Genomic DNA, 57671 nt, shown 5'->3' with positions numbered 1-57671 from the left:
GTCAGCCCCTGGCAGAACACCTTCACCGCGCTGTACTTCGACAAGCTGGTGCTGGGTGACGATCAGTGCGGCGTGACGCTCAAGCGTCAGCACCGGATGCTCGATCGCTTTCTGAACTTCAACTGGGGGGCGTTGGGTGGCCTGATCTATGTCACCACGACGTGGCAGACCTGCTTTCCCAAAGAGAACCTGCAGTGGGTAATTGGCGACTCGCAACTGCTCAAAGACCTCCAGGAACAGATGGACCAACAACACGCCAAGGGGCTGATGTTCAGGTTCTCCACCTACCTGACCTGCTACGACAGAAACGGCATTTTCAACGATTACCCCCCCATCAACACCCATTCCACAGACCCGCAGATACAGGCGAACGTGCAGGCGATGTATCAAAAAGGCCTGGATAACGTTGCCGATATTTTCTTCAACCCGGCCTACAGTCGCACTGCCGGCACCCTGGGCCTGTGGTTTGAGGATGAGTTCCCGACCGCGCCGGCGGGACGGCGCCTGGTCCCCGCCTCCGCCATCAGCCCTTACAAGACCTCACCTGGCGATACGCCCCTTCCCCCCGGCGTAGAAATACAGCTGGGAGTGATCTCGGCCCAGGTCCAGCCTGACAGCGATACCCTGTCGCTGGATCTCTCGACCGCCTTCCCGTTCTATCCGCTCGACAGCAACGCTAACATTCCGGTGGCGGAGAAATTCCAGGCAGGCAATTACGTACTGGGGATAAACGACGCAGGCCAATTCAGCCCCCTGACCAGTTTCGGCTTCGAACAGTATCGACAGGCAGCCTTCGACAAACGCTCCGGCATCCTGGATTTGACGCTCAACCCCGGCGCCAGGAAAAAGCTGCAAACCGGATCGCTGGAACTGCAACTGCAGGGCACAACACCGACGCAGGCCGCTACCCAGCAGATGTGGACCGCCGAGGTGGTGGAAAGCGCCAGTTTCATCGATGTGGGAGACAGCAGAACACTGCAGATCATGGTGCAATACGACGGCCTTCCGGCGCCGGCCGGCACCGTGCTCTGGGTGGCGGAGTACGACAACGCCTTCATGTTGAGTACCAGCGATTACTACCTGGCGTTCAGCAACAAGGCCGACTTCACGCTGTTCTACGACTATCCGCTGAACCGCAAAAAGAACAAATCCAATCTGCCGCAATTCATCGATGCCCCCAGCGAACACAGCCAGGCAAGCACAGGCAGTGGCCGCCGGCTCATGGCATTACACGCCGAGGCGCCCTCCGAGGTGCCGATCCCCGTCACCTATCAACAATACCTCTCGACACCCGCCTCGGTTTCCCTGGCCCCCAGCCTGAGCTTCAACAATCCCGTCCCCATGGAAGGCAAGCTGCAGGATCTCCAGAACAGCACCGTGAATTATTGCGTGACGCAGATACAGACCGACGCCAAGGGCATCGCACGACTGACCGTTAAAGGCCGGGCCCCTGGCTTCCCGACCCTGCGCTTCTTCGTGCAGGAGGGTGAACAGCCTCCCGAGATCCCTTTCAGTTTCAACTACACGGACGCCTATACCGACTTCATGGCGCCTTTGCGTGTGCTGCCGCTGGAGCCGAAACTGCAGCAGGACTTCGTCAACGAATGGAACCAGATCTACACCAAACCCGAGGCCCGGGTCCTGATCTGGGAAAGCTTCATCTACCCACGCATCCTGCAGCCCTTCTATTACCTGTACCCGATCATGAGCAAATTCATGCCACTCAATTCCCTGGAGCGAATCGAAGGCGCCATCGACCAGCTCATTGTGTTGATCAGCAAGGAATATCAGGAGGAAAGCACACTCGCCATGCCCATCACCCGCGACATGTCGCAAAGCCGACGCGCCGTTCTGGAGCTCTGGGCACAGTCCCTGGTGAAACGCAATTACCCCCCTGTCCCTCTCAGCATGAGCGACTACAAGCAAGTCTGAAACAGCAACATTCGAGCAGGACCACCGGGTGACGAACCTGTCACCCGGCACTTCACAGGAGTGTCATATGAAAGCCAGCATCTTGAATCGACTGTTGCTGCTGACCCTGCTGCTCAGCCCCTCCCTTTTTGCCCAGGAGGACAGTGGCGCCGTCTACTTCACCATGGGGGTGCATAACACCGAAGGGTGCAATGCCCAGAACGGCAACTGCATCGCCAAACGCGCACCGAACGACCCTTCCGATCCGTTTTTTCCGGCCTACTGGATCAGTGACTGGACCATGTACCGGGTGATGCACAACTACGAAAAAAACCCGCCGCCCTACAGCAACCCACCCTCGACCCTCACCCCGGCGGACTACACCGTCTCCCGAGGCACCAGCTACTACGACACCGCCTATATCCCGCCGGATGGCGACGGCTTCGGCGCCATGATGGAGCACTACGAGAAATACTGTCTGCCGATCTTCCCGATCAAGAACAACAACTACACCTGCTCCTTCGTGTCCCTGGGCAATAAGGCGTACTTTCTGACCTATCCGCAAGACCGCCCCAAGGACATGCCGGCCTGTTGCATGTTTTCGCCAATGAATCATCCGCCGCGGCAAGATTTCATCCAGCACCTGCCCTACAGCGCCGAGCGCAGCAAAAACCTCGATGGCAGCGTGCAGGCCTACGCCCTGGACCTCGACTCGCCGCAAGGTCCCATCCTGTTCGGCTACGCCTTTTTCAAACAACTGTCAGGACAACCGCCCTACCGGCATCCCCAGTCGTTCTTTTTCTCCGGTGACACCAGCGTCGCCAATGCGCCCATCGTCAGCCAGAACTACACCAACTTCCGCATCGCCAAACCGGACCCGGCCAAGACCTGGGCGCAGGTGGCCGCGATGTGCCCGGCGAATCCGCCGCCCTGCCAATTGTTCGAGCCACCGGCTTCACAGAGCAACGGGCACAAGGCGCAGTGGAACAAGCTCATGCAGCGCAAACCCTGACCAATGACGAAGGATCGCCATGAAAACCACACTCCGTTTCACCGTGATGTTACTGGGCCTGACCAGCCTGCCGGGGCTAACCCTGGTGCAGGCCCGGGAACAGGCCATGCCGTCGACGCAGGCCACCAGCCTGAGCTGCCAGCCTCCCAGCACCGCGCCGGCCGCCACCGCCAGTCAGGACCAGTTCGATCAATACAGCTGGCAGATGTTCATCGCCTTGAACTGGCCCGCGCAGGACGGGCAGCGAGGTGATCCCGACTGCAACAAACAGCCTGGGGATCCCGGCTATACCGTCTGGCAGACCTACAAGACCGTGGAGGAAATCTTTCTGCCGCAAGGGGCCAACCCTGGCCCGTGGAATACCCCGCAGACCGCAAAAAGCCTGGGCATCATCAACATCGCCGCACTGAAGAACAGCACTCAGGTGAATGCTGTCGACCAGGCCGTCGGCGGCTGGCTGATCGACCAGGCCGGCAACCCGACCTACTACGACATCTCGGCCAACGAGACCTCTTACAACTACATCGTCACCAATAGTTTCTATAACGCTAATGTCGTTTCCAGAGCCAACAACATCAACTTTCCCTATGGGGTCATCGAGGTCAAATCGAGCTGGCGCATCCTCACGACCAGTGACAACGCCAGCCGCTACCTGACGATGCTGGCGCGCGTGGCCAAGTTCGATGACCAAGGCCAGCGTGTCGGTGTCACCGAGGCCTACCTGGGCCTGGTGGGCTTGCACATCATCACCAAGGTGAATGGCTATCCGCAGTGGATCTGGTCGACCTTCGAGCAGATCGACAACGTTCCGCCCAAGGTGCTGGTGAACGGCAAATGGGTCGACCAGCCGACCTCCGGCACGGCCTATTCCTACTTCAACCCCGCCGCCCCCGCCGCCTCCCTCAACCAATCACCCTGCGACTGGCAGACTCAAGGCGCGCATCTGGTCTGCGTGCCCAAACCCGGCACCACGTTCCAGACCCCGAACCCGCTGAACCGGTTTACCCCGATTGCCGAGATCACCAACGGGGTGAACACCAATTACCGCACCGACCCGGGCCTGCAAAAAAGCGTGTTGAAGTACTACCAGCTCATCACCACCCAGCGCCCGCTGATGCCGGACAACCCCAGTAACCCACTGGGCCAGCCGACACCGGCGCTGTCGGCCAACGTGACCATGGAGAGCTACATCCAGCCCAACAGCAGCTGCATGAACTGCCACTCCATGGCGACACCGGTCAAGAGCCCCTACAAGGCCGACTTTTCCTACCTGTTCAAATTCGCCAATGCGCCTGTCGGCAAAACCACCAAGGACGAGGAATAGATCATGAGCATTCTCAATGGACCACGGCTGAATTTCTGGGGCGGCATCCGCACGGACGTCAGCCTGCCGAACAACTCCCCTACCATCCCTTACGACGGCAATGAGAAATGGCCGCTCTTCGACCTGACCACCTCGACCCTGGCACCGAGTGCCCAGTCTTACACCGACGACCAGTTGAACAACATGATCAACGCGCCCGACGGCGACTACTACACCGCTGGCGGCTGGAATCACTACGGGCAGCATGTCGTCGACATGCAGAACGCCTTGATCAGTTCGCAGGGTAGTCCGGGCAGCATCAACACCACCGGCGATATGGTGGGCCAGCCGGTCTATCTGCTCGGTTCGGTGGACCCGGTGACCGGACAGGGGCCCGTTTCCGGCCCGATGATGGTGGACCTGGACCCCACCGCCACAAACACCACCCAGATATTCGTTGGCGGTCTGCAAATTGGCGGTAACAGCGACATCCAATTGCTGATTCGCGCGAACACGGTCTGCAGCAGCCTGGATGTCAAAATGCGGGTGTTGGAGCCAGAGGAGATGGATGCGCCGGGTTCTTTCCGCCTCAGCGGCACGTTTCAGTTGACCTTTCCCCTGAGCAGCATCGTCAGCTGGAACGAGAACAGCAGTGGCCTGCGATCGATCATCCAGGCGCCGGGTGCGACAGGCATTGTCCTGCGCTTTGTCATGTTCGAGATGTGCCCCACGATGACCACCGAGCAACTGGATGCCGATTACGCCGCCGGCCGATACACCCCCAACCCGAGCATCGGCCGGGTCATCGGTACACTGGCTCCGGCCTTCGCGGACGAACCGAAGAACTGTCAGCCGGGCCGGCAGCTGGTCAACCAGAGCACCAAGAGCACTGGCTATGCCGATCTGGGCGACAGCGGCATCCTGAGCATCGACATGGTGAACGTCATCCCGAAGCAAACCTTCAGGGCCGTCAGAGACGACATCACCAGCCCCATCGGGCCCAACGCGGATTACGGTCTCGTCACTATCTCTGCAGGCACAACCACCCTGACCACCCTCGACCCGACAACGAGTCCGTTATTCAACTACTACGTGTATGGTGGCATCGTCGACCTGCCCCTGAGTACTAGCCAACAGGAAGCGGCGCGGACCAACGAGTTGGCCATCACCGCACCCGACGAAGTTGCCGAAACCACGCTAAACGCAATCGAATCGACTTATCGGGTGTATGCCGATCAGCGCAACGTTTATCTGGAGGACTACCCCAATGGCCTGTCGATCACCCTGCAGGTGAGGTGTCTGGGCGGCCCGGTCCCCAAAGCCACCGAAATCGACCTGAAAGCCAGTCCACCTGCGGTATACAAAAATCCGCAGTACTGGAATTTCCTCGAGTTTCCGGCCTCGCTGACCGTAGAACCCGGCCAGCTCGCAGTCAGTTTCCCTGTCACCGTCAAACCGGGTACTGCCGCCCAGGCGGGCTTTGTCGCCCTGACCTACGCGATCAACGGCTTTAAAAGCGGTGGCTACTTCACCAGCTTTCGCAAATACGCACAGACCGACTTCGGCATCCCCGCGGGCACCACCATCACCTGGGAGCTGATGTACCCGAACGTCTTGCGTTTTCACTACCTGGCCTTCCCCGCCATGTCACGCTACATCCCGCTCAATCAACCCGACGCGGTCATGGGCGCCAAAAACCCCATCCTCGCCCGAACCTCGGACGCCTACAAAGGCACCACCCTGTTCATGCCGGTGGTGCGCTCGATGTCGCCCTGCCAGCGGGCGCTGCTCCGGGCCTATCTCACCGGTGAACCGTGGCAGCCGCCGCAGTAGTCGTGCCCCCTTATTCATGGAGAGAGCCCTTATGCCCGTTCCCATTCACATCCCGGCGCAACCGACTGAAACGTTGCGCCCGAGTACTATCATCGCTGAAGGCCTGCTGAACCCTCGGGGCCTTTGTGTGCAGGCCGATGGCAGCCTGCTGCTGGCCGAAGCCGGCTCCGGCCGGCCGGACCAGACCTTCAGCGGCCGTATCAGTCGACTGCGACCGGATCCACACAGACCCGGCGCCTATCTGCCCCGCGAAATACTGGCGCAAGGTTTTCGCGCCATGAACATGCAGGCCCGTATGCTGCGCGATGAAATCATGGGGCTTTCGGACATCGCCTGCGGTGACGGGCGCTGCCTGGTCAGCCAGACCGATTATGTCGAGGGTTCCAAACTGCTGGACCTGCAATACACCCCGCCCGAGCCGGTGTTTCACAGCCGTGGCAATCTGAATGCGCTGTGTTACCACCCGACTCGCCGCAGTTGGCTGGCGGTCAAACCCGATACCAATCAGCTGGTGGAGTTCATCAGCGGACAGGACGAGCGCGTGCTGGTCCAGTTGCCCGAACTGGATCAAGGCCAGGAAGCCGTTCCCGTGACCCTGGTGTACGAACCGGCGACCGACGCCGTGCTGATCAGCCTGTTCTCCGGAGAGCTGCAGGGCGACCCTGCGCGCAAGGGCATCAATTTTGCCGACAAGGCAGGCCAGGTGATTCGGGTCTGGCCCGCCAGCGGGCAGATCGAGCTCCTGATTCGCGGCCTGCAACTGCCCACCGGACTGGCACTGTGTCCGAAGGGCAACGTGCTGGTCCTGGAACTCTGCGACCGCCTGCAGCAACCCTTGCCGCCGGACTGGAACGGCGAACCCCTCCATGGCGGCTTTACCCGTTTCACCGGTCGACTGCTCAGTTGCAATCTGCAAACCGCCGAGGTCGCCGTGCTCGCCCGCGGTCTGGATACGCCTTCCAACCTGTGCCTGGTGCAGGATGCGGTACTGGTGAGCGAAGGCATGGGATTAACCGACCGGCCACTGCCCACACCAGATAACAGGGTCGCTCCGTTGAGCGGCCGACTGCGGCGGGTGCAGCTCTAAGAAAAGCTGCGCAACAACTCCTGTGTGGCCTTTATCGGTTTTTTGACACTCTTTCGAATCTGTATTCAACAAGCGCCGCTGAGCAATCACCGGCGCATTCCAGCCGCCTGGGCGTTTCATCAGCGCAGCGCTCCCTGTTTCAGCGCCTTCTTACCAAACCATCCTTGCACACCAACAATAAAAACCCCTTTCAAAACAAATAGTTGACGCTTTTGAATAGATTATTGGACAGAAGGCTATATTTTTGACTAGTGACATTTGACAGGCCGCCTTGAGTGATCAATACCTAACAGGGTCGACGTCTATTCGACGGAAGTTGACTTAGCAGATTCCTGTTGCCGCCTGCTTTTAAGGGCATGATCGAAAGTACTTGTTTTTAAAGGGCCGAAGGTTCGGACCATGCGGTAGCTTTGGCCATCATAAAGAGCATCCCCGCCTCTCACCGAAGGCGATATCACTTATAGCGTTAAGTCATGCTTACATTTTTCATTAAGAGTTCTGATTACAAAGCTGTAAAGCGAATAGAACCCTAGATGCGCCCCAATGAGAACGCCAAATTATTGACCAAACTTTCGCTCTTGCCGTTATTCGCATCTTACCTGCTTCATAATTGATACACCGTTTTAGAAACTTAACACTTTCGCGACACCTCAATAGCCTTCGCCGAAAGCGTAATGGCATCCCTGATGCACGAACAGGCATGCGTAAACCAATGTTACGGAGCTTGCCAGAATGCTGACGAGTACCCAAGGTTCTAATTGGTATCTTTTGCAATGCAAGCCGCGTCAGGACGAACGGGCACAAGTCAATTTATTGCGACAAAACTATGTCATTTTTTGCCCGCAAATCATCAGCCAGCGCCTGATTCATGGCAAACCCCATAAAACCCTTGAATCCCTCTTTCCGGGGTACCTTTTCATTCAGCTGAGTCGTGACGACAAGTGGGCGCCTTTGCGTTCTACCCGTGGTGTCAGCCGCATCGTCGATTTCAATCATGGCCCGGCGATGGTTCCTGACGATGTCATCGAGCATCTGCGTACCCGGTGTTTAAAGTTATCAGCAATGTCTGAATCCCAATTATTCAAACCCGGCGAAACACTGCAAATAACCAAAGGACCACTGTCGACACTCGAAGGTATTTTCCTGAGCATGTTGGGTGACGAGCGAGTCATGATACTGCTTCACTTTCTGAATAGAGAGCAGCATGTTCGCGTCCCGCTAACTGACATTGAACGATCACAACCTCAACTTAAAGTTTAGCGACACATTATCTGCAGCAGCGCATTCAACAAGCAACATGATTAACCCTGAGCTCATTAAGCCTGGCACTGCATTCCAAGCCTGACATTAATGCCTCTTTAATTCGTCACTCCTGGACAAGTTAATCAATCAACTTAGCAGCCTCTTTCATGAAGCCATTTTTGATTTCACCTGGCAGCGTGCCGATCACATTCACCCCTGTTTTTTCCGGTCTATAGTCATCGGGTTCATCCCCAGGAGCAATGATATGACCCTTAAGACCCACGGCCCTTTCGCACTGATCATGATCTATTTATCTCCCGGAACGGCCTGGGGTCTCGATCCTCAACCCATTAAGGTCTATGGATTTGACTTCACGCCCACGCTGCTGTTTTCAGAAAGTTATGATGACAATTTCCGGGAACTGGAGCGGGGGCGACAGTCTTCCATGGTGACCCGATTGGCGCCCTCTTTCGAGCTCAAGGCTGAAGACCGCAACAGTGCTACCCGACTTATCTGGCAGCCTACCCGGAACATTTATCATGACCATTCGGATGCCTCGAATACCGCACAGCGTGTGCGCCTCAACAGCATCATGGAATTCACTGACCGCCATCGACTGAAACTTGAAGCGGAATCGCGTAAATATGAGCGTACGACGTCGACCGCGGTCGAAGGCATCAATGACAAGATTCGCACTAACCGCGTCAATGGCCTCTATACCTTTGGCGCCAGGAGCGCTGACAATCAGATCGATCTGGGCGCAAGTTACGCTCAACTTCGCTACGACAATGCCGACGGCATCAATGACGACAAAGAGCGCAATACCACCGGCCTGACCACCACCTGGTACCACCGCATAGGCAGCAACACCCGTGGCCTGCTGGAGTACGACCACACTGTCTTCGACTACCTGCTATCGGACAGTCGCCTCAATAGCACATCCGATGCGGTTCTTGCCGGTGCCGAATGGGATTTCACCGCCCGCACCAGCGGCAAAGTCCGCGTGGGTTATGAGCGCAAGAACTTCGATGACAGCAGTGTCAAAGACCTCAATAACCCGACCTGGCAAGTGGATCTGCGATGGAAACCACGAACCTACTCCACCTTTTCATTTGTTGCCCACCAGGCCGTGGCCGAAGGCGACGATGGGGCTGACGCGGTAAAGACCAGCTCTGCCCTGTTCGGCTGGCGTCATGGCTGGACAGAACGCATCACCACGGTGGCTGAAGCAGGGTTGTCCCGCTATGAGTACGAGGGCCAGAGCCGCACCGACAACCTTCATGAATACAACCTCGCCGTGGAATACGCGATGCGCCGCTGGCTGGATATCGGTTTGGGCTATCGCTACCGCAACGACAACTCCGATGCCGACAATCATAGTTTTGAACGCAACATCTTCTTGCTCAGCTTCAACGTAAGTCTCTAAGAGGTTTTCCCCATGAACTCGCGAATGCTTGGCTTGTTGTTCGTGCCGTGGCTGTTGCCCGCGACTTTTGCAGCAGACACCGGCGCCCAGTACAAACTGGCGGCCGGCGATGTATTGCGTATCACCGTATTCGGTGAGCGGGATCTGAGCTTCGAGAAAATCCGTCTCAACGATGCCGGAATGTTTTCCTATCCATTTCTGGGTGAGATTGCCGCCAAGGGGCTCACCCCCAATCAGGTGGAAAAGATCATCGTCGATGGACTCAAACAAGGTTACCTGGTCGACCCCAAGGTCAGCCTCAACCTGATTACCTATCGCTCGTTCTACATCAATGGAGAGGTGCAGAAACCCGGCAGCTATCCATTCGAGCCCGGGCTGACACTGGAGAAAGCCATCGCCCTGGGCGGTGGCCTGACCGAGCGCGCTTCGATCAAGCGGGTGACCATCGTGCGCGGTGATGGCTCGCCACCACTGACCGACACGGTCACGCGCAGCACCGCCATCGCCCCCGGTGACACCATATCCATTGCACAAGGCTTTTTCTAATCATGGACAATAGCCCAAGCATCTATGTCGAACGTCCGCTCCAGTCGCATCTGTCTCAGCATCAGCTGTACAGCGAGGAAAAGGACACCATTGACCTGCTCAAATACTGGAGGGTGATCTGGCGCGCTCGTTGGAAAATCGGCTGGGTGACACTGCTTGGCTGTGCACTGGCGATGACCACGCTGTCGTTCATTCCCTCGCAGTACATCGGCAGCACCACCCTGCTGATCAAAGAAAAAACGCCACCGCTGTTGGCCTTCCAGCAAGTCACGGATTCGAGCTCCGGTACCGTCGATTACTTGCAGACGCAACTGGCGCTTCTGCAATCGCGGGATCTGGCCGAACGCGCGGTCAAAAAGCTGAACCTCACCACTAACCCGGTGACCGATCCACGCCAGCAACCGGAGCCATGGTTTACGCCGCGAAAATGGTTGGCAAGCCTTGATCCTGGCCAGTGGCTGCCAGCACTCGGCCTTTTGATACCCGTGCAGGAGACGCCCTCTGAAACCGATATTTTCAATGAGGTCACACAGAACCTCATGCAGCGCACCAACGTTAAATTCGTCGGCAAGAGCCAACTGATCAATATAGAGGTGGAGCAACCCGACCCCGGCCTCGCTGCAGCGACCGCCAATGCGATTGCCCAAGGCTTCATCGATAGCCAGCTCGACAATAGCCTGAAGTCCTCGCAGACCAGCACCAGCTGGATGAACTCACGCCTGATCGAGTTGCGCAATAATCTGCGCACTGCCGAAAACAAGCTTCAGGCCTACCGGGAAGCACAAGGCCTGGTCGATGTCGACGGTGTCGCCACCATTAGCGCCAATGAACTGGAAATGACCGGCAATCGCATGATCGATGCCCGCCGTAACCTGGCAGAAGCCGAGAGCCAGTACCGTCAGGTACAGGCCCTGAGCAATGGCGACCTGAGCAAACTCTCCAGTGTGCCCGCCGTCTTGAGTAACCCTTTGGTGCAGAAGTTCCAGGCTCAACAGGCCAAGGCCCAAGCCAAGGTCGAAGAGCTGTCGGGGCGCTACGGTCCAAAACATCCGACCCTTATCGCCGCTCGCGCCGAGTTGCGCATGGCCACCGACAGTCTGCGCCTGCAGGTTCAGCAGGTGGTGGCCGGCATTGAACATGGATACCAATTATCCCAGGCCAATGAAAGTTCACTGCGCAAATCATTCAACAGCAACAAGGCGCAGATACAGGAGATCTCGCGCAAGGAATTCCAGCTGCGTGAGTACCAGCGTGAAGTCGACAGCAGTCGCGCGCTGTATGAAACCTTCATCACCCGCTTGAAGGAAACTGCGGCCACCTCAGACATGGATTCCACCAAAGCGCGCATTGTTGACCCCGCGATTGCTCCTTTGGAACCGAGCAAACCCCGTAAAAAACTGATCATGGCGATCGTCGCCGTCGTATCTGCGCTGTTTGGCGTCGTGCTGGCATTACTGTCCGAAACGCTGAACAAAACCTTCAAGACCGACGAAGCCGTCGAAAACGCGCTTAACGTGCCCCTGCTCAGCGTGGTGCCGCTGGTCACGAAGAAAAGCCGCCGGCAACTGGCGCGACTGTTCGATGACAACGACCATCCGCGTTTTTGCGAGACCATTCGCAACTTGCGTACCTGGTTGATGTTGCACAGCGGCGAAATGCCGGCTCGGGTGGTCCTCGTTGCCTCGACCATGGCCGATGAAGGTAAAAGCACAATCGCCAACAACCTGGCCTACTCACTCGCCAAGCTGGAGCGTGTCCTGTTGATCGACGCCGACATGCGCAAACCCAGCCTTTCGCTCAACTTCGATTTTCCGGCAGACAGCCCGGGGTTGGCCAATGTCCTGGCGGGTACTGCGCGGCTCGAAGACTGTATCCGCTCTGTCGGTAATCTCGACATGCTGCCGGCCGGAAAGCTTTCGCCCCCACCGCTGGACCTGCTCAGCTCACCGCGCCTGGCCCCGCTGCTTGAGGCGCTGAAGTCGCGGTACCAACGCATCATCATCGACTCCCCGCCTGCGCAGGCGGTCAGCGACGCGCTGTTGCTGGCCAAGCACTCGGACGCGGTGATCTACGTGATAAAGGCCGAAAGCACGCCTGTCAGCCAAGTGCAGAAATGCCTTGCGATATTGCAGCAGAGCCATGCGCCAGTGTTTGGTGTAGTGCTTAACCAGGTTGATCTGCGCAAGGCTCGCAAGCATGGCTATAGCCATTCCGATACGTTTCAGAACTACGACTACATGACCAGGTAATACCTGCGCTGTATCTCCGATAGCCTCCTTCCAACACTCAGCAAAAAGCCGCTTCACCTCAGTCGAGCTACACCAGCATACGGGAACGAGGGCGTGCAGTATTTGACGCCGATGTCCAACCCATGCCCGGAGTTGAGCCGATGACATCGCTATACACCGCTCAAATGGCACACCGCCGGGGCCTGACCTTCTGGGGCCAATGGCTGTGCGCACTCAGCCTGGTCAACCTGCTGTTGATGGTGCTCGTGAACTGGCGAGTCGGCAGCCTGACCAGTGAATACCGCGTTCTGATGATTCTCACCGTCCTCGGTTCGGTTCCGATCTACAGCGTCATGCAGGTTTACCACAAGCGTCATGAGTGGTTATCGGGCCTCGCTCGGCTGCTGGCGGCCTGGATGATTTTGCTGGCCGTTCTGATCAGCATTGCCTTCGTCACCCAGACCAGCGCGATTTTCTCGCGTCAAGTGATCATCATCTGGGCCGTGCTGGGTTACCTGATCCAGGCGGCGAGCTTTTTGCCCCTGCATAATCTGGCCCGGCTGCATTCGCGCAAACTCTGCAATGAGCGCCGCGCGGTCATCATCGGCACTTGCCCGACCGCGAACACGCTGGCGAGAAAACTGTCCAGACGCAATCGCGTACCGCTACTGGGCTTTATCGCAACCCCCGACCATACAGGCCCGGCACCGAGCATTCTGCCGCTGCTGGGACGCATCGACGAGGTTCGCGAAATCATCGCCCGCCTGCATGTACGCCGCGTTTATATCGTCCTGCCCCTGGCCCAGGCCGCCATCATCGAAGCCCTGTACATCGACCTTCTGGACATGAACGTCGACGTGGTCTGGATCCCTGATTTCGGCAGCATGGTGTTGCTCAATCAGTCGATCTCGGAAATCGAGCGAATGCCGGCCATCTACCTCAATGAAAGCCTCATCAGTTCGCACCCCGGCAGCCTGCTCTGCAAAGAACTGTTCGAACGCAGCCTGGCCGCCGTGGCCATTATTGTGCTCAGCCCCTTGCTGCTGATCGTGGCGGCAGCCGTCAAGCTTTCCTCGCCCGGCCCGGTGCTGTTCAAGCAGAATCGTTACGGCTGTAACGCTGAGGTGATCAAGGTCTGGAAGTTCCGGTCGATGCGTCTGCACGACGACAACGAAGTCCGCCAGGCCACCCGTGAGGATGACCGCATCACTGCGCTTGGGCGTTTTTTGCGCCGAAGCTCCATCGACGAGCTACCGCAGCTATTCAACGTGCTGTGCGGCGATATGGCCCTGGTCGGCCCGCGACCACACGCAGTCACGCACAACATTTACTACACCGGCAAGGTACGCGCCTACATGGCCCGTCATCGCCTCAAGCCGGGAATCACCGGGTTGGCCCAGATCACCGGCCATCGAGGTGAAACCCAGACGCTGGAAAAAATGCAGCAGCGCGTCGCCCAGGACCTCAACTACATCAATCAATGGTCGCTGTGGCTCGACATCAAAATTCTCGTCAAGACCCCTTTCACGTTGTTCTCAAAAGACATTTATTAGGGAGTCAGGCAAATGATCGACCTGGAATTGATCGGGCATTACGCACCGAATCTGCTGGACGCCAACAAGGCATTTTCCTTCATCAATTTTGCGTCCATCGGCAGTCTGTTCGATCGACACCCGACTTCCATCGCCTATTTTTGCGACGGCATGCTGATGTCCACGTTCATGTCGCGAATCACCGGCCGCACGATCGGCCGGGTCAGTTTTGACTTCACATCCATCGCCGACTCTGTCTTCAGTTGTGCCGAGAAACAGGGCAAACGCCTCTATTTTGTCGGTGCCAGACAAGCCGAACTGGAGCGGTTCATCGATAAGATCAAAGCTCGCTACCCGGCGTTGATCATCGCCGGTTATCACAACGGCTATTTCGATGCACCGCAGGCCGCGCGCATTCAAGCAGACATCTGCCGCAGTCAAGCAAACATCCTGATCGTAGGCCTGGGTGCCGGGCTTCAAGAGCAGTTCGAGCAGGATGCCCTGCGCGCCGGCTTCACCGGTGTGGCATTTACCTGTGGCGGTTTCATTCGCCAAGAGGCCACGGCCACCCATCATTACTACCCGGAGCCGATCAACCGCCTGCACCTGCGTGCGTTCTATCGAATGTACCGCGAACCGCACACCATCAAACGCTACCTGATCGATTACCCGACCAATTTTGTTCATCTATTGCTGATGATCGCTCGGCGAAAAGTGACCATCAATATCACTTATCCCTGAGCACCCGGCACCGAGCACCCACCATGCATATCCTGTTCATCCTCAAGGACTTCAAGCCCGATGGTGGCCTCGAGCGTGTCCAGCAACGCCTGGCCAGGCAGTTTCTCGAGGATGGCCAGCGTGTCAGTTATTTCGTCATGAACGGCGACACGCCGGACGATGAAGGGACTGCCACCCTCAATGGCGGCGGTAATGGAATCGTCGGCCTGCTCAAGTCCATCGTACTGCTGCGCCGGATTATTCGCCGTGAACGGGTGACCCACCTCATCGCCGCCAAGGAACAGGCCAATCTTTGTACCTGGTTTGCCACTTTGGGTAGCCCATGCAAGGTCATCTATAGCCGTCATGCGGCACTCGATTGCAGCGAACAAAAGATCAGTCCCGCGACCCTGCGTCTGCTCTATGCGTTGTACCTCTGTGGCAACGGTCAGGTAGTGACGGTTTCCAATGGCCTGCGCCAGTCCCTCGCCGATCTGGTGCCCTGGGGTCGTCAGCGCATTCGCTATTGCCCCAATGCGGTCGTCACCGATCAATTGCTCAGTGCCGCACAAACACCTTCGATCTCCGGCTTGCCGGCCGAGTACTGGTTAGGTGTGGGGCGCCTGGTGGAACCGAAAGGTTTCCATCTGCTGCTCGACGCCTACGCCTTGGCATTACGCAGCGCTGCACTGCCGGATTTGGTGATCATCGGCGATGGCCCGCAGCTCGCCGAGCTGACTTCACAGGCAGGCCGCCTGGGCATTGAAAGCCGGGTGCATTTCACCGGTTTCATGAGCAATCCGTATCCATTGATCAGAAAGGCCCGATTGCTGATCCTGAGTTCCTTTCATGAGGGCTTGCCGACCGTACTGATCGAGGCCTTGGCGCTGGGCACGCCAGTGCTGGCCTGCGACTGCCAGACCGGGCCCAGAGAACTGCTTGATAACGGTCGCCTCGGCCAGTTGGTCAAGGTCAATGACGTATCGGCGCTGGCCGAAGGGATGCTGCGCAGCCTGACCTCCCAAGGCCAGGCTGCGCCAAGCGGCCAGGTGGCCGCTGACGCCGTCCGACAGTACACCAGTCAATACGCCGCGCAGGCGTACTACCGGGTATGGAATCAATGAAAAGGCTGCTGATTATCCTGCAGGACTTGGGCGGGGGTGGAGCCGAAAAGATGATGGCGCGCCTCGCCAGTGCACTGACCGACGCCGGCAATGACGTGACCTTGCTGATGCTCACCGGCGCGGGTGTGAACTCGGCGCGCCTCGACCCAAGGGTCAAACAGGTCGAGTTGCACAGTGTGCGCAGCTCCAGGGCGGTGCCGGCACTGGCACGTTTTCTTCGTCGCAATCGCTTTGACGCACTACTGGCCGCCCTCACCCACGTCAACGTGGTGGCCATCGCCGCTGCCGCGCTGTCAGGGACTCTGGCACGCCTGCACGTCAGCGAGCGCAACGCGTTTTCCCATGACAAACATGTCAATCCTGCGTTGACGGTGCGGGCAGCGTATCTGATGGCACCGCTGCTGTATCGTCTCATCCCCAATCCGGTGATCTGCGTCTCGCGCGGCGTCGCCCAAGACCTGGTCGACACCACCATCACGCGCCGACAGGATGTCACCGTCGCCGACAATCCGGTGCTCGACAACGATTTTCGCGACAGAGCGCCGGGACATCCGAGCCACCGCTGGTTGCTCGAAAAATCCGCCCCGGTGATTGTCGCCGTCGGTCGTCTGGCACGGCAAAAAGGCTTTGACGTATTGCTCGATGCCTTCGCCCGACTGCCCGATCCCAATACCCGATTGATCATTTTCGGCGAAGGTGTGCTCAGGGCCGAGTTGCTCGAACAGGCTCGCGCCTTGGGCGTGATCGACCGGTTCGATCTGCCGGGCTATACCCGCGATCCATTGGCGGAAGTGGCGGCGGCCGATTGTTTTGTGCTGTCGTCGCGTTTCGAAGGCAGCCCCAATGCGCTGGTCGAGGCCATGTCCACTGGCACTCCGGTGGTGTCGACCCGTTGCCCCTATGGCCCGCAAGAGATCCTCGACAATGGCGCAATCGCTCCGCTGGTGGCGGTCGACGATCCTGCGGCACTGGCACAGGCCATTGCCGCAGAACTGACGTTGCCGCGTGATTCAAACCGGCAAGCGCGCATCGATGCCGCTGGCCGCTTCGTGAGCGCCTGCGCTGTGAAAACCTATCTCGACGCATTGCTTGGGAGCCAGTCGTCATGAACACACTGGAAGTCAGGTACACCACTTTGCGCGACGCCTTCACGTTGTTCGGTGTGCTGTTCTACATTCAGGTGATCGGATTTTTTTTCGGGCTGGCCGATGTGGCGAATCTGGACGTAGCCGAAAAAGACCTCGAAGGCAATGTGGTGAACCAGATCTGTGGCCTGATCACCTTGCTGGTGCCGCTGTTCTTCTTCATCCGCAACAAGGTCTTCATCAGCAAAAGTTTTTACCGTAATAACTGCTTTCTGCTGGTGTTCATGCTTGCCCTGGCCGTATCGATCAGTTGGTCCTACGACCCGATGTTAAGTTTCAAGCGTTTTGTGGCGTTGATCAGCGTGGTGTTCTTCGCAGGCTTCGTCGCCTACAACTACAGCCTCGAAAAAATCGCCTTCATGCTCGGCTGCACCCTCGGCGCCGCTGCGTTGTTCGGCTTGGTATTCGCGCTGTTCAGGCCTGACATCGCTTTCATTGACGGCGGTATTCGCGATGGTGCGTTCAAAGGGATTTTCCCGGAAAAAAATGCCGGTGCCCGGATCAACGCGATTGCCATTCTGTTACTGCTGCCGATGATCCGTCAGCGCAATCCCTGGGCCATCATCTGCTCGATATTCTCGTTGATCGCCATTGCGCTGGCCCAATCCGCCACCGCCATAGCGATGATCGTTGCCGGCACGGCGAGCTATTGGTACTTCCTCACGTTGATCCGCTTGCACGTCAACCGCTCGGTGCCCGCGTTCCTCGGTACGACGATTGTCTATGTGCTGATCTGTTTCTTTCTCTACGGCAATTATGCGTTGCTGCTGGAGCTGATCGGCCGTGACTCATCACTCACCGACCGCACCCTGATCTGGGACCTGCTCACACCACTGATCGACGCTGAATTCCTCAACGGTTACGGCTTCGGCGCCTTCTGGTCCAGCCCGAACGCCGAGGCATTCATCAACCGTTGGGGTTACATCGGCAATGCCCACAGCGGTTACATGGAAACCTTGCTCAACGGCGGTGTCATTCAGCTGACAGCGCTGATCCTCATGCTGCTCGAGTCGCTGATCAAGCATTATCGGGCGGTGATGGCAGATCAATCGGCACGGTTTCACGCCAGCGCGATGGTCATCATCGGATCGTTCATGCTCACCAACTATGTAGCGTATGTCGTTCCCAACTACCGCTCCGCAGAGTTTCTGGTGTTCTGCATCCTGGCCCTGTCATTCCGGCACCACCACGTCAAACGCCCTGGCCTGGCAACACGTCCTTTCACACCTGAAGAGGGTGTCGCGCTCGAGGGCGTACCCGCCGACACGATGTCCAAGGAGAAAAGCAAGTGCTGAACACCCCCTCCCAATCACCTTGTTCGGTCTGTGTCGTCATTCCGATGTACAACGCCGCCGACAGCATTGAGCCAACACTGGCGTCCCTGGTCGGGCAAACCCGACTGCCCGATCACGTCATCGTCATCGACGATGGTTCCACCGACGAGGGACCACAACGGGTCAAAGACTTCGTGGCGCCGTTTCGCCTGACGCTGTTGCAGCAAGCCAACGAAGGCCAGGCCAGCGCCCGCAACCACGGATTGCAGCACACTGAAGAGACGCTTGTGGCGTTTCTCGATGCAGATGACAAATGGCATCCGCAAAAGCTGGAGCAACAACTGGCACTGTATGACGAACTCAGTCGTCAGGGACGGCCGGTGGGGCTGATAGATTGCTACGTGCAGATCAATTACAGCGACGGTAGGCGGCAAGTGGAAAACCGGCGCAAGAACGGCAGGCATTTCTACGATTTCATCCACGCCAACGTCGTCAATGGCGTATCCGCCGCGCTGGTCAAGCGCGACGTGATCATGCAACTCGGCGGCTTCGATGCCAGCCTGCGCTACGCCGAAGACCGCCTCATGTGGACCCGGATCGCCGAACACTGGGAGCTCCATACGGTGCCACAGGTGCTGCTGCAGCGCACGGTCAACAGCGGCAACATAACCTCGCAACCGAAAAAGTACTACCCGAACAAGATCAGGTTCATCGAGGTGTACCTCGCCCGCTATGGCGCGCAGCTAAGCAAGCAGCAACGGATCAACTTCGTGCTGGGCAACCACACCGACTTTCTCAATGCGTTTTCCCGCCTTGGCGAGCATGCCCAGGTGATCGATGTGTATCGGCGAATGCTGGAGTATTCCTGGCAAACGCTGATCTTCGCCGACGGCAAACCGACATTGCGCTACCTCTATGCATGCGCCCGATCATTGCGCAAGGAAACTGCGTCAACCACCGCTCATTGAACCGATATCCGCCATGGCCAATCTCCGTCTGGTTACATTGATCTGGATCTTCACCGAGAAATTCGGCCTGATTTTCCTGTCGATGATTACCTTTGTCGCGTATGCCAGGCTGCTGTCGCCCGCAGAGTTGGGTGTGGGCACGGTCATCATTGCCATCGTCGAGTTGATCGGCCTGATTTATTCATCGGTTCTGGAAGACCCGCTGGTACGACTCGAGCGGCTGGAGGACAAACACATCAGCACGGCCTTCTGGGCGGCGGTACTCGTCAGCCTGGTGTCCATCGTCGTCATCTCGGGCGCGGTGATGCTGTACACGCCCGACCCGGTGCTGCAATGGATGACGGCGGTGGCCTCGGTGAAAATCCTGTTCACCATGATGGCGCGGGTTTATGTGGCGCAAATGCGCCGTACCGGCAACTTCAGGACGCTGGCGTCGCGCACGTTACTGGGCAAGGTGTGTGGTGGCGTCGGCGGCATCGCTGTCGCGCTTTGGGGGTTTGGGGCCTGGGCGGTCATTGCCCAGGCACTGATCATGGAGTTCGTGTCCATTATCGTATTGATGCGCGCAGACCCGCGACGCATTGCCTTTCATATTGACGGCCCGTTCTTGCGCGAACTGTTGAAGGCCGGCGCACCGGTTGCCATCAACGCACTGAGTTCGCAAACGCTACAGCGCGGGGTCACCGTGGTCTTGGGCATGACGGCCGGCACCAATGCGGTGGGCATGTTCAACATGGCGATGCGCATCATCGATCTGCCGCGTACGGCGATCTATCACGGTCTGATGAGCTATGCGCTGCCGGTGTTTGCCCGGCGTAGCGCCGATCCATCACGGTTGCGCGCGATCATCAGCGATTCGACCGCCGTCAGCGGCTTCCTGCTGACGCCCCTGTTCATCGGCGTCGCACTCACGGCGCAGGACCTGATCCTGTTGATCTTCGGCGCCAAATGGACCGAGGCCATTCCCTTGCTGCAAGTGCTTGCGTGCACGGCAGCCATCGGCAATACCGCCATGTTCGCCACGACCGCACTGGTCGCGGTCAATCACAGCCACCTGACCATCAAGGCCGAAGTGGCAACCACGCTACTGGCACTGGCGTTGGTCTATAGCTTCGGCAACCTCTATGGCGGCATGGCCGCCGCCCTGGCCCTGCTGGCCCGGATGGTGATGATCACGCCACTGCAAATCCGCGGATTGAACAGCGCAATCGGCTATGGCTGGCGGCTGTTTTTCGAAACCAACTATCGCAGCATGATTGCCTCGCTCGTCATGGCAGCGATCGTCCTGATGGTTTCTTCCCGATTGGGTTTTCAAGGCTACCTGCACCTGATCTGCAACATCGTGGTTGGCGCGCTGAGCTATGCCGTGGCGTATAGCGTAATGCACCCGCGCTGGCCGCAAGAATTCAAATCGGTTTTCACCACCCGCTGAGTTCAGTGGCATAGCGGCTCCCTCAGTGAATTCAGGACACCTGCGAACAACCTTCACCTGCCCGGCCACATTCCCCTGACTCGCGCAATCTCGTTGTGACAGGAACGCCTCATCATGCAAAAAACCACGCTGATTACTGGCGGGGCCGGTTACATCGGCTCCCATACCGCCTTGGCCCTGATCGACGCCGGTCAACAGGTACTGGTGCTCGATAATCTGTGTAACAGCTGCCGGGAATCGCTCAAACGCCTGGAATTCTTGACCCGTATACGGGTCGATTTCATCGAAGGCGACATTCGCGATACGAAGCTGCTCGACGATATTTTCAGCCGATACGACATCGATGCCGTGATGCATTTTGCCGGCCTCAAATCCGTGGAGGAAAGTGTTCGACAGCCGCTGGAGTATTACGCCAACAATGTGGTCGGCACGCTCAATCTTTGCCACGCGATGGCCCGATCCGAAGTCTTCAAGCTGGTGTTCAGCTCGTCGGCCACTGTGTATGGCGCCCCCCGGAAAATACCGATCATCGAAGATCTGGGCACGGGCAAACCGGTCAATCCATACGGCCGCACCAAGCTCATGATCGAAGAATTGCTCACCGATCTGTGCCTTTCCGATCCACGCTGGAGCATCGCTGTGCTGCGCTATTTCAACCCGATAGGCGCTCACGAAAGCGGGCTGATCGGGGAAAACCCCAATGGCCGGCCCAACAACCTGCTGCCTTGCCTGACACAGGTCGCGATTGGTCGAGCGCCCGAACTCACCGTGTTCGGCGGCGACTATCCCACCGTCGACGGCACGTGCGTGCGCGATTATGTCCATGTGGTCGACCTTGCCGATGGTCACCTCAAAGCGCTGCAGGCGTTGCAGCGCAGAAACGGCATCCATGTCTGGAACCTGGGAACCGGCATTGGCTATAGCGTCCTGCAGATCATCCGCAGTTTCGAGGACATTACCGGTGTCACCATCCCCTTCCGATTCGCCCCGCGCCGCGCCGGCGATATCGCTCAATGCTGGGCCGATCCCTCCAAGGCCTGGCGTGAACTGGGCTGGCACGCGCAACGCGACCTGATGCAGATGATCATCGACACCTGGCGATGGCAGTTGTGCAATCCGCAGGGATACCGGTCGCAACCCGAATTATTGGCGTCGATTGCGTTAAAACAATGGGTATGAACAAGGGGGCCATGTCCAGGTATTTTCTGCTGATCGTCCTGGCAGCGGTTGTTTGCAACGCGTCGGGAGCACCCTCCCAGCCGCTGGCCGACGGCCTGGTCCTGTGGCTTGACGCAGCAGACACCTCGAAGATGACCCTCGATGCTCACAGCCGTCTCCTGCGCTGGCACGACAAGTCCGGCAAGGCCAACGACGTTACCGTGGACGATGCCGCAAGTGCCGCGCGACCGTTGCGTGTGGAAAACGCCATGAATGGCCATTCGGTGGTGCGTTTTGGCGGCGCTTCGGCCTTCCTGGGCAAGTCGATTCGCGCTGCAAACGGCCCGGTGACCGTACTGATCGTGTCACGCCGACTGACCGGGCAAAGCGGCGGCGATACCTGGCAGCGGCTGTTCAGCTCGCGCCCGCGGGTTGCCGATAACGACAACGTGGCACCGAATTTCGCTATCAGCGTGCAACAGACCAGCGCCTATGATTCGACCCTGTTTTTTCTGGAACTCAACGACGTGCCCATCGGCCCGTATGCGGTGGGGCGGAACGTGGTCGGCAGCATCGAAGACTTGCACGGCGACATCGCGGAAGTGTTGGTGTACGACCGTCACCTGGCCTCCCTGGAAGAACGGCAGCAGGTGTTTCAGTATCTGGCGGAAAAATGGTCAGTCGCCGTCCCCAAGGCGGCCAATTCCTGGACCCGCGTCGGCCCCCTGGGACCGATACCGGAACGGCGCAACGCTGACCTGCCACTGTCCGATCAGGCCAATGTCGGCCATTGGATTCTGGACACACGTTTTTCCGACGACTTCGACGGCACGACCCTTAACGCGAGTCGCTGGCACGTCAACGATGCCACGGGCACTGATTCGCTGGGGCGTAAGCCGGCGCTGTTCACGCCGAACAATGCCTACCTGAGCGATGGCAACCTCAACATCGTTTTCCGCAAAGAGATCGTGCCGCAAAAGTACGTCCGCTTAGGCTACCAAGGCTATAGCTCGGCAATGGTCCGCACGATCGAGCGCAGTTTTTACGGCTACTACGAAGCACGCGCCAAACCGATGGATTCGGCAGGCTCCAGCGCGTTCTGGTTAGCGTGGACGGGGCTTGCCGACAACGCCACGGAAATCGACATCTTCGAAATCGGCGGCAAGACCAAAAACGGCACCTTCGACCATCTGTACAACATGAACGCCCACGTTTGGGCCACACCGCAAAGCACCCGGCATGTGAGCAATGGCAGCAGCTGGATCAGCCCATGGCGCTTCGCCGACGCATTCCATGTCTACGGGTTTGACTGGCAGCCCGATACCTTGCGCTGGTACGTGGACGGCGTGCTGGTGCGAGAGGCAAAGAACACCCACTGGTTCTTCCCGATGCAGATCCTCTTTGACAGCGAGGCGATGTGGCATTGGTTCGGCGTTGTCGACGACGCCGATCTGCCCTCCACCTTCAGCGTGGACTACCTCAAGGTGTGGCGCCGCGGTAGATAACCCTCGATTTTGAAGTTGATCGCCCAGACCCTCCAGGTCAAGGGTACAAAAACAAGAACTCGCCGATAAAGAGGTCGCAACAATGAACGGTACGATGGCTTCCGATCAAGCAACAGCCTGCCTGAATCTGGCGCTTGAACGTAACGAACAACTGTTCAGCGAAGCCTGCAATTTGAGCCGCGCCGCTCTTGATCTTCTCGATCAGCCCGACATGGATGCGGAAAAGTTCACCCAATATCAGAAGAAAAAACAGTGTGCCGATCGTAAGTACCTGGAGGCCATCGAGCACTTGCGATTAATCAGCGCTCAATATCCTGCCCATTTCTCTTCAGCGGAGAACGCAGTACATGAGCCGCAGGTTTCGGCTGAGGGATGACGACGCCTGAAGCGTCGTCGGGGTTGAAGATGATCGCCCTCCCGCTCCGCCGGGTTTCACAGGCAGAACGGGGGCAGCGTGGCACAACAATGCGATCAGAAGGTCACACTGGCACTGAGCCGTGCCGTGCGCGGTTCGCCGACGTTGACCGCCAGTTGGCTGCCGGTGGAAGACGGGTAGTACTGTTTGTCGAACAGATTGTCGACGTTGAATTGCAGCGAGGTCTTGTACCCGAACATCGGCGATTCCCAACGCACGAAGGCATCGGCCACGGTGTAGCTGCTCAGCCAGAAATCGTTGGCGTTGTTGGCGGCGCGCTCGCCGACGTAACGTGCGCCAGCACCGGTATGCCAGGCCCCGAACTCCGCAGGGATGTTCAGGTGATGCGTGAGGTACAGGCTCGCGGTGTGCTTCGGCGCGTTGGCGAGGCGGTGACCTTCGTCATCTGGATCATCGAGGATTTCCGTGTGGGTGTAAGCGTAGGTGCCGATCAGGTCCCAACGCTCGGCCACGCGCCCGGTGATATCCAGTTCCAGGCCCTGTGAACCGACCTTGCCCGCCGCCTCCGAGAGGCTGGCGCCATCGACCGTCTGGGTGGTCACGACGTTTTTCTTGACGATGTCGAACAGCGCCAGGTTGATGTTCAGCCCCGGCAGCGGGTCGTACTTCGCGCCGACCTCGTAGCTGCGGCCCTCCTCCGGATCGAAGGTGTGGCCGGCATCGTCGACATCGGTATTGGGCTTGAACGAACGGCTGTAGTTGCCGTACAGCGACAAGGTATCAGTGGCTTTGTAGACCAGGCCCATAAATGGCACGAAGGCATCGCCGTTATCGTCGCGGTTGACGGTATAGCTGCTGCCGCGGCCCTGATCGCTGTACTGATCGTAATGCTGCTGACGACCGCCGAGGACCAGGATCCAGCGGTCATCGAGGTGCCAGTTATCCTTGAAGTACACGGAGCTGGAGGTCAGTTGGTTGCTCAGGTCGCTTTGAGCAGCGCTGACGAGGCTGGGCTCGGCCAGACGACCATAAACCGGCGACGTAATGTCGAAGCCAGACTGCGCGGTATTGCGGTAGGTTTTGCCACGGAATTGGTCGGACGCTTCGGTATCCGCGCCAACCAGCAGGTCATGGCGTTGGCCGAACAGTTCCTGTTGGCCGATGAAATCCCAGCTGGCGTAACGAGTCTCATCGTCGTAGTGAGCGCCATTGGCGGCACGGCGCAGATTGTTGCCGGTCAACGAGCTCGGCTGGGCAATCGAGAGGCTGTAGCGGTTGTTGTTCCAGCCGTAGGTGACGCGGGTTTTCCAATCGTCACTCAGCTGATATTCGAAACGCGCGGTGGCCACTTCACGGATACCGACGCTTTTAGCCCACTTTTCGTCGAGACGTTTGTCGTAGTCGATGTCGGCCGGATGACCGTTGGTGAACACGGTGCCGCGATCGAAGGGGTCGGAATAATCATTGTATTCGTAGCTCAGGGTCAGACTGGCGCGGTCGCCGGTCCAGCTCAGCGATGGCGCGACCAGGGTGCTCTCGTTCACGCCGTAGTTGCGCCAGTAATCCTCATGGCCACGTTCGGCAATCAGGCGATAGGCCAGGCCTGTCTCTCCCAGCGGCCCGGTGGTGTCCACCGCCAGGGTGCCGCCGCCTTCGCTGTAGGCCGAGCCGCTCAGGGTCGTGCTCTGCGTGTATTCAGGCTTCTTGCTGATCACGTTGATCAATCCGCCGGGCTCCAGCGCGCCGTACAACATCGAAGCAGGCCCTTTGAGCACTTCGATACGATCCGTCGTGGCGCTGAAGTTGTGCCCCAGATTGGAACGCACGCCGTCGCGCAGGATCGACCCGTCATCATTGGTGCCGAAACCGCGCTTGACCAGCGAGTCCCGGGAGTTCCCCAGGGTGTTGCCCTGGCTGACACCGCTGACGAACTTCATGGCCTCGTCCAGCGAGCGCACCTGATAGTCGGCCAGGGTCTGTTGAGTTACCACATTGACCGATTGCGCCTCTTCCTTGATCGGCACATTGCTTTTGCTCGCCGTGCTGGCTTGAGAAGTGGTGTAGCCAGTGTCTTGGCTGACGCGGCTTGCCTGAATATCAGTGGTCGGCAGCTCCAGCGGTTCCTGTGCCCATAGAGGGCTGGCAAACATCACGCAGGAGAGCGTTGGCAACGCGTGTTTCATGAAGACCTTGCGGCGGGCAAAGGGGTGGGGATGGCTCAAGACGTCGCACTCGATGAGTTAGTGATAATACTTCTCATTGTATGATGCGATGTATTTGCAGTAAATACGTTAACTGGCTCACCTTGAATGATTCATGGGGCGATCCTTGCGATGAAATCCATAGAATCATCGCAAGGGTTCGCAGAAGGTTTTTTATGCAGGCTGGACCATCGTCAATCGCTCCGTGCCGGTGCCTCAGATTCGAGCGGGTGACACGATGATTTTCACGTTGTGCTCCTTGTTGTTAACCAATTCCTCAAAGCCGTGCCCGACGATCTGTTCCAGCTGAATGCGCCCGGTGACCAGCGGCGTGATGTCCAGCCGGCCGTCGGCAATAAAGGCGATCACATCGGCAAACTCACCGTTGTAGGCGAGTGCACCCAGCACCTGTTTTTCGGTGGCGACCAGCTCGAAGAAGTTGAACTCGCTGGGTTCCTCGAAAATGCCCACCAGCACACACGTGCCGGCCTTGCGGATGAGGTCGATAGCAAGCTTGGCCGTGTGTTTGTTGCCGATGCATTCGAAGCTGACATCTGCCCCAAGCCCGCCAGTCAGCCGCCTCACCTCTGCCAGAGCGTCGCATTCATTGGGGTCTAGCACATGGCTCGCCCCGACCTCCAGAGCCTTCGCCTTGCGCGCGCCTGACATTTCCAGGGCGATGACCTGGGCCGCACCAGCAGCCTTGGCACACATGATGGTGCACAGGCCGATGGTTCCCGCGCCAACCACCACCACATTTTTTCCCAGCAAACTCCCGGCCTTTTTCACCGCGTGCATGCCCACTGCCAGCGGTTCGATCAGCGCCCCGGCTTCAGCGGGAAAGTTGGCCGGCAACTTGTAAAGCAGGTTGGCCGGCACGTTGACCAACTCGGCGAACGCACCATTGTTCATCAGCCCGGTGAAGGCCAGGTTCTCGCAAATGTTGTACAACCCATGGGTGCAGTAGTAACACGTGCCACAGTGCTGACAGGCGTCGGCTGCCACCGGTTCGCCAACACTGAACCCTTGGACACCGGCTCCGATTTCGACGATCTCGCCACAGAACTCATGACCGAGAATGCACTGTCCCTTGATTCCGGTCAGCGGGTGCGGCGCGTCCACTGGAATGAACACTGGTCCGGCCACGTATTCATGCAGGTCGGAACCGCAAATACCGCACCATTGCACGCGAATCTGCACCCAGCCCGTGGGTGGCGACATCGGCAACGGAACGTCTTCGACACGGATATCGTGACGGCCATGCCAGACAGCGGCACGCATGCTGCGGGTCGGATCAATTGAAAGGCTCATCTTGAAATCTCCTTGAAATCGTTGACCCTGGCGCCCAGCAAATGGTCGCCAAGGTAGGCATCAGTGTTGTTGGACAAAGTCCAGAATCAGCCGATTGACCTGCTCGGCCGCTTCCATCTGCACCATGTGCGCCTGACCCGGCAGGATTTCGACCCGGGCGGTCAGCCCAACGCTGTGGGCCGCAGGAATGATCGCGTCGTCACTGCCCCAGATCAGCAACACCGGCTGCCGGTTTTCTTGCACCACGCCGCGCAGATCGAACTGTTGCCGTCCTTCTTTGAACAACCCCGAAACCAGCTGGCGCAGGGCCGCGTCCACCCCTTCCAGGCGCTTGTACTTGAGCATGTCTTCGAGCATCTGCCGATTGACCAGTTCGGGGTCGGAGAACAGCTGCACCAACTGTGGTTTAAGGGCATTGCGGCTGGCCGCCTCAACAAAACCTTGCAGGTATTCGCCGTTGATTTCCGCGCCCAGACCGGCGCTGCCGATCAAGCTCAGGGAACGCACCCGATGGGGTGCCAGACGCGCAGTGTTGAGCGACACCGCACCGCCCATGGAATGCCCCACCAGATGCGCCACGGGAATATCCAGATGATCGAGCAGTGCCAGCAACTCCCCGCTCAGCTCATCCAGATCTCCACGCGCCAGCTGTTTGGTCGACTCGCCATGGCCCGGCAAATCCAGAGCAATCACCCGGCGCTCGGCGGCCAATGCTTCATGATTGAACATCCAGTTGTTCAGGTCGCCGCCAAATCCGTGCACCAGCAGCAACGGCACCCCGCCTTCGCCGCGCTCGAAGTAACGGATCAGCCGCCCGTCCAGTTCGACCTTCTGTGGCTTCGGCCCACAGTCCTCCTCGGCACCGTCCCCCGGCACGAACGCGGCCTGGAACTGCTCGATCACCGCATCGATTTCGGTCTCGCTGGCTTCGCCATCGACCACGATGCCGAGTAATGCACCGACCGCGAGGGTTTCATCCTGGCGCGCGATCTGACGGCGCAGCACACCGGAAAACGGTGCCTCGACGCTGCTGGAAATTTTGTCGGTTTCCACGTCGAGCACTTCATCGCCCTTGGCGATCGCCTGGCCCTCCTCCTTGAGCCAGACATCGACCCGGCCTTCGGTCATGGACAAGCCCCACTTGGGCATGGTCAGGGTATGGATCTGGCTCATGAACGCTTGCTCCACTCGATCAATTTGAGCACGGCATTTTCGATCTTCGCCGCGTCAGGGATATAGAGGTCTTCCAGGGCGTCGGAGAATGGCACTGGCGTGTGCGGCGCAGTGACCATTTCGATGGGCGCCTTGAGCGAGGCGAACGCTTTTTGCGCCACCAGGGCCGAGATGTCGGTGGCCATGGAACAGCGCGGGTTGGCCTCGTCGATCACTACCAGGCGCCCGGTCTTTTCCACGCTTTCGAGAATGCTGTCTTCATCCAGCGGGCTGGTGGTGCGCAGGTCGATGACCTCACAGTCAATGCCTCGCCCTGCCAGGCTGCGGGCTGCGTCCATTGCCGTATTGACCGTGCGCCCATAGGAAACCAGGGTCACGTCCTTGCCATCGCGCAGGAAGTTGGCTTCACCGAAAGGGATGGTATAGAGCTCTTCCGGCACCTCGCCCTGCATGCTGTAGAGCAGTTTGTGTTCACAGAAGATGACCGGATCGTTGTCGCGGATAGCCTGGATCAACAGGCCCTTGGCGTCATAAGGCGATGACGGGCAGACGACTTTCAGCCCGGGGATGTGGGTCCACAGCGATGTGAGCATTTGCGAGTGTTGGGCGGCTGCCCGCAGGCCCGCGCCGACCATGGTGCGAATCACCAACGGGGTGGAGGCCTTGCCACCGAACATGTAGCGAAACTTGGCCGCCTGATTGAGGATCTGGTCCAGGCAGCAACCGGCAAAGTCGACAAACATCAATTCACACACCGGGCGTACGCCGCAGGTCGCTGCGCCGACCGCGGCACCGACATAACCCAACTCCGACAGCGGCGTGTCCAGCACGCGTCCGGGGAATTGGTGATAGAGGCCCTTGGTCACGCCCAGCACCCCGCCCCAGGCGTCGTTTTCACCAGGAGCACCGGCACCGCCGGCGACATCTTCCCCCATGATGAACACGCTGGGGTCGCGGCGCATTTCCTGGGCCAGGGCTTCGTTGATAGCCTGCTGATAACTGATTTTTCTCGCCATGATGAAGGTCTCGATTCTTGTTATAGGGGCGTTCAGGGATAGGAAACGTAGACGTCGGTGAGCAAGTCGGCCGCGCTCGGTTTGGGGTCGGCCTTGGCCTTGCGCACGGCATTTTCGATCAGCAGGTCCACTTCGCTGTCGATCTGGTCCAACTGGCTGGCATCGATCAAACCGGTCCGGGTGGTGCGTTCGCGAAACTGCATCAGGCAGTCGTTGTGCTCGCGGAAATACTTGACCTCATCCGGTGCCCGGTAGGTCTGGGCGTCGCCCTCGAAGTGACCGTAGTAGCGAGTCAGCTTGACCTCGATCAGCGACGGTCCTTCACCGGCTCGGGCCCGCTCCACTGCGGCACCGGCAGCTTCGTGAACGGCGAAAAAATCGAAGCCATCGACGGTGACCCCAGGCATGCCGAAACCGGCCGCGCGGTCGGCGATGTGATCGCAGGCCACCGACCAGTTGGACGCCGTGGCCTCGGCATAGCCGTTGTTCTCGGCAATGAACAGGCACGGCAGGTTCCACACCGAGGCCATGTTCATCGCTTCGAACACCGCGCCTTCGTTGGAACCGCCGTCGCCAAAGAACACCACGGCGACGCCGTCGGTCCCCTTGAGCTTGGCTGCCAGCGCCGCCCCTACAACCAACGGTGCGCCGGCTCCGACGATGCCGTTGGCACCGAGCATGCCCTTCTCGAAATCGGCAATGTGCATGGAGCCGCCCTTGCCCTGACAGACCCCGGTTTTCTTGCCGTAGATCTCGGCCATCATCCCGTGCACATCAACGCCCTTGGCGATGCAATGACCATGGCCACGGTGGTTGGACGCGATGCAGTCGTCATCCCCCAAGTGCGCCATGACACCGGCGGCCGAGGCCTCTTCACCGGCATAAAGATGGACGAAACCGGGAATCTCGCCGGTGGCGAACTCCACGTGCAAGCGCTCTTCAAAGACGCGGATGGTGCGCATCACCCGATAGGCATGCAGCAATTGATCAGCGGTCAGCTGTATCGACATTTTTATTCTCCAGGGTGTCTTGAGACTCAAGGTTCAGAGGGTGTTGCGGGTGTTCACGGTCGATGGCCAGCAGCCGCTCCTGCGCTGCATAGGCCAACGCCGCATTGACATCGATGCTCAGCGGGCCGCCGGCATCGAGGGTAACGGTGGGTAAGTCATGGGCGTTGAATTCGATTTCCCGCTCGCCATCCAGGGCCAGGGTGCCGCTGCTCAGGCACAGACGATGGGCGACGCCGGGTTCAAGGCTACCGGCCGCGAGTACGCCGCAGCCTTGCAAAAGGCCGGGCGCCAGGGGCACCAGCAAGGCTTCGGATGATTGCGGATCAAGGCGCATCCAGGCGCCATTGGGGGCTTGGCGCGATACCGGAAACCACAATCCGCAGAGGGCCGAGATGCCAATGGATTGAGGCTCGGCGAAGGTGACAAACACCTGCGCCAGATCGATCCCACGGCTGATTGCACGGGCGCCGATAAAGGGCAGCGAGGACACCGCCACGTCCACCAATGCCACTTCGCACACGTCGCGGCTCGGAATCCGCACCAGCAGGCGTTTATTGCGACGCAAAGCGATTTCGGGCGCTATCCGTCCGCAGGCGAATAGCCCGCCGGCCAGCCCGGCACTGGTGGCTTCACGCAGTTCCGGGAAGGCATTGTTAGTCCCCGTCGACAGGGTCAGCAGTGGAATGTCGCCGACTTCGGCGGCCACCGCTTTGTGGGTGCCGTCACCGCCGAGCACGGCGATCAGCGACACGCCGCGTTCAGCCATCCAGCGCGCGGCCTGGCGAGTGTCCGCCACGCTCTGGCGCAAGGTAAGTTCCAGGAACTCCAGGGTTGGCCAGTGGCTGTCCCGCGCCTGGCGGCCATGACTGTTCTTCTTCACCGCAGCGGCGATGCCAGTCATGTCGGTGGGCATCAGCACTCGCTCGACACCGGTGGCGCCAAAAGCCGCTAACAGCCGTTGGATCACCGAGACCTTGTCGGTGCTGGAAAACAGCCCGGCATTCGCCGTCAGGCGCCGTACGTCCCGGCCGGACGCCGGATTGGCAATGATGCCGACGGTCAGGGGCAAGCGACTCATGTCGCCACCACAGATAAAGCAGGGTAAAAGCCTCGGCAGGAGGACATAGGGCACCTCTTGTTATTATCGGGTTGCCAGTCGTACTGGTTGCAGGGGCTAGAGCAAGGCCGGTGCCAGATCGGCAATAAATCGCCAGAAGGCCTGTTCCAGAGCGGTCTTGACCGCACTTTCAGGGATTGGGATCACGCTCGGTTGAGACGTCCCATTTCAGCCTGCACGGGTTTGTGGTGAGACCTTGAGACGTCGCGTCTCACCTTCGCAGTGGGTGAACCGATGCTTGTCGACCGTCCGTGAACGGCGCTTAATAGCCCGCACAACTAAAAGAAGATCGAACCGGAGGCCTTAAATGCTTTCCGCACACTCGAAGGCGCACGTGGATTGCGTCAGCCGTGTTTTGAAGAACGCAGCGCACCTGCCGCAATTGCCAGTGCCGGACTTGATACTGGATTCCTGGCGCCGCTCCATGGAGCAACACCACCTGGACCCCGGCTCATTGCAAGGGCCACGGATCCTTTCGCAGAACGTACTGCAGGAGTGTCGAGAACGCTCCGAACTGTTCCTGCGCATCGCCAGCGAAGAAGTTGCCCGCCTCCACGGTCGCGTGCGCGGTGCCGACTACTGCGTGTTGCTCACCGACGCCCAGGGCCAGACCATCGACTACCGCGTGGAAACCTCCATCCGTAATGATTGCCGTAAAGCCGGCCTGTACCTGGGCACCTGCTGGTCAGAAGGCGAGGAAGGCACCTGTGGCGTGGCCGCGGTGCTGACCGCACGAACACCGGTCACGGTGCACAAGCGGGATCACTTCCGCGCTGCGTTTATCGGACTCACCTGCTCTGCCGCTCCGGTCTTCGACCCTCGGGGCGAACTGCTTGGGGTGCTTGATGTGTCTGCGGTACGTTCTCCGGACGACCGCCGTTCGCAACACCTGATCCGGCAGATGGTGGTGCAGAGCGCACGGGAAATAGAACAAGCGTTTTTCATGAACAGTGCCCAGGGTTACTGGGTACTGCGGGCACACAACAGCCCGGGCTACGTCGACAGCCAACCCGATTACCTGCTCGCCTGGGACGATGACGGATGCCTGCAGGCACTGAACCCCGCGGCGCGTCAGTGGCTGGTGCAAACCCTTGGTCAGTTGCCGGAACACATCGGCCAAGTATTCGATCAGCCGTTATTGCATCGAGCCAGGGACGAATCGCTCTGCCTGCTTCACTGCCAGGGTGGTCGCCATGCCTTACATGGACGACTCAGCGCGCCACGGCAGGTGAAACACAACCCTGTGCGTCGGGTACTGTCACCCGCCGAACTCGACCCGCGTCTGGAAGATAGCCTGCGCCTTGCAGTGCGGGTCAAGGACCGTAATTTGCCGGTACTGATCCAGGGCGAAACCGGTTCCGGCAAGGAAGTCTTTGCCCGCCAGCTGCACCAGGCCAGTCTGCGCCGTGAGCGGCCTTTTATCGCGGTGAACTGCGCAGCGATTCCGGAAAACCTGATCGAAAGCGAGCTGTTTGGTTATGTGGCCGGCGCCTTCACCGGTGCTTCGAGTAAAGGCATGCAAGGTCTGCTGGAACAGGCCGATGGCGGCACCCTGTTTCTCGATGAAATCGGCGATATGCCCCTGCCCCTGCAAACCCGGTTACTGCGGGTTTTAGCCGAAGGCGAAGTGGCGCCCCTGGGAGCGTCACAAAGCAAAGCGATAGACATTCAGGTCGTCTGCGCGAGCCACCGCGATCTGGAAGCACTGGTGAGCTGCGGGGCGTTTCGCGAGGACTTGTACTTTCGCCTCAGTGGTGCGCGGTTCCAATTGCCGCCGTTGCGCGAACGCAGTGATCGACTGGCCTTGATCAACCGGATACTCGAAGAAGAGTCGTCGGCCTGCGAGGTATCGATGCAACTGGGAAGCGCCGCACTGGAATGCCTGCTCGGCTATCGCTGGCCGGGCAATGTGCGCGAACTGCGACACGTACTGCGTTACGCCTGCGCGGTGTGCGAGACCCACTTGATTCTGTTGAGTGACTTGCCCGAGCACCTGCCCGGCCGTCGACTCAATGACCCGACTTCAGCTGACACCGTGGAACGCTGCACCAGCCCGGAACGCCAGGCACTCATCGATGCCCTCGTGCGTCATCGCTGGAAACCCACCGCCGCGGCCAAGGCTTTGGGCATCTCCCGGGCAACGCTGTATCGACGGGTGCATCAACATGACATCGACATGCCTGGCAGAGGCTGACCACAGCTTCATCCGGCGGCTCGCTGGCCATCGGGCAGCATACGGGTGCCGGTCGAACGTTTCGCCGCTACAATGCGCACCTCGACCGTGACAAGCCCGACTAAAAAAATATGTCCCTGCCTAAACATCATCTGGAATTGCTCAGTCCCGCCCGCGACGTGGCCATCGCCCGCGAGGCCATCCTGCATGGCGCCGACGCCGTGTACATCGGGGGCCCGAGCTTCGGCGCCCGCCACAACGCCTGTAACGAGGTGAGCGATATCGCCCAATTGGTGGAATTCGCCCGTCGCTACCACGCCCGGGTGTTCACCACCATCAACACGATCCTGCACGACAACGAGCTGGAGCCGGCCCGCAAGCTGATCCACCAGTTGTACGACGCCGGCGTCGATGCGCTGATCGTCCAGGACCTGGGCGTGATGGAGCTGGATATACCGCCGATCGAGCTGCACGCCAGCACCCAGACCGACATCCGCACCCTGGCGCGGGCGAAGTTCCTCGACCAGGCCGGCTTCTCCCAACTGGTACTGGCCCGCGAGCTGAACCTCAAAGAGATCCGCGCCATCGCCGACGAGACCGATGCGGCGATCGAGTTCTTTATCCACGGAGCGCTGTGCGTGGCGTTCTCCGGCCAGTGCAACATTTCCCACGCGCAGACCGGCCGCAGCGCCAACCGTGGTGACTGCTCCCAGGCTTGTCGTCTGCCGTATACCCTCAAGGACGAAAAAGGCGGTGTGATCGCTTACGAAAAACACCTGCTGTCGATGAAGGACAACAACCAGAGCGCCAACATCCGCGCGCTGGTGGAAGCCGGCGTCCGCTCGTTCAAGATCGAGGGGCGCTACAAGGACATGGGCTATGTGAAGAACATCACCGCCTACTATCGCCAGCGCCTGGACGAGGTCCTCGAAGACCGCCCGGACCTGGCCCGCGCTTCCAGCGGCCGCACCGCGCACTTCTTCCTGCCCGACCCGGAAAAGACCTTCCACCGCGGCAGCACCGACTACTTCGTCAGCGATCGCAAGATCGACATCGGCGCCTTCGACACACCCACCTTCACCGGCCTGCCGGTGGGCGTCGTGGAGAAAGTCGGCAAGCGCGACCTGCTGGTGGTCACCCAAGAGCCGCTGTCCAACGGCGACGGCCTCAATGTGCTGGTCAAGCGCGAGGTGGTGGGCTGGCGTACCAACATTGCCGAGCCCAAGGGCGAGTTCATCGATGATGGTGAAAAGCGCTACCGCTACCGCGTCGAGCCCAACGAGATGCCCAAGGGGCTGCACCAGTTGCGGCCGAACCACCCGTTGAACCGTAATCTGGACCACAACTGGCAGCAGGCCCTGCTCAAGACCTCCGCCGAGCGCCGGGTGGGGGTTGCCTGGGTCGCTCGCCTGCGCGAGGATCGCCTGACGTTGACCGCCACCAGTGAGGAAGGTGTTAGCGCCAGTGTCGCCCTGGACGGTCCGTTCGGTCTGGCCAACAAGCCGGAACAGGCCCTGGAACAACTGCACGACCTGCTCGGCCAACTGGGCACCACTCAGTATCACGCCACGGCGATCGAGCTGGATGCACCGCAGGCGCATTTCATCCCCAACTCGCAGCTCAAGGCCTTGCGCCGCGAAGTCATCGAAGCACTGACCGAGGCCCGCATCAATGCCCATCCACGGGGTGGTCGCAAGGCCGAGACCAATCCGCCACCGGTGTACCCGGAGTCGCATCTGTCGTTCCTGGCCAACGTCTACAACCAGAAAGCCCGCGACTTCTATCACCGTCACGGCGTCAAGTTGATCGACGCGGCCTATGAGGCTCACGAGGAAACCGGCGAAGTGCCGGTGATGATCACCAAGCACTGCCTGCGCTTCTCCTTCAACCTCTGCCCCAAGCAGGCCAAGGGTGTCACCGGCGTGCGCACCAAGGTTGCGCCGATGCAACTGGTGCACGGTGACGAGGTGCTGACGCTGAAATTCGACTGCAAGCCTTGCGAGATGCACGTGATCGGCAAGATGAAGGGGCACATCCTTGACTTGCCACAACCGGGCAGCGGGGTGCAGCCGGTCGTCGGCCACATCAGCCCTGAAGACCTGCTCAAGACCATCCCTCGCGCGCCCCACTAGGTGAATGGCGAGCGTGCCGCCACGGCGCCGCGCTCGCTACAGCTCGCCAGACGGCTGAATGTCAAAGGCGTCACCAAGAGGGATTTGCAGACATAAAAAAACGCCAGGCCGGATCGGCATTGGCGTTTTCTGTAAAGACAATCATCCTGGACTCCAGCAATACCTGCCGGCGGAGCCATACTTGGATGAGTATAAGGAAAATGGCAGGGGCGGCTGGATTCGAACCAACGCATGGCAGGATCAAAACCTGCTGCCTTACCGCTTGGCGACGCCCCTATCTGTTGCTGCGAGTGCCCGGCACTGAGTTTTCAGCTGGCGGGCAACATCGAGATGCTGCGTCCTTGCGCTGCAAGCCCTGTAAGGCCCTCTGCAAGAACGCGCGCAAATTTATCAACTTTCGCTTCGTCTGGGAAGCCCGAAACAAAAATATATTTGTTTTAAAACAGATGCTTACTCCTGATCCTGGAGGATGCCATGGCAGCTGTTACCGATTCACTGAAGCTGTTTCTCGCCGGCGATGTCATGACCGCCCGCGGCATCGACGCAGTACTGCCGCATCCTGGCGATCCGCGGCTTTACGAAGCCTACGTCAAGAACGCCGGCGATTACGTCCGGCTGGCAGAAAGACTCAATGGCCCGATTCCCCTCCCCGTCGACTTCCCCTACATCTGGGGCATTGCGCTGGATGAGTTCGAACTTCGCCAGCCACACGCACGCATCATCAATCTGGAAACGGCGGTGTCCCGCCGCGGATCCCCGGAGCCCAAAGGCATCAATTACCGCATGACCCCGGAGAACGTCCCGGCCATCAGCGCAGCCGGCATCGACTGCTGCGTATTGGCCAACAATCATGTGCTGGACTGGGGGGCAGCCGGCCTGGCCGATACGCTGGACACCCTATCGAACAACGGTATGCGCAGCGCCGGCGCCGGGCGCAACCGGCAATCGGTCGAAGCGCCCGCCGTGCTGCCGCAGCCTGACGGGCGGCGCTTGCTGGTGTTTGGCCTCGGCGCACCCGACAGCGGCATTCCATCGAACTGGGCCGCTACGGATAAGCGCGCAGGCATTGCGCGGCTGGAGGATCTGTCGATGCACAGCCTGCGCCCTGTGGCCGAACGGATACTCAAGTACAAGCATCCGGGGGATCTGGTGGTTGCCTCCATTCACTGGGGTGGCAACTGGGGGTTCGAGATTCCACATGAGCAGGTCCGGTTCGCCCATGCCTTGATCGACGAGGCCGGAGTTGACCTGGTGCACGGGCATTCCTCACACCACGTCAAGGGCATCGAGGTGTACCGCGAACACCTGATTCTCTATGGCTGCGGTGATCTGCTGAACGATTACGAAGGCATCGAGGGCCACACAGCCTTTCGCGGCGACCTGGGTCTTCTGTACTTTGCCTCGCTGGCCCCGGGCGGGCATCTGCAGTCGCTGGACCTGATACCCACTCACCTGCGTCGCTTTCGCATCAGTCGCGCCGAAGGGGATGACCGTCAATGGCTGCACGACACCCTTTCTCGCGAGTGCGCACACTTGGGCTGCAGCCTCCAGCCGGGTGCGAAAAATGCCTTCGGGTTGCATTGGTAGGAGAGTCTGTACATGTGAAAGCCCAGGGAACCTCTCCAATGCTTTTCGTAGGAGCCAGGCTTGCCGGCGAAGGCGTCCTTAAGGGTGCTTTCGCCGGCAAGCCTGGCTCCTACGAAAAGCATTGGGGAGGTTCCCGGTTTTTTCGTTTCTGCGTCGCTTTTGCATTTTTGTGCGACAGATCCCGTTTCCAGGACTCCCGTACCACTCCCTCGTGGTGTTAGTTTGGAGAAGTTTCTGACTCATCGACCAGATATTTCCCACAAATCGCCTGCAAAGGAATGCTCCAACAATGGATTTCTCATTCAAACACCTGGCCACGACAACCCTGATACTGGCCAGCCTTTCGTCGTTCACCCTGTCAGCGCACGCCAACATCACCCCGCAACAGAGCGCGACGATCCTCAAGACGTTCAGTGACGCACCGGTCACGGATTTCAGGCAGTTCCTGGAACGCGTGGCCAACAGTGAGCTTGCCAAAACCGACGACCTCGGCGCGGCAATCAGTGCCTTTCAGGGCAACAAGACCCTTTCCCCTGAACAGCAGAACGAGATCCATCGCCTGCTTGGCCTCTACGCACGGGTGAAATACGGCAGCGCTGCCACCGAGACGCTACACGAGCTGGTGGCCATCCCGACCTTCCGTGTGGACGGCGTCGCTCAGCACGATAATCCCGAATTCATCAAGATCGCCGACAAGCTCAAAGGCCTTGCCCAGGCCTTCAACCTGAATTTTCGCAACATCGACAACCGCGTCTATGAAATCTCCCTCGCAGGCAACGGCGACGAAGTCGTGGGCATTCACGCGCATGCCGATGTAGTGCCCGTGACGCCGGAAAACTGGGTCCTGAAAGACGGCACCCGACTCGATCCGTTCAAGGTCACCCTGGTCGGCGACCGCATGTATGGCCGGGGCACCGAGGATGACAAGAACGGCATCGTGGTGACGCTCTACGCCATGAAAATCATCAAGGAAGAAAAGCTGCCGCTGGCCAGGAATTTCAAGCTGCTGGTAGACACCACAGAAGAAACCACCGGCGACGCCATCCCTTATTACTTCGAACGCAACCCGACACCCAACTACAACCTGGCGCTGGACGGCGGCTACCCCGTGGTGATTGCCGAGAAAGGCTACGGCACCGTCATGGCGAACTTTGCCCGGCGGGCCGCAGAGGGCAAAGGCGCCGAAATCACCTCAATGACGGGTGGGCTGGCCACCAACCAGATTCCTTCGACGTCGGTCGCCACCCTCGTGACCGACAAACCCGCCGAACTGGCCACCCGCCTGCAGAAGGCCGGCAGCGATTATGCCAAGCGCAATGGCGGCAACTTCGACGTGACCGCCAAGGTCGCGGGCAAGGACGTCAAGCTTACGGTCACTGGCGTTTCCGCCCACTCCTCCGAGCCCGAGTCAGGCGTCAACCCGGTGGCAAGGATGCTGGACTTCATCAACAGCCTCGATGGCAAAGTCGCACTCAAGCACAACCACATCACCGACGCCGCCCGCTACGCCGCCGACAACTGGGGGCTGGACTACCTGGGTGGCAAATTGGGGGTCGGCTTTTCCGATGCCTTCATGGGACCGCTGACCACCTCCCTGACCTATGTCGGGATGGATGAAAAAGCCTTCAAGCTCGCGGTCAACCTGCGCGTGCCGGTGGGCAAGTCCCCGGAAGCACTCAAGACCGCTATCGCCGAAAAGCTTGGCGCCTGGAAGAACAAGACCCACATTGCGGCGGACTTCGACTACTCGATCGCCGAGCCGATGCACCGCAACCCTGAGGGTGAATGGGTCAAGGCCCTGCTGGCCGTGGCCAGCGAAAACCTCGGCATGGAACACAAGTTCGGCACCTCCGCCGGCGCCACCTCGGTCCATGAGCTGCCCAATGGCGTGCAATTCGGTCTGGCCAGGCCCGAACTCAAGTACACCGGCCACAACGACAACGAGTTCAAGACCGTCGACCAGTTCCTGCTGGACCTGCAGATCGTGACCGAAATGCTCGGGCGCGTCGGGCAGTTACCGAAACTCTGATCTCCCCTTTCGGACCCGCTATTCTGGCGGGTCTATTTCTTTATGGGGCTGAATCGTCTTTAAACGTCAATTCACTCTATGTCTCGTCGCCAGGATCTATTGATGCCACTGAGTTTTCATAAAATGCACGCCAATGGCGATGATTTCGTCATTGTGGACTCGCGAAACGCGGCCAATCCAATGACAAGCACCCTGGCTCGGCGAATGGGTGATCGGCACCGAGGTGTCGGATTCAATCAAATCGCGGTGATGCTCGATTGCGATGATGCGGTTGCGCGCTTGATGTTTTGGAATGCCGATGGTTCCACGCTGGATGCTTGTGGCAGCGCAACACGGGGCGCCGCGGATCTGCTGATGCGCGAAGCAAATACTACGTCGATAACGCTGCGAACCAACCGTGGTCTGCTCGCTTGCGAACGAACCGCAACCGGCACCATTTCAGTCAACATGGGGGCGCCGCTTTTCGGCTGGTCGGATATTCCCCTGGCTCTGGAACTGGATACGGCTGTTTTGCCACTGGCGGGTGGCCCAGCGGCGACCAGCATGGGCAATCCGCACTGCACCTATTTTGTGGATGACCTGACCGCCGTTGATATAGCGACCATCGGACCGAGCATCGAAACCAACCCGCTCTTCCCCCTCAGGACGAACGTGCATTTCGTCCAGATCATTAACCGCAATCACATTCGGTTGCGCATTTGGGAGCGCGGCGCTGGCATTGCGCTCGGTTCCGGCTCCTGCTCTTGCGGCGCCGCTGTTAACGGCATTCGTCGTGGCTTGCTGGACCATTGCGTTGAGGTCGAATGTGATGGCGGAACCGTAACGGTTCAATGGGATGGTGTGGGGCCTGTCTTTCTCATCGGTCCGGTAGAGACAATGTTTTCGGGAACTGTTCACGACAGCCTCTCCTTCAGGCTATGAAGCGGCGGCCGTCGCATAACTGACCTATCCTGAATCTGCCGGCAAAACATTCACCTTTCCGAGGTACCTGAACTCGTTACAGCAATGGAGGCTGGATGATGAAGGAGCATTCGATTGAGTTTCGCGCAGGAGATGCGCTTACGCCGCACTCTTCGCCCCTCGCTATGACCCGTGCCACACACTCCCCCGCGCCCAATAGTCGCATCGAGCTTTACACCCAGGAGCCGATGGTCAACTGGCTAGGCCCGTTGCAGCTGATGCGCACGGGTATACAAACGGCCGTGGCCTCCACAATGGGTGCCTTCGCGGACCCACGCGACGTGCTGGCCATGCTTAACCCTCCGGGCTCTAACCCGCCCATCCAGGTGGCTGCCGACGGTGACGTGTGGATCGACTATCTGGCCGATACCGGCGATGGCTGGGACTCCACCTATTCCATGGCACTGTGTGTCAGCCGTGATGTCCAGTTGCCGGAGCTCACGCTGCCGCGCGGCGACGTGCTGCTGCTCGGCGGCGATCAGGTCTATCCCACACCGGCCCAATCCGGCTACCGCACCCGCTTTCAGGACCCCTTCCGCGCCGCCTTTCCCGCGCCGGTACCCAAGGTGCGCCCCAAGGAGCAGGATCAGCCCGTGTCGCAGCCGGGTGCGCCGTGGATGGTGGCGACGCCTGGCAACCACGATTGGTATGACGGCCTGCGCGGTTTCTCCCAACTGTTTTGCGAGCACAAGCCCATTGGCGGCTGGGAAACCCGCCAGCGCACCAGTTACTACGTGCTGCAGCTGCCCAATGGCTGGTGGGTCTGGGGTCTGGACCTGCAATTGGAGTCCATGATCGACCGCCAGCAGAAACAATACTTCGAACAGATGCTCACCAAACTGCAGCCAGGCGACCGGGTGATCCTCTGCACGCCCGAGCCGAGTTGGGTGGACGAGGCCGAACGGCTGGCTCGCGAGGAGAGCAAGGCTTTGCCCTCGATCGAAACCCAGACGACCCGCTTCCGCAGCCTGCGCGAGATCGAGCAGCTCTTGGGTGACCATTTGGCGGTGGTCTTGGCCGGAGATTCGCACCACTACGCGCGCTACCAGCCAAAAGCCGGCACCCCGGCGCCGCAGCGCATCACCTGCGGAGGCGGTGGCGCCTTCCTGCATGGCACGCATCAGCTTCCGGATCCACCCAAGCCGATCAACGTCGGCGGAATCCGGCAGCACTACGAGCTGGCGGCGGTCTACCCGGACAAAAAGACCTCCAGGCAGCTGCGTAATCGGGCATGGCGACTACCCACTCACAACCTCCCGTTCTGCGGCATGCTGGCCATCTTGTACCTGCTGTTCGACTGGATGGTGCAAAGCGCCAGCAAAGTACCCCATCCGGCGCGAGATAACCGCAGCCTGGTGGAGGTATTGTCTGGCCTCCAAGCGTCTATTCCCAACATCCCCGAGGTTTGGCGACAGCTGTTCCTGGTCCTGGCACACAGTCCTTCGTCGGTGATGTTCGCCGTGATCATTGTGCTGGGCTGCGCAGTGCTCTCAGCCGCCGGGGTCAAGCGCAGCCGAAAACTCGCCTACGGCATCGGAGCCGTTCACGGGTTGCTTCACCTGGGACTGGCGGTCGGACTGCTGTGGCTCATGGGCCGTGTCAACATCTACTACTTGCAGTTCGAGGTGGAAAACCTGTACCAGGTTTTGTTGTTCCTGTTGGAGACATTGGTGCTCGGGGGAAGTTTGGGAGGCCTGCTGTTCGGTGCCTGGATGGTGATGGGCAACACTTTATGGGGGCTGCATAGCGAGGTGGTTTTTTCCTCGCAACGCATCGCCGACCATAAATGCTTCCTGCGTATGCACTTCAAAGGCGATCAACTCACCATTTACCCGCTCAAGCTGGAGAAGGTCTGCCGGCGCTGGTCCGTGGCATCGGGAGTCGCCAAACTGGCGAAGGTGCAGCGCACCTGGAGGTTGCGAGCAACGCCTGAAAGCACTGGCCCGCGCTTCGTGCCAGCCTCGGGTGCGCTCGAACCGCAGTTGATCGAGCAGCCCATCGTGATTCGGCGTGGAAGAACTGCCCCGTAGGAGCCAGCGGTGCGGCAAGCCTCAATGCCAGTCAGTTAAGGTGCGCAACTAATGTGGGAGCGAGCCTGCTCGCGATGACGGCGGTATATTCAGCATCAATGTCAGCTGACCCGCCGCTATCGCGAGCCGACTCGCTCCCACAGGGACTGCGGTGTTCAACTCCTTAACTGACTGGCATTACGGCAAGCCTGGCTCCTACGCGGATGAAGCAGATATCAGAACCAGGTTTCCATCTGTATGCCGTATTGCCATACACCGCCGGCATTGAAGTCCGACTTGCCGAAGTTGTCAGAGGAACTGTATCTGTCCAGATCCGAAGACCAGTTCATGAGGCTTGCGAACACTCGCAGTTCGGGACGTGTGAGCAGGTCGCCAACGTCAGGTTTGAATGTCGGGGCGATCGTGAATTTCCAGAAGTTACCGTCGACCGCATTACGTTGCAGGTAGCCCTTGGGGTCGAGGTTCATGGTTTGCCAACTCGCTTCATAGGCCATCTCGAAATTGCTGTTGATTTCATTGGCCAACCGCACGTTCAGGGTCATCCAGCGATAGTCGTCACCCTTGACGTATCTATCCTTGCTTTGCTCGGCCAGCAAACTGGGGCCGATGCGCCAGCCGGGGGCAATAGGAGTCTCGCCGTAAAGCGCCAGACGCAACGCGCGGGCATCCTCGATCAGTTCGCCATCCGAGCCGATATTCTTGACCTCTGCCCCCAGACCTTGCCCATAGAGCAGAGCCGTTTTGAAGAAGCCTTCCCTGCCGAAAAAGTCTTTCTGGTGATTGGCCAGCATGCTGTGCAAGCCGGAGTCCGCAGGCGTCAGACCCGCTGCATTGCTGCGGGTGCCAATGTCGTTTTTCTTTGAGCCAATGGCATTGAACATCCACTGCCACTGGCCATTATCGAAGAACTGGTTGGAGGTCAGGATGTAGCTTTCCACATCGGCATTGACACCACCCTCACTGAAATCCCCGTAGTTACGTCCGATCAAGGAGTAGTTCGAGCGCCAGTTCTTGTTCATCTGCACATCGTAGATGCCACCCCCGGTGCCGGCCAGAAAGACGACGTCCGAGTCCAGCCAGTGGATATCGAAATTGTCCCTGTCGAATCGCTTGCCTGCCCACAGGGTGGCGTTCTCGAACACTGAATTGCCCTTGAAGGCGGCGAGATGATCGAGTTCGGTGAATACCTGGCGCACGTTCAGGTTACTTTCGTCGGCCGTCCAGTCATTGGTGCTCTCCACGCCATCGGCGATGGACACCGTGAATTTGGAACGGGTGCCGTTCTGCGCATAGATTTCTTTCGACAGGTCTATGCGCATGTAGGTGTCGTCTTCGTTACCGAGTCGCCCGACTGCCCCTCCGACTGAACCGGCAGGGGTGGTGTAAGGCCCGCCACGACCCCCCCCCAGCCCGTCGTTGATCAGCAATCCGGAGCGGGCGTAGCCCTTGAAGCTGAAGCCGTCGGTGAGGTGTCCTCCGCTTTCCTGTTTTTCCATGCTTTGCTGGCGGGCTTCGAGTGTTGCCAACCGAGTATCCAGAGAAGGCGCTGCAATGGCCGTTGCCGTTGCCGTTGCCGTTGACGCAGCGGGCTGCAAGGCAGGCGTGGCCAGTTTGATTTGTTGCAATTCCCTGGCGAGTGCCTGGGTTTGCTGTTCGGCTGCGGCCGCACGCTTTTCCGCTGCGCTGGCACGGGCTTCAAACGCGGCCATGCGTTCTTCCAGAGTCGCGGCCTGAGAGGTTACCGCCGAGGTGCCGAGCACGCCTGCGAGTAGCCAGCTTGATGCTTTTTGCATGTGAATCCCCTGTTTTGTTTTTATTTTTCTGTTCCCGCGACCGGCCTTTTTTTCGTAAACCCTGAATTGTCAAAATTGACGAAAAAAAGGATGCCTCATCGCAAATACGCTGCTACATTTGGCGATGTTAACGTTAACTTTTCTAAAAACAAAAATAAAGAGGGCTTTATGAAACAGCTGAAATCTCTCCTTCCTGCCGCACTGCTCACCCTTTGTGCCGGGTTTCCATGCCTCTCGAGCGCAGCCAACCTGACGATCTCGTGCGGGGCGGTAGGCGCGGAGTTGCAACTTTGCAAGGAGGCTGTCGAGGCGTGGTCGAAACAGACCGGCAACAACGTCGAGGTGGTTTCCACCCCTAACTCGGCGACCGAGAGGTTGTCGTTCTATCAACAGATCCTCAGTGCGCAGTCCAGCGACATCGACATCATTCAAATCGATATGGTGTGGCCAGGGATGTTGGCCAAACACTTGATGGATCTGCGCGAGGTGCTTCCCGCCGACGCGACCCAAGGCTACTTCCAGGCGCAAGTGGATAACGCCACGGTGAACGGACGGTTGGTGACGATGCCGTGGTTCACCGACTCGGGCCTGCTGTATTACCGCAAGGACTTGCTCGAGAAGTACAACCAGCAGGTTCCCCAGACTTGGGAGGAAATGACCGCTACCGCCAGAAATATTCAACAGGCCGAGCGCAATGCCGGGAACCCCAATGCGTGGGGTTACATCTTCCAGGGACGCGCCTACGAGGGCCTGACGTGTAATGCGCTGGAATGGATCAGCAGTCAACCGGAAGGCGGACTGGTCAATCCTCAAGGCGACATTGTGGTCAACACTCAGGCCTCAAGAACGGCTTTGACCCTGGCGAAAAGCTGGGTGGGAGACATCTCCCCGCGGGGCGTACTCAACTACACCGAGGAAGAAGGCCGTGGCGTCTTCCAGTCAGGAAATGCGCTGTTCATGCGTAACTGGCCTTATGTCTGGGCCTTGGTGCAAAGCCAGGACAGTGCCGTAAAAGACAAGGTCGGCGTCGCTCCCCTGCCCCGCGGCGGCGAGACCGGCAGCCATGCATCCACCCTCGGTGGCTGGGGCCTGGCGGTATCGCGCTACAGCGCCCACCCCAAACTTGCCGCCGAGCTGGTGAGCTACCTGACCCGTGCCCAAGAGCAAAAACGCCGTGCCCTGATAGGCGCCTATAACCCGGTTATCGAGTCGCTGTATCAAGATCCCGAGTTGCTCGCGGCCATGCCTTATTACGCTCAGTTGCACAGCATTCTCAACGATGGAGTCATGCGCCCCGCCTCAATCACCGCCGATCGCTATCCACGGGTCTCCAATGCGTTCTTCGATCGGGTGCATGGCGTGCTGGCGGGCGAGTTGCCTGTCGATCAGGCGCTGGCCGAACTGGAAAGCGAACTCACTCGCATCAAACGCCGGAACTGGTAAGCCACAAGGAAGGAAATCACCATGTCTGTCTCTGCTACCCATGCCCCCTTTGACGAGCTTCTGCTCACGAGGGAAACGCCCGTACAACGCCGCCGGGTACGCGCCGCCTGGCTGTTTCTGACACCGATGCTGCTCTGTCTGGCCCTGGTCGCAGCCTGGCCGCTACTGCGCACATTCTGGTTCAGCCTGACCGACGCCAGTCTGTCGGACACCGGTGGCGGATCCTTCATCGGCCTGAGCAATTATCTGTTCCACAACGGTTCCACCTGGTCGGGCATCCTGGTCGATCCTCAGTGGTGGAACGCGGTGCGCAACACCTTGCATTTCACCGTGGTGTCAGTGGGGCTGGAAGTCGTACTGGGACTGCTGGTGGCGTTGCTGCTCAACATCAAGTTCACCGGCCGTTCTCTGGTGCGGGCGATGATTCTGATTCCCTGGGCGATTCCGACCATTGTCTCGGCAAAGATCTGGTCATGGATGCTTAACGACCAGTTCGGCATCATCAATCACATGATGCTGAGCCTCGGCCTGATTGACGCGCCCCTGGCCTGGACGGCCGATGCGGACCTGTCGATGTGGGCGGTGATCCTCGTCGACGTCTGGAAGACCGTCCCGTTTGTCACGCTGCTGATGCTGGCGGCCTTGCAGATGTTGCCGAGCGATTGCTATGAAGCCGCCAGGGTCGATGGCATTCACCCGCTGAGGGTGTTCTGGCGTGTCACGCTTCCCCTGCTGATGCCCGCGTTGCTGGTGGCGGCGATCTTCCGCATCCTCGACTCGCTGCGGGTATTCGACGTGATCTATGTGCTGACCTCGAACTCGTCGAGCACCATGAGCATGTCGGTGTATGCCCGCCAGCACCTGGTGGAGTTCCAGGACGTCGGTTACGGCAGCGCGGCTTCGACGCTGTTGTTTCTGGTGGTTGCGGTGATCGCCATGCTTTATCTCTACCTCGGACGCCGTCAACTGGAGGTCCGCTCATGAGCCCGCGCCTGCTGAAAAAAGCGCTGTTGCGCCTCGGGTTCTGGTGCCTGATCGGGGTGTTGCTGCTGTATGCGGTCTTCCCCTTCTACTACGCCATCGTGACGTCGCTGAAGCCGTCCAGCGCCTTGTTCGAGGTGAGCTACTGGATCGAAAACCCCGACTTCTCCAATTACGCGGCGGTACTCCACCAAGCCTCATTCTTGCGGGCGATTGGTAACTCGCTGGTGGTTGCGCTGTGTGTAGTGACGCTGGCGCTGTTCCTCAGCCTGACCGCTGCCTATGCCTTGGGCCGGGTGAAATTCCGTGGGCGTGGCACGGTCTTGATGATGGTCCTTGGGGTGTCGATGTTTCCCCAGGTCGCGGTGCTGTCGGGGCTGTTCGAAGTGATCCGTGCCCTGGGCCTGTACAACACGTCCTGGGCGTTGATTCTGAGCTACACGATTTTCACCCTGCCCTTCACCGTCTGGGTGCTGACCACGTTCATGGGGCAACTGCCCCATGAACTGGAAGAAGCGGCAATCATGGATGGCGCTTCACCCTGGGTCACGCTGACCCGCGTGCTGTTGCCGCTGCTCTGGCCCGCACTGGTCACCACTGGCTTATTGGCCTTCATCGCCGCGTGGAACGAGTTCCTGTTTGCCCTGACCTTCACCCTCACCGACACCCAACGCACGGTGCCGGTCGCCATCGCCTTGATTTCCGGCGGCAGCCCCCATGAGTTGCCTTGGGGGTTGTTGATGGCTGCATCGGTGCTGGTCACCGTCCCACTGGTGATTCTGGTGCTGATCTTCCAGCGCCGAATCGTTTCCGGCCTCACTGCCGGCGCGTTAAAGGGTTGATGCCCAACAAAGACAAGGAACAGCATCGTGATCAAATTGAAACTGGACAACGTGAACAAACAATTGGGCGGCGCGCGGATTCTTCGCGACGTCAGCCTGGAAATCGCGGCGGGTGAATTCGTGGTGTTCGTCGGCCCTTCGGGCTGCGGAAAATCGACCCTGCTACGCCTGATCGCCGGGCTGGATTCGATCTGCGGCGGCGACCTGCTGATCGACGGGCGGCGGGTCAACGACCTGGAGCCCCGCGAGCGCGGCGTCGGCATGGTGTTTCAGTCCTATGCGCTGTACCCGCACATGAGCGTCTACGACAACATCAGCTTTGGTCTCAAACTGGCCAAGACTGAAAAGACCAGCCTGCGCGAGCGCGTGCTGAAAACTGCGCAAATCCTGCAATTGGACAAACTCCTGCAACGCAAGCCCAAGGAACTGTCTGGAGGGCAGCGTCAGCGTGTGGCCATGGGCAGAGCCATGGCGCGGGAACCGGACATTTTGTTGTTCGATGAACCGCTCTCCAACCTGGATGCCTCCTTGCGGGTGCAGATGCGCAACGAAATCGCCCGGCTGCATGACCGACTGGGTTCGACCATGATCTACGTCACCCACGATCAGGTGGAAGCGATGACCCTGGCCGACAAAATCGTCGTGCTCAATGGCGGTCGCGTAGAACAGGTCGGCTCACCGCGCGAACTCTATGAGCGTCCGGCCAGCCGCTTTGTCGCCGGTTTTCTCGGTTCGCCGAGAATGAATTTTCTGCCGGCACGCCTGCAGGCGCCAGGCGAAACCAGCCTGGTCGATAACCTCGTATTGGGTATCACCTCCCTGCCCTTCGACAGCTCGAACCTGGCGGCAGGCACGCAGCTGAGCCTGGGGATTCGCCCGGAGCACGTGTCGCTCAAGGCGGCGGATGGAACCGCCGGCGTCGTCGTGACTGGGGTCGAATACCTGGGCAGCGAAACCTATGTGCACCTCGATACCGGTCAGGACGAGCCACTGACCTGTCGTTGCGAGGTCAGCGCCGGTTGGCAGGTGGGCGATCGGGTCGAGCTGCTGCTGGACACCCACAACCTGCACCTGTTCGACGCCGACGGCGCAGCCTTGAAGCGCCATCCACAAGCCATTGAAACCCTGCCGGATGGCGTCCCTCTGCGCCCGGTACGAGCACGCGCCCTATGAACATGTCTTTGAATACCCCGAGCGATCCAATGCCTTGCACCCTTGACCTTGCGCAGCGTGCGCTGAGTGACGGCCTGTCTCGCGTCATCCACGATTATCGACCCGGTTATCATCTTGCCCCCCAAGTGGGCTGGATGAACGACCCTAACGGGGTGGTGTACTTTCGTGGCGAATATCACGTGTTCTATCAACACCACCCTTTCGAAGCGAAATGGGGCCCGATGTATTGGGGGCACGCCAAGAGTGCCGATCTGGTCCATTGGCAGCATCTGCCCATAGCACTGGCACCCGGCGATGACTTCGACCGTGACGGTTGTTTTTCCGGTAGCGCCGTGGTTTGTGGCGATACCCTGGCGCTGATCTACACCGGGCACACCTGGCTGGGGGAAGTGGGTGACGAGCGCTCGATCCGTCAAGTCCAGTGCCTGGCCACCAGCAGCGACGGCATCCGGTTCGTCAAGCATGGCGCCGTCATCGACACCGCGCCGCAAGACACGATCATGCACTTCCGTGACCCCAAGGTATGGCAGGAAGATGACTATTGGTACCTGATTGCCGGCGCACGTCTGGGCGATGTGCCGCTGCTCCCGCTGTACCGTTCCACGGATCTGCACGCCTGGGAGTTCCTCGACTACGTGTCCAGCGGCAACGCGGGCGATGGCTATATGTGGGAGTGCCCGGATCTGTTCCGACTGAACGGACGCGATGTGCTGCTGTACTCCCCCCAGGGCATGCAAGCCCAGGGTTACGATCGGCTCAACAAGTACCAGACCGGCTATCGCGTGGGCCGACTCGACAGCGAATGGCACTTCACGGGCGGGCCTTTTATCGAGCTGGATAACGGCCATGATTTCTATGCCGCGCAAACGCTACAGGCCGCCGATGGTCGACGCCTTGTGTGGGCGTGGCTCGACATGTGGGAAAGCCCGATGCCGAGCCAGGCCCATCACTGGTGCGGCATGCTCGGTTTGCCGCGCGAACTTGAACTGTGCGCCGATCGCCTTTGCGTGTATCCGGCACGGGAGCTCACCGCTCTGCGCAAGGCGCCATTGCCGGGCACGCCCTGGTGGGATGAGTCGGGCACCCGGTGGGTGCCGGACGTGAAAGGCGACATGCTCGAAATCCATGTGCATCTGGATCTGCTCGGCTGCACCGGGGACTTGGGGATCGCCTTGCGTTGCAGCGATGATGGTCATGAAGAAACACTGCTCTACTACGATGCATCGCTGCATCGTCTGGTGCTTGACCGTAGCCACTCGGGTGCGCAAGTCAGCGGTCAGCGCAGCGTGGCGATAGACCCGACACAAGAGCGACTGGAACTGCGTGTATTCCTCGATCGCTCGTCCATCGAGGTGTTCGACGAAAACGGGCGTTTCAGCCTCAGCAGTCGCCTCTACCCGCGGCCCGACAGTCTGGGGGTGAAGCTGTTTGCCAGCGGCAGTGGCGGGCGTGTCTCGATTCCCAAGGCATGGCCGCTCGACTCTGGCTGGCTATGAGCGGCGTCATTCGAGTCGCGAGAAGCCCGGGCCCTGTGTCATGATTCCGCGTCAACCTGACCGGCCTTGCCTCGCATGACTTCAGTGAAAGACGTTGCACAGCTGGCCGGCGTGTCCCTGATGACGGTTTCTAGAGCGCTCAACAACCCGGAAAAACTGAGCCCCGAAACCCTTCTGCGGGTGCGTCGCGCCATTGATGAACTGCAATTCGTACCGAGCCTGTCGGCGCGCAAGATGCGCGGCGACAACCTCCAGTCGCGAACCATCGGCGTGTTCGCGCTGGACACCGCGACCACACCGTTCGCGGTCGAGTTGCTGCTGTCCATCGAACAGACCGCGCAGCAAGCCGGCTGGAATGTGTTCATCCTTAACTTGTTGAGCAACCCGCCCACCGACCAGAACATCGACCTGATGTTGTCGCACCGTCCCGACGGGTTGATCTTCAGCGCCATGGGGTTTCGCCAGGTGAGCATTCCCGAGCGCTTGAAGAGCAAACCCCTGGTGCTCGCCAATTGCCTGGCGGATGACAGTCGCCTGGTCAGTTATGTGCCAGACGACGAAACGGGGCAGTATCGAGCCGTACATCACGCATTGAGCCAAGGCTATCGCCGCCCGCTGTGTATCAATCTGCCCAAACAGAGCCTGGCCTGGGGCCTGCGGCAAAAAGGCCTGCTGCGTGCCTGCCAGACATTCGGGCTGGGGCCTGACGCACTCCTGCAATACGACCTTTCCGATCATGACGCCTATGCTGAAACCGCAGCCATCCTCGACCGGCACATCATCGAGGGTCGCCCCCAGTTCGACATTCTGATCTGTGGCAACGACCGCATTGCCTTTTGTGCCTATCAGCTGTTGTTGGGCCGAGGCCTGAAAATTCCTGACGATGTTGCCGTGCTCGGCTATGACAACATGATCGGCATCGCCGAACTGTTCATCCCGCCGCTGACCACGGTGCAATTGCCGTACTACGAGATCGGTCGCAATGCGGCCCGGCACCTGATCGAGGCCCTGGAGGTAACGGGAGCCCAGCCGGTTGATTGTCCATTGGTGGTCAGAACGTCATTGTGAGCCGTCAAAACCCTTTACCGAGGGCAAGCCTCTCGGTAAAGGGCTGAGCGATTACTTGGGTGGAACGAAGTTATCCAGCATTCGATTCACCGCCAGTTCCCCCAGCATGATCACCTGCTGAAGCGCCAGCAGGGTATTGCGGTGGGGGCCCTCCACCATGGCAGCAATGTCGCTGGCCATGACACTGGCCGACGCCAGGTTCTCGCACGTTTGAACCAGCAAGGCTTCCTGGTCGACATCCGGGGCAACCATATACAGGGTGCTGGGTTTGCGTGGGGTGTTGTTCATGATCGCCGCCGGATTGAGGTAGAAATCGAGGGCGCGCTCGGCGGCTTCGTTGAGCTTTTTTGAGTCGAGGGATTCGTACGGGGATGCCGGATCGGTGTCCGGCGAATCGGTGTCTGGTGGATTGGGCGTCACTTTGAACATAAATCAAACTCCTGATACGAGTTTATAAAAAAGAGCCATCACACTCGCTACCAAACGAAGGTGGCGGCCATACGCGGGTTGGTAGACCGGTCGTATCAGTTCCCGGCGCCCTCGAAAGGACCCCGCGCATGACCACCATAATAGGTGACGCGATGCGCCGTGATACGAAACCGGGCTACCAAACCCGATCACTGATTTCAGTGACAGGGAAACGATAAGGCCCGAGCCACAGGCGCACAAGCCGGCGGATTCTGTCTTAACCGTAGGTAACGGCGCAAGGCCTTGTAGCCCTTCGGGAAGTAACATGGAGTGTCTTTAAACACGCATCGTTAAACGCGTGAAAGCTTTCAAAAATCGAAAGATTCGTCGAATACCACTCCGCCAGGGACGGTGCCCAATGTGTACCGGCCTATCCCGGAATGGACCGGATCTATCTCGCTTATCCATTGGGATTTATCCCGGGTCTGAACATTTACAAACGGAATATGGCGCCGCCGTTCCCTCCCGCCTCATCCCGTCTCCCTCCCCCAACTAGTCCGAAACTCCCACCCCACTCGGGAGTTTCGGCCGATGCGCAATCCCCGCCGCTTACCCATAGTTGCGACCAAAGGTCAACGGTCAGGCCTAGATGACCGCAATTGCCCAGGTAAACGCTATGACTATCCAGGAACAAAATTTGGCGAACGCTCTGAGCGTCGTTGGGACCGGCGCGAACGTTACGCTGGATGAAACGGCCGGGCTGCAGAACGCCACCGCCACGCCAAGCCCTGCGGAAGACGCTAACGACAACGACATTCTGCTGGCGTCCCTGCCCTCGACCTTCTCCACCCGTCTGACCGCACTGGGTGCCGGTACCGCAACGGGTGCAGCGTTGAGTGGCTATACCGGTGCCGCGGGCAACACGGGCAGCAATGCGTTCTCCGTCACCGCAGACCCCGGAGCCAGCATTACCAATATCAGCTTCGTCGACAGCGCTGGCGCACCGCTCAATGGCCTGGACAGCGGCCTGGATACCCTCAATGGCACCAGCATCCTTCTCTATACGGATACGAACAACGACAACATCGTTCTGGGCCGAATCGGTGGCTCGACCGGCACGATCGTATTCGCTGCCTATATCGAAGAAACCGGATCGCCGGTCTCGGGCGGCAAAATCTGGACCGTGGAGTACCAACCGCTCCAGCATACAAATACGGCGAACCCCGATGATTCGCTCAATCTGCTGAATAAGGTGTACGTCGGAGCCAGTCAGGACATGGAATTCAGCCTGGCCGGTGTGCCCTCCGGTTCGAACCTGTTCCTGATGTTCACGAAGGCGAACCCGACAGTTGTCGATGTCGGTGGTGTCTTGCGAATCACGGACCCCACCATCATCGCCACCGGCAAGGACCCCGCAGACCAGTCAAGCGGCGCCAATATAAACACTGGCGACACGATCATTACCAGCCAGGCGGCTAACCCGACCACCTTCGGTACCAACAATCAGATGATTACGGAGCAGGAAGGCATCCGCTTCTCGTTCGTCACCGGTGCCAGGCAGGATGTGACCATTCCCAACCTCAGTCAAAACGAAGCAGATGTTGAGTCCAACATCGACTTTACCGACGTCTTCAATGCGAAGATGGCCAGTTTCGACGTCGTGCAGTTGCAAAGCGGCAAGAGTGCTGTCGTAAAAGTCAGTGCATTCACCACTGCGGCTGAACCTGGCGTGAATTTCATCAACGGCTATACGAACGATACGTCGGTTGCCATCACCAATGTTCGCGTCTTCAACATCAGCACCGGGCAGGTGATCGAGAATTCAGACGGATCGGTGAATGATACGAGCATTACCATTACCATTTCTGGTGGGATTGCCACCATCAGCGGCGTTAAAGCCGGCTACCAGATTGAATACACCACAGCCTCGGATCACAACCGCGTGCTCGTCGAGAACGGTGCTGCCCTCGATGCCAAGGGCACTGCCCATGCCGATTTTGATGTGGGTGGCTTCACGTTGGTCCAGGCCTCTGTTTCGACCGCCGAAGTCGGCTCCAGGATGCTGTTCGAGGACGACGGGCCGAACATCAGCACCACCGGCACCGAGCCGACGCTGACAGTGGACGAAACGGTACTGGCGACCAACGCCACCCAGAGCTTTGCCGCCAACTTCACCTCGGCGTTTGGCGCCGATGGCGCCGGCACGCTGACCTATGCGCTCGGCGTGGTGGCGGGTGCCTCCGGACTGGTGGACACGGCCACGGGCGAGGCGGTCAACCTGTCGCTCAACGGCACAGTGGTGGAAGGCCGCACGGCCACGACCAGCCAGTTGGTATTCACGGTCAGCGTCGCCGCCAATGGCAACGTCACGCTCGACCAGCTCCGCGCGGTGGTGCATCCCGATGCCACCAATCCCGATGATTCGAAGAGCCTGACGGCGGACAACCTGGTGACGCTGACGGCAACCAAGACCGATGGGGACGGCGACAGCGCCCAGGCGACCCTCAACATCGGCCAGAACCTGGTGTTCAAGGACGACGGGCCGAGCGTCAGCACCACCGGCACCGAGCCGACGCTGACGGTGGACGAGACCGTCCTGGCGACCAACGACACCCAGAACTTTGCGGCCAACTTCAACTCATCATTTGGCGCCGATGGTGCCGGCACGCTGACTTATGCGCTGGGCGTGGTGGCGGGTGCCTCCGGGCTTGTGGACACGGCCACGGGCGAGGCAGTCAACCTGTCGCTCAACGGTACCGTGGTGGAAGGCCGCACGGCCACGACCAGCCAGTTGGTGTTCACGGTCAGCGTCGCCGCCAATGGCGATGTCACGCTCGACCAGCTCCGCGCGGTGGTGCATCCCAACACCACCAATCCCGATGATTCGAAGAGCCTGACGGCGGACAACCTGGTGACGCTGACGGCGACCAAGACCGATGGGGACGGCGACAGCGCCCAGGCGACCCTCAATATCGGGTCGAACCTGGTGTTCAAGGACGACGGACCGAGCATCAGCACCACCGGCACCGAGCCGACGCTGACGGTGGACGAGACCGTCCTGGCGACCAATGCCACCCAGAGCTTTGCCGCCAACTTCAGCTCGGCGTTTGGCGCCGATGGCGCGGGTACGCTGACTTATGCGCTGGGCGTGGTCGCGGGTGCCTCCGGGCTGGTGGACACGGCCACCCACGAGGCGGTGAACCTGTCGCTCAACGGCACCGTGGTGGAAGGCCGCACGGCCACGACCAGCCAGTTGGTGTTCACGGTCAGCGTCGCCGCCAATGGCGACGTCACGCTCGACCAGCTCCGTGCGGTGGTGCATCCCGACACCACCAATCCCGATGATTCGAAGAGCCTGACGGCGGACAACCTGGTGACGCTGACGGCGACCAAGACCGATGGGGACGGCGACAGCGCCCAGGCGACCCTCAATATCGGGTCGAACCTGGTGTTCAAGGACGACGGACCGAGCATCAGCACCACCGGCACCGAGCCGACGCTGACAGTGGACGAAACAGTCCTGGCGACCAACGCCACCCAGAGCTTTGCCGCCAACTTCAGCTCGGCGTTTGGCGCCGATGGCGCCGGCACGCTGACCTATGCGCTGGGCGTGGTGGCCGGTGCGTCGGGGCTGGTGGACACGGCCACCCACGAGGCGGTCAACCTGTCGCTCAACGGCACAGTGGTCGAAGGCCACACGGCCACGACCAACCTGCTGGTGTTCACGGTCAGTGTGGCCGCCAATGGCAACGTCACGCTCGACCAGATCCGCGCGGTGGTGCATCCCGATGCAACCAATCCTGATGACTCGACGAGTCTGACGGCGGACAACCTGGTGACGCTGACGGCGACCAAGACCGATGGGGACGGCGACAGCGCCCAGGCGACCCTCAACATCGGCCAGAACCTGGTGTTCAAGGACGACGGGCCAAGCATCAGCACCACCGGCACCGAGCCGACGCTGACAGTGGACGAGACGGTGCTGGCGACCAACGCCACCCAGAGCTTTGCCGCCAACTTCAGCTCGTCGTTTGGCGCTGATGGCGCGGGTACGCTGACCTATGCGCTGGGCGTGGTGGCGGGTGCCTCCGGACTGGTGGACACGGCCTCGGGCCAGGCGGTGAACCTGTCACTCAACGGTGGCGTGGTGGAAGGCCGCACGGCCACCTCCAATCTGCTGGTGTTCACGGCCACCCTGGCCGCCAATGGCGACGTCACGCTCGACCAGCTCCGCGCGGTGGTGCATCCCAACACCACCAATCCCGATGATTCGAAGAGCCTGACGGCGGACAACCTGATAACGCTGACGGCGACCATCACCGACAAGGACGGTGACAGCGCCCAGGCGACCCTCAACATCGGCCAGAACCTGGTGTTCAAGGACGACGGACCGAGCGTCAGCACCACCGGCACCGAGCCAACGCTGACGGTGGACGAGACCGTCCTGGCGACCAACGCCACCCAGAACTTTGCGGCCAACTTCAGCTCGGCGTTTGGCGCTGATGGCGCGGGTACGCTGACCTATGCGCTGGGCGTGGTGGCAGGTGCCTCCGGGCTGGTGGACACGGCCTCGGGCCAGGCAGTGAACCTGTCGCTCAACGGTGGCGTGGTGGAAGGCCGCACGGCCACCTCCAATCTGCTGGTGTTCACGGCCACCTTGGCCGCCAATGGCGACGTCACGCTCGACCAGCTCCGGGCGGTGGTGCATCCCAACACCACCAATCCCGATGATTCGAAGAGCCTGACGGCGGACAACCTGATAACGCTGACGGCGACCATCACCGACAAGGACGGTGACAGCGCCCAGGCGACCCTCAACATCGGCCAGAACCTGGTGTTCAAGGACGACGGACCGAGCGTCAGCACCACCGGCACCGAGCCAACGCTGACGGTGGACGAGACCGTCCTGGCGACCAACGCCACCCAGAACTTTGCGGCCAACTTCAGCTCGGCGTTTGGCGCTGATGGCGCGGGTACGCTGACCTATGCGCTGGGCGTGGTGGCAGGTGCCTCCGGGCTGGTGGACACGGCCTCGGGCCAGGCAGTGAACCTGTCGCTCAACGGTGGCGTGGTGGAAGGCCGCACGGCCACCTCCAATCTGCTGGTGTTCACGGCCACCTTGGCCGCCAATGGCGACGTCACGCTCGACCAGCTCCGGGCGGTGGTGCATCCCAACACCACCAATCCCGATGATTCGAAGAGCCTGACGGCGGACAACCTGATAACGCTGACGGCGACCATCACCGACAAGGACGGTGACAGCGCCCAGGCGACCCTCAACATCGGCCAGAACCTGGTGTTCAAGGACGACGGACCGAGCATCAGCACCACCGGCACCGAGCCGACGCTGACGGTGGACGAGACCGTCCTGGCGACCAACGACACCAAGAACTTTGCGGCTAACTTCAATTCGGCGTTTGGCGCCGATGGCGCCGGCACGCTGACCTATGCACTGGGCGTGGTGGCGGGGGCCTCCGGGCTGGTGGACACGGCCTCGGGCCAGGCGGTGAACCTGTCGCTCAACGGCGGCGTGGTGGAAGGCCGTACGGCCACCTCCAACCTGCTGGTGTTCACGGCCACCTTGGCCGCCAATGGCGACGTCACGCTCGACCAGCTCCGGGCGGTGGTGCATCCCGATGCCACCAACCCCAACGACTCGACGAGTCTGTCGGCGGACAATCTGATAACGCTGACGGCGACCAAGACCGATGGAGACGGTGACAGCGCCCAGGCGACCCTCAACATCGGCCAGAACCTGGTGTTCCTGGATGACGGCCCATCACTCGCGTTCGGCAACCTGATCGGGACCGGTAGCGTCCTTCCACAATACGGGTTCTGGGACAAGGCGGCAGGTGCCGACGGATTGAGCGCGGCCGGTCTGGATATTTCGTTGGTGAATGACCAGT

Annotated in this window: 39 protein-coding genes, 1 tRNA gene and 1 pseudogene (1 of these 41 running past the window's edge); 32 read left to right on the top strand and 9 right to left on the bottom strand. The window is 59.7% G+C overall.

Annotation, left to right across the window (positions count from 1 at the left end; genetic code table 11):
• The 19 genes from KGB14_RS13905 to KGB14_RS13815 form a co-directional block, all read left to right on the top strand.
• On the top strand, nt 1-1932 hold the 3' portion of the coding sequence (locus KGB14_RS13905) for a hypothetical protein (RefSeq protein ID WP_223487388.1). Its footprint begins 459 nt before the window's first position; only the last 1932 of its 2391 coding nucleotides appear in the window; its start codon lies off the left edge, out of view; its stop codon occupies nt 1930-1932.
• Between the two features lie 67 nt (nt 1933-1999).
• Nucleotides 2000-2923 (top strand): hypothetical protein, encoded by a 924-nt coding sequence (locus KGB14_RS13900; protein ID WP_223487387.1) that lies wholly within the window; start codon nt 2000-2002, stop codon nt 2921-2923.
• Between the two features lie 19 nt (nt 2924-2942).
• Nucleotides 2943-4247 carry a hypothetical protein gene (locus KGB14_RS13895; protein WP_223487386.1) on the top strand — a complete coding sequence of 435 codons (1305 nt, stop codon included), beginning with the start codon at nt 2943-2945 and terminating at the stop codon, nt 4245-4247.
• A gap of 3 nt (nt 4248-4250) precedes the next feature.
• The gene (locus KGB14_RS13890; protein WP_223487385.1) at nt 4251-6059 is read left to right on the top strand and encodes a hypothetical protein; all 1809 of its coding nucleotides are present in this window, start codon (nt 4251-4253) and stop codon (nt 6057-6059) included.
• A gap of 31 nt (nt 6060-6090) precedes the next feature.
• Nucleotides 6091-7146: a hypothetical protein gene (locus tag KGB14_RS13885; protein ID WP_223487384.1), complete on the top strand. Its 1056-nt coding sequence runs from the start codon at nt 6091-6093 to the stop codon at nt 7144-7146.
• 732 nt (nt 7147-7878) lie between these two features.
• The gene (gene rfaH / locus KGB14_RS13880) at nt 7879-8406 is read left to right on the top strand and encodes a transcription/translation regulatory transformer protein RfaH (protein WP_223487383.1); all 528 of its coding nucleotides are present in this window, start codon (nt 7879-7881) and stop codon (nt 8404-8406) included.
• A gap of 247 nt (nt 8407-8653) precedes the next feature.
• The gene (locus KGB14_RS13875) at nt 8654-9814 is read left to right on the top strand and encodes an outer membrane beta-barrel protein (protein ID WP_223487382.1); all 1161 of its coding nucleotides are present in this window, start codon (nt 8654-8656) and stop codon (nt 9812-9814) included.
• Nucleotides 9815-9826: 12 nt separating this feature from the next.
• A complete protein-coding gene (locus KGB14_RS13870; RefSeq protein WP_223487381.1) occupies nt 9827-10360 on the top strand; it encodes a polysaccharide biosynthesis/export family protein in 534 nt (177 codons plus the stop codon).
• A 2-nt stretch (nt 10361-10362) separates the two neighbouring features.
• Complete coding sequence (locus KGB14_RS13865) at nt 10363-12609, top strand: GumC family protein (protein WP_223487380.1); 2247 nt, start codon at nt 10363-10365, stop codon at nt 12607-12609.
• A gap of 140 nt (nt 12610-12749) precedes the next feature.
• Nucleotides 12750-14141 (top strand): undecaprenyl-phosphate glucose phosphotransferase, encoded by a 1392-nt coding sequence (locus KGB14_RS13860; RefSeq protein ID WP_223487379.1) that lies wholly within the window; start codon nt 12750-12752, stop codon nt 14139-14141.
• Nucleotides 14142-14153: 12 nt separating this feature from the next.
• Nucleotides 14154-14861: a WecB/TagA/CpsF family glycosyltransferase gene (locus KGB14_RS13855; RefSeq protein ID WP_223487378.1), complete on the top strand. Its 708-nt coding sequence runs from the start codon at nt 14154-14156 to the stop codon at nt 14859-14861.
• A 23-nt stretch (nt 14862-14884) separates the two neighbouring features.
• On the top strand, nt 14885-15964 hold the full coding sequence (locus KGB14_RS13850) for a glycosyltransferase (RefSeq protein ID WP_223487377.1): 1080 nt from the start codon (nt 14885-14887) through the stop codon (nt 15962-15964).
• The gene (locus tag KGB14_RS13845; protein WP_223487376.1) at nt 15961-17073 is read left to right on the top strand and encodes a glycosyltransferase; all 1113 of its coding nucleotides are present in this window, start codon (nt 15961-15963) and stop codon (nt 17071-17073) included. The genes KGB14_RS13850 and KGB14_RS13845 overlap by 4 nt, the downstream gene beginning before the upstream one ends.
• Nucleotides 17070-18404: an O-antigen ligase family protein gene (locus tag KGB14_RS13840; protein ID WP_223487375.1), complete on the top strand. Its 1335-nt coding sequence runs from the start codon at nt 17070-17072 to the stop codon at nt 18402-18404. The genes KGB14_RS13845 and KGB14_RS13840 overlap by 4 nt, the downstream gene beginning before the upstream one ends.
• The gene (locus KGB14_RS13835; RefSeq protein WP_223487374.1) at nt 18398-19351 is read left to right on the top strand and encodes a glycosyltransferase family 2 protein; all 954 of its coding nucleotides are present in this window, start codon (nt 18398-18400) and stop codon (nt 19349-19351) included. The genes KGB14_RS13840 and KGB14_RS13835 overlap by 7 nt, the downstream gene beginning before the upstream one ends.
• 13 nt (nt 19352-19364) lie before the next feature.
• Complete coding sequence (locus KGB14_RS13830; protein ID WP_223487373.1) at nt 19365-20783, top strand: oligosaccharide flippase family protein; 1419 nt, start codon at nt 19365-19367, stop codon at nt 20781-20783.
• Nucleotides 20784-20897: 114 nt separating this feature from the next.
• A complete protein-coding gene (gene galE / locus KGB14_RS13825) occupies nt 20898-21962 on the top strand; it encodes a UDP-glucose 4-epimerase GalE (protein WP_223487372.1) in 1065 nt (354 codons plus the stop codon).
• An 11-nt stretch (nt 21963-21973) separates the two neighbouring features.
• Nucleotides 21974-23446: a family 16 glycosylhydrolase gene (locus KGB14_RS13820; RefSeq protein WP_223487371.1), complete on the top strand. Its 1473-nt coding sequence runs from the start codon at nt 21974-21976 to the stop codon at nt 23444-23446.
• 82 nt (nt 23447-23528) lie between these two features.
• Nucleotides 23529-23822: a hypothetical protein gene (locus KGB14_RS13815; RefSeq protein WP_223487370.1), complete on the top strand. Its 294-nt coding sequence runs from the start codon at nt 23529-23531 to the stop codon at nt 23820-23822.
• 95 nt (nt 23823-23917) lie between these two features.
• Here the strand turns inward: KGB14_RS13815 and KGB14_RS13810 are convergent, their stop codons facing one another.
• From KGB14_RS13810 to KGB14_RS13785, 6 genes and pseudogenes are all read right to left on the bottom strand, one after another.
• Entirely contained in the window at nt 23918-26005 is a 2088-nt protein-coding gene (locus KGB14_RS13810; RefSeq protein ID WP_223487431.1) for a TonB-dependent siderophore receptor, read from the bottom strand.
• Nucleotides 26006-26239: 234 nt separating this feature from the next.
• Nucleotides 26240-27304, bottom strand: coding sequence for a 2,3-butanediol dehydrogenase (locus tag KGB14_RS13805; RefSeq protein ID WP_223487430.1), 1065 nt, complete (start codon nt 27302-27304; stop codon nt 26240-26242).
• Nucleotides 27305-27394: 90 nt separating this feature from the next.
• Nucleotides 27395-28507, bottom strand: coding sequence for an acetoin dehydrogenase dihydrolipoyllysine-residue acetyltransferase subunit (locus KGB14_RS13800; protein ID WP_223487369.1), 1113 nt, complete (start codon nt 28505-28507; stop codon nt 27395-27397).
• A complete protein-coding gene (locus tag KGB14_RS13795) occupies nt 28504-29523 on the bottom strand; it encodes an alpha-ketoacid dehydrogenase subunit beta (RefSeq protein ID WP_030128853.1) in 1020 nt (339 codons plus the stop codon). The genes KGB14_RS13800 and KGB14_RS13795 overlap by 4 nt, the downstream gene beginning before the upstream one ends.
• A gap of 32 nt (nt 29524-29555) precedes the next feature.
• A complete protein-coding gene (locus tag KGB14_RS13790) occupies nt 29556-30533 on the bottom strand; it encodes a thiamine pyrophosphate-dependent dehydrogenase E1 component subunit alpha (protein ID WP_223487368.1) in 978 nt (325 codons plus the stop codon).
• A gap of 26 nt (nt 30534-30559) precedes the next feature.
• Nucleotides 30560-31611 (bottom strand): annotated as a pseudogene (locus KGB14_RS13785) (ATP-NAD kinase family protein).
• 346 nt (nt 31612-31957) lie between these two features.
• On the opposite strand from KGB14_RS13785, the gene KGB14_RS13780 reads away from it, so the two are divergent.
• Both KGB14_RS13780 and KGB14_RS13775 read left to right on the top strand, forming a co-directional pair.
• Nucleotides 31958-33844: a sigma-54-dependent Fis family transcriptional regulator gene (locus KGB14_RS13780; protein WP_223487366.1), complete on the top strand. Its 1887-nt coding sequence runs from the start codon at nt 31958-31960 to the stop codon at nt 33842-33844.
• A gap of 110 nt (nt 33845-33954) precedes the next feature.
• The gene (locus KGB14_RS13775; protein WP_223487365.1) at nt 33955-35955 is read left to right on the top strand and encodes a peptidase U32 family protein; all 2001 of its coding nucleotides are present in this window, start codon (nt 33955-33957) and stop codon (nt 35953-35955) included.
• 201 nt (nt 35956-36156) lie between these two features.
• On the opposite strand, the gene KGB14_RS13770 is transcribed toward KGB14_RS13775, so the two are convergent.
• Nucleotides 36157-36231 (bottom strand) — tRNA-Gln (locus KGB14_RS13770).
• 198 nt (nt 36232-36429) lie between these two features.
• Between KGB14_RS13770 and KGB14_RS13765 the strand changes: the two genes are divergently transcribed.
• The 4 genes from KGB14_RS13765 (at nt 36430) to KGB14_RS13750 (ending at nt 42561) form a co-directional block, all read left to right on the top strand.
• A complete protein-coding gene (locus tag KGB14_RS13765) occupies nt 36430-37542 on the top strand; it encodes a CapA family protein (RefSeq protein WP_223487364.1) in 1113 nt (370 codons plus the stop codon).
• 289 nt (nt 37543-37831) lie between these two features.
• Nucleotides 37832-39571 carry a dipeptidase gene (locus tag KGB14_RS13760; protein WP_223487363.1) on the top strand — a complete coding sequence of 580 codons (1740 nt, stop codon included), beginning with the start codon at nt 37832-37834 and terminating at the stop codon, nt 39569-39571.
• A 102-nt stretch (nt 39572-39673) separates the two neighbouring features.
• Nucleotides 39674-40492 carry a diaminopimelate epimerase gene (gene dapF / locus KGB14_RS13755; RefSeq protein WP_223487362.1) on the top strand — a complete coding sequence of 273 codons (819 nt, stop codon included), beginning with the start codon at nt 39674-39676 and terminating at the stop codon, nt 40490-40492.
• A gap of 98 nt (nt 40493-40590) precedes the next feature.
• Nucleotides 40591-42561 (top strand): metallophosphoesterase, encoded by a 1971-nt coding sequence (locus KGB14_RS13750; protein WP_223487429.1) that lies wholly within the window; start codon nt 40591-40593, stop codon nt 42559-42561.
• A 215-nt stretch (nt 42562-42776) separates the two neighbouring features.
• On the opposite strand, the gene KGB14_RS13745 is transcribed toward KGB14_RS13750, so the two are convergent.
• Nucleotides 42777-44354 (bottom strand): carbohydrate porin, encoded by a 1578-nt coding sequence (locus KGB14_RS13745; RefSeq protein ID WP_223487361.1) that lies wholly within the window; start codon nt 44352-44354, stop codon nt 42777-42779.
• Nucleotides 44355-44522: 168 nt separating this feature from the next.
• On the opposite strand from KGB14_RS13745, the gene KGB14_RS13740 reads away from it, so the two are divergent.
• The 6 genes from KGB14_RS13740 to KGB14_RS13715 all read left to right on the top strand — a co-directional run bounded on the left by KGB14_RS13740 (nt 44523) and on the right by KGB14_RS13715 (nt 51357).
• Entirely contained in the window at nt 44523-45797 is a 1275-nt protein-coding gene (locus KGB14_RS13740) for an ABC transporter substrate-binding protein (protein WP_223487360.1), read from the top strand.
• 21 nt (nt 45798-45818) lie between these two features.
• Nucleotides 45819-46781, top strand: a complete 963-nt coding sequence (locus KGB14_RS13735; protein ID WP_223487359.1) for a carbohydrate ABC transporter permease — start codon at nt 45819-45821, stop codon at nt 46779-46781.
• Nucleotides 46778-47620, top strand: coding sequence for a carbohydrate ABC transporter permease (locus KGB14_RS13730; protein WP_114760565.1), 843 nt, complete (start codon nt 46778-46780; stop codon nt 47618-47620). Before KGB14_RS13735 ends, KGB14_RS13730 begins: the two co-directional genes overlap by 4 nt.
• Before the next feature lie 27 nt (nt 47621-47647).
• Nucleotides 47648-48793 carry an ABC transporter ATP-binding protein gene (locus tag KGB14_RS13725; protein ID WP_223487358.1) on the top strand — a complete coding sequence of 382 codons (1146 nt, stop codon included), beginning with the start codon at nt 47648-47650 and terminating at the stop codon, nt 48791-48793.
• A 29-nt stretch (nt 48794-48822) separates the two neighbouring features.
• The gene (locus KGB14_RS13720; RefSeq protein ID WP_411740785.1) at nt 48823-50289 is read left to right on the top strand and encodes a glycoside hydrolase family 32 protein; all 1467 of its coding nucleotides are present in this window, start codon (nt 48823-48825) and stop codon (nt 50287-50289) included.
• 75 nt (nt 50290-50364) lie between these two features.
• The gene (locus KGB14_RS13715; protein ID WP_223487356.1) at nt 50365-51357 is read left to right on the top strand and encodes a LacI family DNA-binding transcriptional regulator; all 993 of its coding nucleotides are present in this window, start codon (nt 50365-50367) and stop codon (nt 51355-51357) included.
• Between the two features lie 51 nt (nt 51358-51408).
• On the opposite strand, the gene KGB14_RS13710 is transcribed toward KGB14_RS13715, so the two are convergent.
• Complete coding sequence (locus tag KGB14_RS13710; protein WP_223487355.1) at nt 51409-51786, bottom strand: DUF6124 family protein; 378 nt, start codon at nt 51784-51786, stop codon at nt 51409-51411.
• Nucleotides 51787-52414: 628 nt separating this feature from the next.
• Here KGB14_RS13710 and KGB14_RS13705 point away from each other — a divergent pair.
• A partial coding sequence (locus tag KGB14_RS13705; protein ID WP_223487354.1) for a DUF5801 repeats-in-toxin domain-containing protein occupies nt 52415-57671 on the top strand: 5257 nt, incomplete at its 3' end.

Origin of the sequence: Pseudomonas sp. A-RE-19, from assembly GCF_019956555.1 — a bacterium.
GTDB lineage: Bacteria > Pseudomonadota > Gammaproteobacteria > Pseudomonadales > Pseudomonadaceae > Aquipseudomonas.
This window is presented reverse-complemented; position numbering and strand designations above follow the sequence as displayed.

Bases quoted from the DNA above. Each gene is read 5' to 3' on its own strand.
- dapF (WP_223487362.1), top strand. From the start codon at position 39,674: ATGCCACTGAGTTTTCATAAAATGCACGCCAATGGCGATGATTTCGTC.
- KGB14_RS13735 (WP_223487359.1), top strand. From the start codon at position 45,819: ATGTCTGTCTCTGCTACCCATGCCCCCTTTGACGAGCTTCTGCTCACG.
- KGB14_RS13875 (WP_223487382.1), top strand. From the start codon at position 8,654: ATGACCCTTAAGACCCACGGCCCTTTCGCACTGATCATGATCTATTTA.
- KGB14_RS13775 (WP_223487365.1), top strand. From the start codon at position 33,955: ATGTCCCTGCCTAAACATCATCTGGAATTGCTCAGTCCCGCCCGCGAC.
- KGB14_RS13820 (WP_223487371.1), top strand. From the start codon at position 21,974: ATGTCCAGGTATTTTCTGCTGATCGTCCTGGCAGCGGTTGTTTGCAAC.
- KGB14_RS13895 (WP_223487386.1), top strand. From the start codon at position 2,943: ATGAAAACCACACTCCGTTTCACCGTGATGTTACTGGGCCTGACCAGC.
- KGB14_RS13870 (WP_223487381.1), top strand. From the start codon at position 9,827: ATGAACTCGCGAATGCTTGGCTTGTTGTTCGTGCCGTGGCTGTTGCCC.
- KGB14_RS13855 (WP_223487378.1), top strand. From the start codon at position 14,154: ATGATCGACCTGGAATTGATCGGGCATTACGCACCGAATCTGCTGGAC.
- KGB14_RS13790 (WP_223487368.1), bottom strand. From the start codon at position 30,533: ATGTCGATACAGCTGACCGCTGATCAATTGCTGCATGCCTATCGGGTG.
- KGB14_RS13795 (WP_030128853.1), bottom strand. From the start codon at position 29,523: ATGGCGAGAAAAATCAGTTATCAGCAGGCTATCAACGAAGCCCTGGCC.
- KGB14_RS13740 (WP_223487360.1), top strand. From the start codon at position 44,523: ATGAAACAGCTGAAATCTCTCCTTCCTGCCGCACTGCTCACCCTTTGT.
- KGB14_RS13850 (WP_223487377.1), top strand. From the start codon at position 14,885: ATGCATATCCTGTTCATCCTCAAGGACTTCAAGCCCGATGGTGGCCTC.
- KGB14_RS13810 (WP_223487431.1), bottom strand. From the start codon at position 26,005: ATGAAACACGCGTTGCCAACGCTCTCCTGCGTGATGTTTGCCAGCCCT.
- rfaH (WP_223487383.1), top strand. From the start codon at position 7,879: ATGCTGACGAGTACCCAAGGTTCTAATTGGTATCTTTTGCAATGCAAG.
- KGB14_RS13900 (WP_223487387.1), top strand. From the start codon at position 2,000: ATGAAAGCCAGCATCTTGAATCGACTGTTGCTGCTGACCCTGCTGCTC.
- KGB14_RS13745 (WP_223487361.1), bottom strand. From the start codon at position 44,354: ATGCAAAAAGCATCAAGCTGGCTACTCGCAGGCGTGCTCGGCACCTCG.
- KGB14_RS13720 (WP_411740785.1), top strand. From the start codon at position 48,823: ATGCCTTGCACCCTTGACCTTGCGCAGCGTGCGCTGAGTGACGGCCTG.
- KGB14_RS13760 (WP_223487363.1), top strand. From the start codon at position 37,832: ATGGATTTCTCATTCAAACACCTGGCCACGACAACCCTGATACTGGCC.
- KGB14_RS13780 (WP_223487366.1), top strand. From the start codon at position 31,958: ATGCTTTCCGCACACTCGAAGGCGCACGTGGATTGCGTCAGCCGTGTT.
- KGB14_RS13815 (WP_223487370.1), top strand. From the start codon at position 23,529: ATGAACGGTACGATGGCTTCCGATCAAGCAACAGCCTGCCTGAATCTG.
- KGB14_RS13845 (WP_223487376.1), top strand. From the start codon at position 15,961: ATGAAAAGGCTGCTGATTATCCTGCAGGACTTGGGCGGGGGTGGAGCC.
- KGB14_RS13840 (WP_223487375.1), top strand. From the start codon at position 17,070: ATGAACACACTGGAAGTCAGGTACACCACTTTGCGCGACGCCTTCACG.
- KGB14_RS13710 (WP_223487355.1), bottom strand. From the start codon at position 51,786: ATGTTCAAAGTGACGCCCAATCCACCAGACACCGATTCGCCGGACACC.
- KGB14_RS13830 (WP_223487373.1), top strand. From the start codon at position 19,365: ATGGCCAATCTCCGTCTGGTTACATTGATCTGGATCTTCACCGAGAAA.
- KGB14_RS13885 (WP_223487384.1), top strand. From the start codon at position 6,091: ATGCCCGTTCCCATTCACATCCCGGCGCAACCGACTGAAACGTTGCGC.
- KGB14_RS13860 (WP_223487379.1), top strand. From the start codon at position 12,750: ATGACATCGCTATACACCGCTCAAATGGCACACCGCCGGGGCCTGACC.
- KGB14_RS13750 (WP_223487429.1), top strand. From the start codon at position 40,591: ATGAAGGAGCATTCGATTGAGTTTCGCGCAGGAGATGCGCTTACGCCG.
- KGB14_RS13865 (WP_223487380.1), top strand. From the start codon at position 10,363: ATGGACAATAGCCCAAGCATCTATGTCGAACGTCCGCTCCAGTCGCAT.
- KGB14_RS13765 (WP_223487364.1), top strand. From the start codon at position 36,430: ATGGCAGCTGTTACCGATTCACTGAAGCTGTTTCTCGCCGGCGATGTC.
- galE (WP_223487372.1), top strand. From the start codon at position 20,898: ATGCAAAAAACCACGCTGATTACTGGCGGGGCCGGTTACATCGGCTCC.
- KGB14_RS13715 (WP_223487356.1), top strand. From the start codon at position 50,365: ATGACTTCAGTGAAAGACGTTGCACAGCTGGCCGGCGTGTCCCTGATG.
- KGB14_RS13890 (WP_223487385.1), top strand. From the start codon at position 4,251: ATGAGCATTCTCAATGGACCACGGCTGAATTTCTGGGGCGGCATCCGC.
- KGB14_RS13800 (WP_223487369.1), bottom strand. From the start codon at position 28,507: ATGAGCCAGATCCATACCCTGACCATGCCCAAGTGGGGCTTGTCCATG.
- KGB14_RS13730 (WP_114760565.1), top strand. From the start codon at position 46,778: ATGAGCCCGCGCCTGCTGAAAAAAGCGCTGTTGCGCCTCGGGTTCTGG.
- KGB14_RS13805 (WP_223487430.1), bottom strand. From the start codon at position 27,304: ATGCGTGCCGCTGTCTGGCATGGCCGTCACGATATCCGTGTCGAAGAC.